This is a genomic window from Coleofasciculaceae cyanobacterium (assembly GCA_036703275.1).
Lineage (GTDB): Bacteria > Cyanobacteriota > Cyanobacteriia > Cyanobacteriales > Xenococcaceae > Waterburya.
The window spans coordinates 1-57671 of the sequence record DATNPK010000010.1; the positions used below are offsets into that span (position 1 = coordinate 1).

The 57671-nt window shown below is 38.7% G+C and carries 57 protein-coding genes and 2 pseudogenes (1 of these 59 running past the window's edge); 27 read left to right on the plus strand and 32 right to left on the minus strand.

The window, feature by feature from the left end; all coding sequences use genetic code 11:
• Positions 1–336: 336 nt before the first annotated feature.
• Positions 337–1557, minus strand: coding sequence for an FAD/NAD(P)-binding protein (locus V6C71_00720; GenBank protein HEY9767013.1), 1221 nt, complete (start codon positions 1555–1557; stop codon positions 337–339).
• A gap of 178 nt (positions 1558–1735) precedes the next feature.
• On the opposite strand from V6C71_00720, the pseudogene hemB reads away from it, so the two are divergent.
• Positions 1736–2466: pseudogene (gene hemB, locus V6C71_00725) on the plus strand (porphobilinogen synthase).
• Positions 2467–2662: 196 nt separating this feature from the next.
• Positions 2663–3640, plus strand: a complete 978-nt coding sequence (locus tag V6C71_00730; GenBank protein HEY9767014.1) for a LysR family transcriptional regulator — start codon at positions 2663–2665, stop codon at positions 3638–3640.
• A gap of 11 nt (positions 3641–3651) precedes the next feature.
• Here V6C71_00730 and V6C71_00735 read toward each other — a convergent pair whose 3' ends face one another.
• From V6C71_00735 to cysA, 3 genes are all read right to left on the minus strand, one after another.
• On the minus strand, positions 3652–4365 hold the full coding sequence (locus V6C71_00735) for a prohibitin family protein (protein HEY9767015.1): 714 nt from the start codon (positions 4363–4365) through the stop codon (positions 3652–3654).
• A 29-nt stretch (positions 4366–4394) separates the two neighbouring features.
• A complete protein-coding gene (locus tag V6C71_00740; GenBank protein HEY9767016.1) occupies positions 4395–4988 on the minus strand; it encodes a Crp/Fnr family transcriptional regulator in 594 nt (197 codons plus the stop codon).
• A gap of 102 nt (positions 4989–5090) precedes the next feature.
• Positions 5091–6107 (minus strand): sulfate ABC transporter ATP-binding protein, encoded by a 1017-nt coding sequence (gene cysA / locus V6C71_00745; protein HEY9767017.1) that lies wholly within the window; start codon positions 6105–6107, stop codon positions 5091–5093.
• Between the two features lie 700 nt (positions 6108–6807).
• Here cysA and V6C71_00750 point away from each other — a divergent pair.
• From V6C71_00750 to V6C71_00780, 7 genes are all read left to right on the plus strand, one after another.
• A complete protein-coding gene (locus V6C71_00750) occupies positions 6808–7194 on the plus strand; it encodes a cadmium resistance transporter (GenBank protein HEY9767018.1) in 387 nt (128 codons plus the stop codon).
• 10 nt (positions 7195–7204) lie between these two features.
• Positions 7205–7522, plus strand: coding sequence for a cadmium resistance transporter (locus V6C71_00755; GenBank protein ID HEY9767019.1), 318 nt, complete (start codon positions 7205–7207; stop codon positions 7520–7522).
• Positions 7523–7653: 131 nt separating this feature from the next.
• Positions 7654–8175, plus strand: coding sequence for a cadmium resistance transporter (locus tag V6C71_00760; protein ID HEY9767020.1), 522 nt, complete (start codon positions 7654–7656; stop codon positions 8173–8175).
• An 87-nt stretch (positions 8176–8262) separates the two neighbouring features.
• Positions 8263–8886, plus strand: coding sequence for a hypothetical protein (locus tag V6C71_00765; GenBank protein ID HEY9767021.1), 624 nt, complete (start codon positions 8263–8265; stop codon positions 8884–8886).
• 128 nt (positions 8887–9014) lie between these two features.
• Entirely contained in the window at positions 9015–9476 is a 462-nt protein-coding gene (locus V6C71_00770; GenBank protein ID HEY9767022.1) for a DUF202 domain-containing protein, read from the plus strand.
• 99 nt (positions 9477–9575) lie between these two features.
• Positions 9576–9824: a type II toxin-antitoxin system HicB family antitoxin gene (locus tag V6C71_00775; GenBank protein ID HEY9767023.1), complete on the plus strand. Its 249-nt coding sequence runs from the start codon at positions 9576–9578 to the stop codon at positions 9822–9824.
• Positions 9825–10320: 496 nt separating this feature from the next.
• Positions 10321–10953 carry a pentapeptide repeat-containing protein gene (locus tag V6C71_00780; GenBank protein ID HEY9767024.1) on the plus strand — a complete coding sequence of 211 codons (633 nt, stop codon included), beginning with the start codon at positions 10321–10323 and terminating at the stop codon, positions 10951–10953.
• A 184-nt stretch (positions 10954–11137) separates the two neighbouring features.
• Here the strand turns inward: V6C71_00780 and V6C71_00785 are convergent, their stop codons facing one another.
• The 9 genes from V6C71_00785 to V6C71_00825 form a co-directional block, all read right to left on the minus strand.
• Complete coding sequence (locus tag V6C71_00785; GenBank protein HEY9767025.1) at positions 11138–11884, minus strand: CPBP family intramembrane glutamic endopeptidase; 747 nt, start codon at positions 11882–11884, stop codon at positions 11138–11140.
• Between the two features lie 401 nt (positions 11885–12285).
• Positions 12286–12939, minus strand: coding sequence for a phosphatase PAP2 family protein (locus tag V6C71_00790; protein HEY9767026.1), 654 nt, complete (start codon positions 12937–12939; stop codon positions 12286–12288).
• A gap of 38 nt (positions 12940–12977) precedes the next feature.
• Positions 12978–13775: a sulfite exporter TauE/SafE family protein gene (locus V6C71_00795; protein ID HEY9767027.1), complete on the minus strand. Its 798-nt coding sequence runs from the start codon at positions 13773–13775 to the stop codon at positions 12978–12980.
• A gap of 62 nt (positions 13776–13837) precedes the next feature.
• The gene (locus V6C71_00800; protein ID HEY9767028.1) at positions 13838–14263 is read right to left on the minus strand and encodes a hypothetical protein; all 426 of its coding nucleotides are present in this window, start codon (positions 14261–14263) and stop codon (positions 13838–13840) included.
• Between the two features lie 961 nt (positions 14264–15224).
• Positions 15225–15434, minus strand: a complete 210-nt coding sequence (locus V6C71_00805) for a GTPase (GenBank protein ID HEY9767029.1) — start codon at positions 15432–15434, stop codon at positions 15225–15227.
• Positions 15435–15794: 360 nt separating this feature from the next.
• Positions 15795–16178: a hypothetical protein gene (locus V6C71_00810; protein ID HEY9767030.1), complete on the minus strand. Its 384-nt coding sequence runs from the start codon at positions 16176–16178 to the stop codon at positions 15795–15797.
• A gap of 73 nt (positions 16179–16251) precedes the next feature.
• Complete coding sequence (locus tag V6C71_00815; GenBank protein HEY9767031.1) at positions 16252–16485, minus strand: hypothetical protein; 234 nt, start codon at positions 16483–16485, stop codon at positions 16252–16254.
• Positions 16486–16526: 41 nt separating this feature from the next.
• A complete protein-coding gene (locus V6C71_00820) occupies positions 16527–17252 on the minus strand; it encodes an SPASM domain-containing protein (GenBank protein ID HEY9767032.1) in 726 nt (241 codons plus the stop codon).
• A 71-nt stretch (positions 17253–17323) separates the two neighbouring features.
• Positions 17324–17533, minus strand: coding sequence for a Nif11-like leader peptide family natural product precursor (locus V6C71_00825; protein HEY9767033.1), 210 nt, complete (start codon positions 17531–17533; stop codon positions 17324–17326).
• 555 nt (positions 17534–18088) lie between these two features.
• Here V6C71_00825 and V6C71_00830 point away from each other — a divergent pair.
• The 8 genes from V6C71_00830 (at position 18089) to V6C71_00865 (ending at position 27239) form a co-directional block, all read left to right on the plus strand.
• On the plus strand, positions 18089–19687 hold the full coding sequence (locus V6C71_00830; protein ID HEY9767034.1) for an HlyD family efflux transporter periplasmic adaptor subunit: 1599 nt from the start codon (positions 18089–18091) through the stop codon (positions 19685–19687).
• A gap of 29 nt (positions 19688–19716) precedes the next feature.
• The gene (locus tag V6C71_00835) at positions 19717–20091 is read left to right on the plus strand and encodes a HetP family heterocyst commitment protein (protein ID HEY9767035.1); all 375 of its coding nucleotides are present in this window, start codon (positions 19717–19719) and stop codon (positions 20089–20091) included.
• 254 nt (positions 20092–20345) lie between these two features.
• Positions 20346–23492 carry a peptide cleavage/export ABC transporter gene (locus V6C71_00840; protein HEY9767036.1) on the plus strand — a complete coding sequence of 1049 codons (3147 nt, stop codon included), beginning with the start codon at positions 20346–20348 and terminating at the stop codon, positions 23490–23492.
• Between the two features lie 106 nt (positions 23493–23598).
• Complete coding sequence (locus V6C71_00845; protein ID HEY9767037.1) at positions 23599–24804, plus strand: RNA-guided endonuclease TnpB family protein; 1206 nt, start codon at positions 23599–23601, stop codon at positions 24802–24804.
• 232 nt (positions 24805–25036) lie between these two features.
• Positions 25037–25261, plus strand: coding sequence for a hypothetical protein (locus V6C71_00850; GenBank protein ID HEY9767038.1), 225 nt, complete (start codon positions 25037–25039; stop codon positions 25259–25261).
• A gap of 352 nt (positions 25262–25613) precedes the next feature.
• Entirely contained in the window at positions 25614–26360 is a 747-nt protein-coding gene (locus tag V6C71_00855; protein ID HEY9767039.1) for a peptidylprolyl isomerase, read from the plus strand.
• Between the two features lie 272 nt (positions 26361–26632).
• Positions 26633–26857, plus strand: coding sequence for a hypothetical protein (locus tag V6C71_00860; GenBank protein HEY9767040.1), 225 nt, complete (start codon positions 26633–26635; stop codon positions 26855–26857).
• A 79-nt stretch (positions 26858–26936) separates the two neighbouring features.
• Positions 26937–27239 carry a hypothetical protein gene (locus V6C71_00865; protein ID HEY9767041.1) on the plus strand — a complete coding sequence of 101 codons (303 nt, stop codon included), beginning with the start codon at positions 26937–26939 and terminating at the stop codon, positions 27237–27239.
• 186 nt (positions 27240–27425) lie between these two features.
• Here V6C71_00865 and V6C71_00870 read toward each other — a convergent pair.
• The 3 genes and pseudogenes from V6C71_00870 to V6C71_00880 all read right to left on the minus strand — a co-directional run bounded on the left by V6C71_00870 (position 27426) and on the right by V6C71_00880 (position 29358).
• Positions 27426–27611 (minus strand): annotated as a pseudogene (locus V6C71_00870) (IS5/IS1182 family transposase).
• Positions 27612–27622: 11 nt separating this feature from the next.
• Positions 27623–28183 carry a sugar O-acetyltransferase gene (locus tag V6C71_00875; protein ID HEY9767042.1) on the minus strand — a complete coding sequence of 187 codons (561 nt, stop codon included), beginning with the start codon at positions 28181–28183 and terminating at the stop codon, positions 27623–27625.
• A 65-nt stretch (positions 28184–28248) separates the two neighbouring features.
• The gene (locus V6C71_00880) at positions 28249–29358 is read right to left on the minus strand and encodes an RRXRR domain-containing protein (protein HEY9767043.1); all 1110 of its coding nucleotides are present in this window, start codon (positions 29356–29358) and stop codon (positions 28249–28251) included.
• A gap of 523 nt (positions 29359–29881) precedes the next feature.
• On the opposite strand from V6C71_00880, the gene V6C71_00885 reads away from it, so the two are divergent.
• Positions 29882–30346: a hypothetical protein gene (locus tag V6C71_00885; GenBank protein ID HEY9767044.1), complete on the plus strand. Its 465-nt coding sequence runs from the start codon at positions 29882–29884 to the stop codon at positions 30344–30346.
• A 166-nt stretch (positions 30347–30512) separates the two neighbouring features.
• On the opposite strand, the gene V6C71_00890 is transcribed toward V6C71_00885, so the two are convergent.
• The gene (locus V6C71_00890) at positions 30513–32060 is read right to left on the minus strand and encodes an FAD-binding oxidoreductase (GenBank protein HEY9767045.1); all 1548 of its coding nucleotides are present in this window, start codon (positions 32058–32060) and stop codon (positions 30513–30515) included.
• Positions 32061–32328: 268 nt separating this feature from the next.
• Positions 32329–32628, minus strand: coding sequence for an RNA-binding protein (locus tag V6C71_00895; GenBank protein HEY9767046.1), 300 nt, complete (start codon positions 32626–32628; stop codon positions 32329–32331).
• A 303-nt stretch (positions 32629–32931) separates the two neighbouring features.
• Here V6C71_00895 and mgtE point away from each other — a divergent pair, with 303 nt between their 5' ends.
• Entirely contained in the window at positions 32932–34305 is a 1374-nt protein-coding gene (gene mgtE / locus V6C71_00900) for a magnesium transporter (GenBank protein ID HEY9767047.1), read from the plus strand.
• A gap of 64 nt (positions 34306–34369) precedes the next feature.
• Here mgtE and V6C71_00905 read toward each other — a convergent pair whose 3' ends face one another.
• The 5 genes from V6C71_00905 to V6C71_00925 form a co-directional block, all read right to left on the minus strand.
• Positions 34370–35341 (minus strand): pentapeptide repeat-containing protein, encoded by a 972-nt coding sequence (locus V6C71_00905; protein ID HEY9767048.1) that lies wholly within the window; start codon positions 35339–35341, stop codon positions 34370–34372.
• 117 nt (positions 35342–35458) lie between these two features.
• The gene (locus V6C71_00910; GenBank protein HEY9767049.1) at positions 35459–36010 is read right to left on the minus strand and encodes a DUF3122 domain-containing protein; all 552 of its coding nucleotides are present in this window, start codon (positions 36008–36010) and stop codon (positions 35459–35461) included.
• Positions 36011–36245: 235 nt separating this feature from the next.
• The gene (locus tag V6C71_00915) at positions 36246–36848 is read right to left on the minus strand and encodes a Crp/Fnr family transcriptional regulator (protein HEY9767050.1); all 603 of its coding nucleotides are present in this window, start codon (positions 36846–36848) and stop codon (positions 36246–36248) included.
• 138 nt (positions 36849–36986) lie between these two features.
• The gene (locus V6C71_00920) at positions 36987–37496 is read right to left on the minus strand and encodes a sterol desaturase (GenBank protein ID HEY9767051.1); all 510 of its coding nucleotides are present in this window, start codon (positions 37494–37496) and stop codon (positions 36987–36989) included.
• An 87-nt stretch (positions 37497–37583) separates the two neighbouring features.
• Entirely contained in the window at positions 37584–37922 is a 339-nt protein-coding gene (locus V6C71_00925) for a P-II family nitrogen regulator (GenBank protein HEY9767052.1), read from the minus strand.
• A gap of 105 nt (positions 37923–38027) precedes the next feature.
• Between V6C71_00925 and V6C71_00930 the strand changes: the two genes are divergently transcribed.
• Together V6C71_00930 and V6C71_00935 are read left to right on the plus strand one after the other, a co-directional pair.
• Positions 38028–38522, plus strand: a complete 495-nt coding sequence (locus V6C71_00930) for a CYTH domain-containing protein (protein ID HEY9767053.1) — start codon at positions 38028–38030, stop codon at positions 38520–38522.
• Between the two features lie 35 nt (positions 38523–38557).
• A complete protein-coding gene (locus V6C71_00935) occupies positions 38558–39166 on the plus strand; it encodes a TIGR04282 family arsenosugar biosynthesis glycosyltransferase (protein HEY9767054.1) in 609 nt (202 codons plus the stop codon).
• A gap of 355 nt (positions 39167–39521) precedes the next feature.
• Here V6C71_00935 and V6C71_00940 read toward each other — a convergent pair whose 3' ends face one another.
• The 6 genes from V6C71_00940 to V6C71_00965 form a co-directional block, all read right to left on the minus strand.
• A complete protein-coding gene (locus V6C71_00940; GenBank protein ID HEY9767055.1) occupies positions 39522–40727 on the minus strand; it encodes an acetate kinase in 1206 nt (401 codons plus the stop codon).
• A 103-nt stretch (positions 40728–40830) separates the two neighbouring features.
• Positions 40831–41445, minus strand: coding sequence for a histidine phosphatase family protein (locus V6C71_00945; protein ID HEY9767056.1), 615 nt, complete (start codon positions 41443–41445; stop codon positions 40831–40833).
• A gap of 145 nt (positions 41446–41590) precedes the next feature.
• Positions 41591–43702, minus strand: coding sequence for a glycogen debranching protein GlgX (glgX, locus tag V6C71_00950; protein ID HEY9767057.1), 2112 nt, complete (start codon positions 43700–43702; stop codon positions 41591–41593).
• A gap of 287 nt (positions 43703–43989) precedes the next feature.
• Positions 43990–44880 carry an alpha/beta hydrolase gene (locus V6C71_00955; protein HEY9767058.1) on the minus strand — a complete coding sequence of 297 codons (891 nt, stop codon included), beginning with the start codon at positions 44878–44880 and terminating at the stop codon, positions 43990–43992.
• Positions 44881–44947: 67 nt separating this feature from the next.
• On the minus strand, positions 44948–46693 hold the full coding sequence (locus V6C71_00960; GenBank protein HEY9767059.1) for an EAL domain-containing protein: 1746 nt from the start codon (positions 46691–46693) through the stop codon (positions 44948–44950).
• A complete protein-coding gene (locus tag V6C71_00965) occupies positions 46686–47159 on the minus strand; it encodes a response regulator (GenBank protein HEY9767060.1) in 474 nt (157 codons plus the stop codon). Before V6C71_00965 ends, V6C71_00960 begins: the two co-directional genes overlap by 8 nt.
• Positions 47160–47591: 432 nt before the next feature.
• Here V6C71_00965 and V6C71_00970 point away from each other — a divergent pair, with 432 nt between their 5' ends.
• The 3 genes from V6C71_00970 (at position 47592) to V6C71_00980 (ending at position 51591) form a co-directional block, all read left to right on the plus strand.
• Complete coding sequence (locus tag V6C71_00970) at positions 47592–48881, plus strand: serine/threonine-protein kinase (GenBank protein HEY9767061.1); 1290 nt, start codon at positions 47592–47594, stop codon at positions 48879–48881.
• A 115-nt stretch (positions 48882–48996) separates the two neighbouring features.
• Positions 48997–49839 carry a hypothetical protein gene (locus V6C71_00975; protein ID HEY9767062.1) on the plus strand — a complete coding sequence of 281 codons (843 nt, stop codon included), beginning with the start codon at positions 48997–48999 and terminating at the stop codon, positions 49837–49839.
• Positions 49840–49995: 156 nt separating this feature from the next.
• Complete coding sequence (locus tag V6C71_00980; GenBank protein ID HEY9767063.1) at positions 49996–51591, plus strand: NAD(P)H-quinone oxidoreductase subunit 4; 1596 nt, start codon at positions 49996–49998, stop codon at positions 51589–51591.
• Positions 51592–51763: 172 nt separating this feature from the next.
• On the opposite strand, the gene V6C71_00985 is transcribed toward V6C71_00980, so the two are convergent.
• A complete protein-coding gene (locus V6C71_00985; GenBank protein HEY9767064.1) occupies positions 51764–52801 on the minus strand; it encodes a response regulator transcription factor in 1038 nt (345 codons plus the stop codon).
• Between the two features lie 561 nt (positions 52802–53362).
• Between V6C71_00985 and V6C71_00990 the strand changes: the two genes are divergently transcribed.
• Positions 53363–54949: a cation:proton antiporter gene (locus tag V6C71_00990; protein ID HEY9767065.1), complete on the plus strand. Its 1587-nt coding sequence runs from the start codon at positions 53363–53365 to the stop codon at positions 54947–54949.
• Here V6C71_00990 and V6C71_00995 read toward each other — a convergent pair.
• Complete coding sequence (locus V6C71_00995) at positions 54946–55077, minus strand: hypothetical protein (protein HEY9767066.1); 132 nt, start codon at positions 55075–55077, stop codon at positions 54946–54948. The two genes, V6C71_00990 and V6C71_00995, sit on opposite strands and share 4 nt — an antisense overlap.
• A 298-nt stretch (positions 55078–55375) precedes the next feature.
• Here V6C71_00995 and V6C71_01000 point away from each other — a divergent pair, with 298 nt between their 5' ends.
• Both V6C71_01000 and V6C71_01005 read left to right on the plus strand, forming a co-directional pair.
• Positions 55376–56959 carry a sodium:proton antiporter gene (locus V6C71_01000; GenBank protein ID HEY9767067.1) on the plus strand — a complete coding sequence of 528 codons (1584 nt, stop codon included), beginning with the start codon at positions 55376–55378 and terminating at the stop codon, positions 56957–56959.
• 127 nt (positions 56960–57086) lie between these two features.
• On the plus strand, positions 57087–57455 hold the full coding sequence (locus V6C71_01005) for a DUF2237 domain-containing protein (GenBank protein ID HEY9767068.1): 369 nt from the start codon (positions 57087–57089) through the stop codon (positions 57453–57455).
• Positions 57456–57546: 91 nt separating this feature from the next.
• Here V6C71_01005 and V6C71_01010 read toward each other — a convergent pair whose 3' ends face one another.
• A protein-coding gene (locus V6C71_01010; GenBank protein HEY9767069.1) for a D-alanyl-D-alanine carboxypeptidase crosses the window boundary here: on the minus strand, positions 57547–57671 show its 3' portion. It continues 1162 nt past the right edge of the window; only the last 125 of its 1287 coding nucleotides appear in the window; its start codon lies beyond the right edge, outside the window; it ends in the stop codon at positions 57547–57549.

Consider the following 57671-nt stretch of genomic DNA (forward strand, 5'->3'; position numbering starts at 1 on the left):
TCATGGGGCGGCGGCTTTTGAGTAAGAAGATTCTTACTCAACCTCGACAGTTCCTATAACGGGGGGAACCCCCGCAACGGACTGTCTCGCAAAACGCGCCTTGCTTGCACCGCTTAGTTTGGTGGAAACCCCCAAGACCGCACTTTTGCCCTAAAGGATATGCCCTAAAGGACTAGCTTCGCGTCGCGGAGCGGTATGCTTTAGCATTTGCGAAGCTTATCCTTTAGGACTAACTTCGTGTCGCGCTTCGCGTCGTCCTTTAGAAAGAACTTGCGGTTAGGACTCAAGTAATCAATTTTATATTCATCAAATAGTTTGATGTCTAAAACCATAAATTCAAACTCGATCGAGTACTGCTAAACTAGATTTAACAATTGCTGGCACAATACGCTGACAAGCCATTTTCCCCCCACCAATATTTCTGGCGACAGGGCCAATTTGTAAGGCAGCTAGACCACCCATAATAAAAAAGTTTGATTTCGGCAGACGTAAATAGTCATCTAGTACGGGTAAACCGTTAACTATTTCTGTCGGATATGCTTGAAGCACATCTTTGAGTAAAGGATGGGCAGTCGCATTAAATCTCGTACCAGTGGCTAACCAGATACGGTTAAATTGATGTTTGCTTCCCTCAATACAGCTAACTTGCCAATAATTATTTTGCCATTGTGCCAAGCTGACTTGACCGCTTTCATTTATACTAATCTTTCCTTCATTCGTTACCTTTTTTAATTGCAGTATCATTTCTGGAGTCATCGAACCGCCGTTGCGTGCTTGCTGAATCATTTGCCAACGTGAATGCCAATCAGGATCAGCGTGGAAGTTTTTAAGATATTTTGGTCCCAACCAACCAGGATCGGCATCAAAGATTTTTTCTTGTAATTGTTTTCTCGTCATTAGAGTCACAGTTGCACCAAGATTTATTGCACCGATAGCTAAATGACCGCTAGTTAAGCCTCCACCAATGATTAAAATGCGTTCTCCCGTTAAATTAAGCTGGCGTAAATCTACTTGTTGAGAATGACATAATTTATCTGAGGGATAATTAGATGTAATTTGCTCTACCCAATCGGGAAGCTGAACTTTGCCACTTCCTGTAGCTAAAACTACTCTACGAGCAATTATAGTTTCTCCAGTATCTAAAACTAGTTGAAAACGTGAACGGGAAGATTGTTTAATTGAGAAAATTTGGCTAACTTTTGCTCGATAAACTTTATTTTCTAGCTTCCATCGATGAATTACTTCACCACAAAAATCGTTAAATAACTTTGTCCCTGGTCTATCGTAAGGTGGAAATAATTCATTCCGTCTACTTTCGGCAAATGTTCTTAATTGATGGGGATTAGAATCGGGATGATGTACCGCAGGCGATCGCAAATAAGGAATTTGTTGAGATGCAAATTGCTGCTGCCATTGACTCATCCATGTTCCCGCAGGATCGAAAACCAAAAACTTATTGTAGTGTTTGGCGCTTTTTTGTAGGAGGTGAGTCGTTAAACTAAGTGCCTGAACTCCTGCGCCGATAATGCCTATATCTATATAGTTGGGTAATTTCACTCGCTAAAAATAATGATAATAATTATCCACATCTCTATATAATAATGATTATCATTCTAATTGTCTAAAAACTAAAAGTAAGCCATCGCTTTTTATGTCTGCCCCTAGTCAAAACCCTCAACATCTTTCTTTACTCCATCGTCCTCGTCGTCTACGTCGCACAGCATCCTTACGACGGATGGTGGAAAACCAGCTAACAGTTAACGATCTGATTTATGCTGTCTTTGTTATAGAAGGAAAAAACCAACAACAAGAAATTCCTTCCATGCCAGACATTTATCGTTATTGCCTCGATTTACTTCTCAAAGAAATAACTGATGCTGCGAATTTAGGGATAAATGCGATCGCTCTATTTCCTCTCATTCCTACAGACAAGAAAGATAACGCAGGAAAAGAAAGCTATAATCCTGATGGTTTAGTACAGCGCACTGTAAGGGCAATTAAATAAGAAATCCCTCAAATCACCGTAATTACTGATGTCGCTCTCGACCCTTTTTCCACTTACGGTCATGATGGCATCGTTCAAGACGGCAAAATTCTTAATGACGAAACAGTAGAAGTGCTGGTTAAACAAGCAGTCTCCCAAGCAGAAGCAGGAGCAGACATGGTAGAGTCGGGACAATACGTCAAAGGTTAGATGCTGCTGGCTACTTTGATGTCGGTATCTTAGCTTATTCGGCTAAATACGCTTCAGCCTATTATGGTCCTTTCCGCGATGCTTTAGAATCTGCTCCCCAATTTGGTGATAAACAAACCTATCAAATGAATCCTGCTAATAGTCGAGAAGCAATTAAAGAGGTATCCTTAGATATTCCCGAAGGTGCAGATATCGTCATGGTCAAACCAGCTTTAGCTTATTTAGATATAATTGGTCGCATCAAGGAATATACCAACTTACCCGTATTGTGATTATTAGGCTCTCAAAGTCTATGCTATTCATGAAGAAGGATTATTAGATGGACAGCTTGGTAACTTCCATCTTCTGTCTTTTCTTCACTTTTTCCTAATTCACATTAGGCGTTTTATTTGCATTTTTATCTCAATTCATTTACAATTTATTTACAATTCAATTGCAATTGTAAAGTAAGGAGAAAGTAGATAAATTATGACGTTAGAGCAGTTGAAGATTTTTTTAGCTGTAGTAGAGCATTTACATTTTACTCGTGCTGCCAACGCTCTTTACATCACTCAACCTGCTGTTAGTGCGGCAATTCAAAATTTAGAAGGAGAGTACGGGGTCAAATTATTTCACCGAATTGGTCGTCATATTGAAATTACTGAAGCTGGAAAGCTTTTAGAAATAGAAGCACAGAAAATTTTAGACCGAGTAACCATAACTCAACGAGGTTTAAAAGAGTTAAATGATTTGCAAAAAGGAGAGCTGAAATTAGGAGCAAGTTTTACCATTGGCAACTACTGGCTGCCTGAAAAAATTAGCAAGTTTAAACAAATATATCCCAATCTTTCAATTAACTGTACTTTGGCGAATGCTGACAAAATTGCTACAGGGACAGTAAAAGGACTTTATGATCTAGGATTATTGGCAGGAGAAATTAAACCATCTCTACAAACCAATCTCGAACACAAAATAGTCGGAAGCGATCGCCTGCAAATTGTCGTCGGAAAATCTCACCCTTGGTATAAGCGTCATACAATTAATGTCCAAAAATTAGCCACAACTAACTGGATTATGCGCGAACCTGGTTCGGGAACGCAACAGATTTTTGAGCAAGCTTTAGTCAAATGGGGAATTTCGCTTAGTCAACTCCAAGTAATTTTTGTGTTAAATAGTAGCGAAATGATCAAAACCTTAGTAGAAAAAGGTATTGGTGCGTCTGCTGTTCCCGAACTAATGGTTAAAAAAGAAATCCAATTTTCGACGCTTCATTGTGTCAAAATCGAACATCCAACTCAAGATATAACTTTTGATATCATTAGACCAATTTTACTCATCAAGCATCATCAACGTTTTCAAACTAAGATTGCTAAAGTTTTTGAAGCAATGTTGATGAAACCAGACAATAAGATTGAACATTTTGCAGAAAGAATTGACAATGTAGAACAGAAGCAGAATAAGTTTTGAGCTTTTAGTTATTAGTTATTTTCTATTAAATCATCTAGTTCTAGCTCTAACACTTTGCTATTATCACTACCCATAACCAAAGGTAGTTTACCGTCCCATTTTTCAATTGTTTGTTTTTTGAGCAGTTCGTTATTTAAAGTAGCTTGAATAAGTCCTTGTGCTTCGGCTTCTCCTTTAGCTAAATTTACTTTAGCTTCGGCTTCTTTTGCAGCTTTAATTGCGATAAATCCCGCTTTTTTGGCTTCTTGTTCGGCAATTTGTTTGGTTTCTACGGCTGTATATTCGGCTATAACTGCTTTAAGCACCTCTTCCACGGCTGGATCGATAATGCGATCGATTATTGAGCTTTTGTTACCAATTTGTTGAAAAACTAAGTTAGTTTTTTCGGGAATAATATGCCAATTGAGTGCAATATCAGTAAAGACATCTTGGAGATCTTTTGAAGATGCTTCTGCTAATTGTTCTTGTTTTTGTACCCGAACACTTAATTTTTCTACACTATTCACTACAGGAAGAATTACATGAATTCCTTCCGATAATACCTGTTGTACTTCGCCAAATTGCATTAATACTCCTCGTTCTCCTGCATTAACAATTACAAAAAAACGAGAAAACAATATAATCAAGGCTAAAGTCAAAAAAATTCTACTGGTAATAAAAATATCTTTATTAGTTTGACGATCTGATTTTGAATTTATATTTTTATCATTTAATTCTATATTCATAAATAGTTAAGGTTAATTTAAATTTTGTTTTATATTTCGTAGTACCATACTTCTTCTTCCCGCACTAAAATCCGACTAAGAGAAAGACGCTCAATGATTCCTTGTTCTTCTAATTGCTTTAAGGAACGAGTGATACTTACCCTAGTTACACCCAAAATTTCGCCTAGATCTTGGTGAGTAAGTTTAAAATCAATTAAATAGCCAATTTCTATTTGACGACCAAATTTTTTAGCTAGCCAAGTCAAAAACTTGATCAATACTATATCAAGTTTTTTAGAACTACGAATAATACTTAATTCCTCGAATTGCTGAATTTGATTCAGTAAATTTTCGGTTAATTGATGTCCATCTTCCCAAGCAAAACTAATTACTTCTACTGCCGTCAAACACTCGATTGTATAGGGAGCGATTTTAGATAAAGCTTGTCCAACCAGATCTCCCTGTCCCCATAAACCTAAAGTGACAATCGATCCATCTTCTAGCCAAGTTAAAGTGCGTACTATTCCTGCTTCAATTTTCCACAGATTATATGTATATGTAGCATCTGGAAAGATTGTACGGCGTTTAAAGCTATGATAAATACCTCGATCGCTCAAATTAAGCAAAGATGAAGAAGGAAACATAGGGAAAAATAATTACTAAATTTTTTCTAGTGAATTAATTAGGTTATTAGTAAATAAAGCCTAATAATTGTTTAATTAACTACTAGCTTTGTAACTAATTACTTAAGATCGAACAAAGGATTTTGTTTCTTTCAATTTAATAAATACTTGTTGCCCTGGTTGTAAAGCCAATTTAGAAAATTTATCTTGACTTAAATGAACGTTTAGCAGTAAATTTTTATCAATAATTAATTCAGCTTGGACTTGATAACCTAAATTTATTACTCGCTGCAATTTACCAGTTGCGACTTTTGCATTTTTTTCATTAGGAGAAGATAAGAGTTCGATATCGTGGGGACGGACAAAAACTTGATTTTCACGGGTTACTAATCCTTGCTGTTGGCAAAAGTTGAGATGAGCTGGCAAAACATTTACATCGCCAATAAAACTCATGACAAAAGGATTGGCAGGCAGATCATAAATTTCTGCGCTTGTTCCTACCTGTTCGATGTTACCGTGATTCATGATGACAATTTGATCGGCTACTTCCATGGCTTCTTCGCGATCATGAGTAACTAAAATGGTAGTAACCCCAACTCGTTCGTGAAATTTACGCAACCATGTACGCAATTCTTTGCGGACTTTGGCATCTAATGCACCAAAAGGTTCATCTAATAATAAAACTTGGGGATCTACAGCTAAAGCACGTGCCAGAGCAACTCTTTGTCTTTGTCCACCAGAAAGTTGAGTAGGGTAGCGATCGCTCAATCCTTGTAGTTGAATTAATTCTAATAGTTCTTCTACCTTTTTTTTGATCGCTACGGGAGAATACTTGCGAATTGTTAAACCAAAGGCAATATTTTGCCAGATGGTTAGGTGTTTGAATAAAGCATAATGCTGAAAAACAAAGCCAATGTTGCGCTTTCTAATATCGAGATGAGTAGTATCTTGCTTGTTAATGTAAATTTTGCCTGTATCGGGAGGTTCAAGACCAGCGATCGCTCTTAATAAAGTAGATTTTCCCGAACCTGAAGGTCCTAACAAAGCGACTAGACTACCCGAATCTATTTTTAAATTGATTTGATTTAAAGCTTGAAAATTGCCAAATTGTTTTGATACTTTTTCAATGACAATACTCATATTTTTTTTTGGAGCGAGTGAATGTTGTCAGATGGATCTATTTTTTAAAATTATTATTTATTTGCCGAGCAAGTTCAACAAATATTTTTTTTAGCTTGTGAGAAGCAAAATTTATTTTTCGCTAAACATCTATTTAGATTCATAGTTGCTCTTAAATAAACTCGAAATTTACCATGTTTTCTACTGCTGACTCTTCAGTCATTTTGCTGTCTAGACTTTATAATATCGTAGATTTTGATTTAAAAACTGTAAAAAGATGTTCAATAAATTTTAGTTATCAAATCAACAAAAAAGAGTATTTGATTTTATTAAGAGATTTTTCTAAAGTGAAATAGTCCTTGGAAAGTGAGGGGCTGTGACTCGAATCGAATCCGAGTCCTTGAAAGCCTCGTCAGCCGGCAAAAACTGAAAAAGGGTCTAAAAGTTGAAGTTTGGATCTTTATATCCAATCGAGAGAATCATGCAATAATGTTTTCTTTTACTTGTTTTTAATTTATATCACCTTGACTTGTGGTTGGTTTATCTGGCAAAAAACCCGTTTTCCAGGAATCACTAGATCGATGAAACGAAGTATGGAAGAAATTCAATAACAGTTGAATACTCCTAAAAAAGTAGCCATTCCTTCGATGTTAGCAGGACAGCTACCCCCCAACTCAAGCAGATCGTATCAACAAAAAGATTGAGGAGCAACAATAAAATAATGAGTGAATTAGTTACGACGATTCCTACAGGTGTGACTGCCTTTTTTGCCACTAACTTAGACGATATTCTCGTTCTATTGGTCTTTTTTTCACAGGTCAATGATTCTTTTCGTCGCCGACATATTGTATTGGGTCAATATATTGGCTTTACTATTCTGGTTTTAGCTAGTTTACCTGGTTTTTTTGGTAGCTTAATTTTACCTAAACCTTGGATTGGATTATTGGGGATTGTTCCCATAGTTATCGGGATCGGTCGTTTGTTAGAAGAGCAAACTGACGATCTCGCAGAGTTAGAATCAGAAATAACTTCAGAATCTTCTTTCTTAAGCTTTCATATCTCCTCAAACCTGTGGAGTAGCAGCGGTTACTTTTGCCAATGGAGGTGATAATATCGGTATTTATGTACCATTATTTGCTCACGCTACTTGGTCTAGTTTACTGGTGATTGTGGGAGAATTCTTTTGGTTAGTGGGTATTTGGTGTTACGTTGCCTATAAACTGACTCAAACAAAAGCGATCGCCGATTTGTTAACCAGTTATGGCAATAATTTAATTCCTTTTGTCTTAATGGGCTTGGGTATTTTAATCTTGCTAGATAGCCAAACTCTCTTAGATCCGACTTTAACCGTTATCGCTTTACTGGTAAGCAGTTTTGCTTTGATGAGTTTGAGTAAAAATAAGGAACAGCTAGCTGAAGCTCAATTAGACGAGTAAACTAGATTATGAGTTGGTGGATACAAGCTGCGATCGCAGGAAGTACAGCATTTATCGCAACTAATGTTGATGATATATTGATCTTGATGTTGTTCTTCTCCCAAACCAATAGCTCATTTCGTCGCTAACACATTGTAGTCGGTCAGTATTTGGGGTTTATAGCTTTAGTCATAGCTAGTCTACCTGGCTTCTTTGGTGGTTCGATCGTACCGCAAGCCTGGAGCGGATTACTAGGCTTTGTTCCAATTGCGATCGCTATTAGTAATCTAATTAACAACAAGGAAGATGAGCAAGAAGTTCAAGCAGTTTCAAATTCTAATACAGTAGCCAAAAATCTACTTGTTGTAATCGCACCCCAAACTTATAAGGTTGCAGTCGTCACCTTTGCCAATGGTGGAGACAATATTGGTATTTATGTACCATTATTTGCAAATAGTAATTTAGCTAATCTAGCGGTTATTTGCTTAACTTTCTTGGTCTTAATTGGAGTGTGGTGTTATCTGGCTTATCGCTTGACTCGCCATAAAGCGATCGCTCGGGTCTTAACCAAATACGGGGAGCGTATTGTACCCTTTGTTTTGATTGGTTTAGGAATCTTCATTTTACTCGAAAGCGGTACTTACCAACTTTTAACTTCAACCCAATTCAAGTAAACAAAAGTTTTCTTTTGTTCAAATTACTTTATCTTCGTTGCCAATGACGAATGACTAACAACTAATAAATAAATAAGGAGAAAATTCATGAAACTCTGGAAAACTATTTTCTTAAGTTTGTTACTCTGTTTAAATTTCGCGATCGCTGCACCAGCCTTAGCCGATAAACCAAATTTTCAAGATAATCCCGATTATATTGAAATAACCGACAATCTCAATCAGTTATTTGAGGCAAAAGCTAACAAAACCTTCCCAGAAGGACTAACCTCCAGCCAAGTAGACCAAAAAATTACGCGACTACAATTGGCAAAATATATTATAGAAAATGGCGAAGACAATACAGAATGTCGTAACGAAACAGGAAAAAGTATCGCAGTTTACGGTTCTAAAACCAAAAAAACTGATGATAATTATGATAACGCTCTTTATCTTTTGCCAGATGGTCAAACCACTGACGAAGATTGGAATTGTGAGGGGGTTTATCTACCCAATGATGTTAAGGTAGCAGGTTTAGATTTAGATAGTGCAGTAGCAGCTAAAATTCTCAAAGGCACTAAACTAATAGTTACAGTTAATCCAGACACTGGCGTTTATGACTTAAATCTTCCTCCAGCCAAACTATTTAAAGCTGGCGAAGCTAACTGGGATATTCCCGATCTAACTCAAGCAAGTTTTGATGTTCAATATCCCACAGCACCAGTTGATGATTAATTTTCTCTTAAAAACTGAGCAAAGTTATAGTTGGGTTGGAAACCGTGAAACCCAACATCAATAAGAATTTGGTTGGGTTACGCTACCGTCTATCGCTAATCCAACCTACGCAATTAAAACCTTGACTTTTGACTTTAGAGATTTTCTTGATGTTGTTGTTACCATTCAAATTTATCAAACCAGAAAAAAATCAAACAAATTCAGAACAACCAAAACGCAGAAATTCTTCCCGTATCAGAGATCATTTAGCTAATGAACGCACATATCTAGCCTGGATGCGGACAGCAATTTCATTGATGGGTTTTGGGGTTGTCATAGTACGTTTGCGTTTTTTTAAACCACCTCTAACTAATACTCCTGGTAATGGTTGGAAATTAGGATTAATTTTTTCTTTGGTAGGTTTGGTGACAGTATTGCTTTCAACTCATCATTACTTTGCCGTGCGTCACGACATTGATGAAGACACTTATGAACCAGCAGATCGTTGGGTGTTAGTTTTTAGTATTGCTGTAGTACTTTTGGGTGCAGGCATTATTTACTATGTCTTTACTTTGCCTCTTAATCCAATTAATACTCTTGTATTTGAGTAATGGCGTTGCTGATTTAAGTAATGACGTATTTGCGTAGCTTATCCTTTAGGACAAAATATTACTGTTGGGAGCTTCAGAGCTTTTAAAAAATGCTCAACTATGATCTTAGTGAAATATTGTGAAAAAGCTTTACGGCAAGCTCAGTATAAGACACTGGAAGATAGTACATGGTTTGCTGAAATAGATGGCTTTGAGGGAGTTTGGGGCAATGGGGATACTGTAGAAGATTGTCGAACTGATTTACTCGAAGCTTTAGAAGAATGGGTAATTTTGAAATTACAGGATGGAGAGCAATTGGCTGTAGTCGATGGAGTGGCAATTAAAGTTTCGGAAGTTGCACAAGTATAGTTATGCCTTCCAATATTTCTCGTAGAGAGTTAATCAAAAAACTCAAGGCACTTGGTTTTACAGGACCGTTTTCTGGTGGTAAGCACCAATTTATGAAAAAAGGCAGCAAAAATTTCGTGTTCCTAATCCTCATAAAAGTGCCAAAGTTTCAATTAGTTTAGTCAAAGAAATCCTCAGACAAGCAGGAATTAGTGACAGTGAATGGGATAATGCTTAACCGAGTTGAGTGATTTTAGGATAATAGCGATCGCAGGTTATTATTTTGCTCAAAAAAGTGATCGCAATTTATAAAAATCTCTACAATTACTTCTATTTATCGTTTTGAAAAAAAATAATATTTGTTTTTATTAAATACAAACCATAGTATTAAATTAAGCAACTACTTAAGATATCTGACAATAGCTATCACTTCCAAAAAGCCTAAATATTTAGGAATTATTTCAAAAGCTTGTCAGCTTATTCAAGTCTTTATAAAATTAACTTAAGGAGTAATTTAATGAACGTAAAATTTTCTCAAAAACTAACTAAAGTACTTTCAACTATACTTTGTTTAGTATTAGTTGTGGCATTTTCGCTCTTTAACCAGGCTGATGCTAACGCTTTCACAAAATTGCCAGAAAAACCTTCTTTTCGTGGATTTTCTTCTCCTCAAACAACTATTAAAACTACTGAACCTACAGCTACCGAATCAACATCAATTCCTACTTTCGAATCAACTAAATTTCCAGTAATAACACCTCAAGAATCTGTTTCTAGTAATTTAACTCGTTTATTACAAACTAATGAGTGTGTTGGTTGTAATCTTGCTGGTGCGGCTTTAAAAGACACTAATTTACAAGCAGCCAACTTAGAGGGAGCAAATTTACAGGGAGCAGATTTAGAAAGAGCGAACTTACAACAAACAAACTTGCTGGGTGCAAATTTACAAGGCGCAGACTTAGGTAAAACCAATGTTGCTGGAGCAAATTTAGCTAACGCCAATTTATTTGATGCAGACTTAGAAAAAGCAAATCTAGAAGGCGCAGATTTGGAAAAAACTAATTTAGCATCTGCCAATATGCAGGGAGCAAATTTGCAAGGAGCAGATTTAGAAGACGCAATCTTACCAACTGCAATGGTAATTCGTTAAATAAAAGTAACTAGATAATTTTATCTAGTATTTAGTTAAGATAACGTTCCCAATCACCCGCCGCAGATAACCTCAAACGCTCACAGATAACCCCTCGGCGGTCGGTGTGCATTGGGATTGTTATGCCGTCGCATAGGACAGAGATTAATGATAAATTGTGAATAACGGAGCTTCCAACTTTGTGTCATCGTGCTAAACGGGCTACTAGCATAACCACATGAACCACGATATGAGAAATCATTGCCGCTTCAAGACCTTTACGCCAGTAGAGATAACCTGCTATTAAGCCAAAAACTGAATTACCTACAATTACATAAGTAATAACTGAAATAGTTACCTGTGTTCCTAGTACGAAGACAAGGGGTAAATGACCCAAGCCGAAGAGAAATGCTGAAAGGGCGATCGCTGCTACAAAGCACAATGTAGACGGTTCACCTTGACCTTGTGAAAAAACTCGCCAACCGAGCCATACTAAAAGCGTCATCATTCCCCATCGAAGCAGCAACTCTTCGGTAATACCTCCATAAAGAATGCGAGTTAAAAATGGGGTGCTGCTTGATAGAGTCTCAGCCTTCATGACAAAATCTGAAGGCAGAAGGAACTTGGCGCAGAACTGGATGGCGGTCAGTACAATACCTCCTACCAAACCACCAATAATCCCTGGAAGCACCTGAGGTTGAATAGCTAGACTCATTGAAGTTCTATTGGCTATTGCCTCAGCTAATGGTGTTGATAATCTAACTTTATGCGCCAGAATAACACCGACTAATATAGCAATAGATAGAAGGAAGGTTGGCTGAATCAAGGAAAGCAGTTTGATGCCCCAAAGAGGCAGTTGTAATTCTTCACTTTCAGAAATAGGTAAGTTCATCCACCAAAGCGAGATGACACCTGCCATGCCCGTTATCCACAAAACTGTAAATACCTTCATTGACATATTTACTCTAATACAGGCTGATTCCACGTCGAAATCCAACAGAATTTACCCTTCAAACACTCTATTACCAAGATACTTTCGGCATAACTATTTATTATACTGACGTTTTCCAGATAACTACCCTATATGGGGTATTTAAATAGAATAGTTTTATATAATACTCCAAATCTGGATGATTATACCGACAAATTCCGTATAACTACCTTGTATATGTGTATTAACTAGAAACTTTCAGTATAAATGTCGGAGCTATCTAAAATTTTTCAGAAATAACATTATTTTTTTGATTAAACTTATTGCAAAAATAAATTAACAATAAAAATTGATGTTTTTTTACTTTTGACTTTTTGACTTGACTTATTTAGAGTTTATAAAACTAATATAATGTTTATTCTTTAAGATTTTTCGTTAGTTAGTTGAGTTAAAAATAGCTTTCCCATTAATAAAACTACCATCGACCAAGCGATCGCAATCATCCAACCACCGGCAATATCACTAGGATAATGAACTCCTAAATAAAGGCGCGTCCAAGCAATACTGATAACGAATAAGCTACCGAAAATTACAGTCAACCAACGCCAGGAACTATTCCAGGTCAAAATTATTAAAACAAGGGCGAAAGACATACTAGACATGGCATGACCGCTAGGAAACGAGTAATCTGAGCCGACTTGATAAACTAATTCCCACAAATGAGGTCTGGCTCTATGTACTATGATTTTGCCTGTATAGCTAATAGTAATAGCACCTAAAAAAGTCATAGCTGTATAGATAAAAAAATTCCACCGTTTAGACAATAAAAAACTTAAAGCCATGCCTACAATTATAGAAGTAGTTATTTCAAAATCGCCCCACCTAGTTAATATTTCTGCTAATAAATTTAATTTTTCTCCCGCTTGAGCGTGAATTGTGAATAAGAGCGGTAATTCCCAACTCAAAGCACCTTCGTGGTTTTGCACTGCTAATAGAAGTATGACAAATATTTGTAATGGTAAATAAACTCCAACCAGCAGCAGGATTAATGAGTGATTTTGGCTCTGTTTAAGCAAAATATTTAAACCTATAAGTAAATTTGAAAAGATTAATTTCACACTGGAAAAACTAGCTTCCAGCTTACTAATTCTAAAATTATATAAGTTCCAAATCTCAATAGCCCTTGAGGTACTATCTGACAAAGTTTTGCTCCTAAGACTATTCCTGGTATCGATCCCAAGCAGATAGGTATAACTAAACTCCAGTCGACTGTTCCTAAACCAAGATGTCCTAAAGAGGTAGAAGTTAATAAAATTGCTGCTTGAGATATATCTGTTCCCACAAGTTTTCTAGAATCAAGCTGAAATAAAGAAATTAACACTAAAGCAAACATTGAACCAGAGGCGACACTGGTTAACCCAACTAAACAGCCTAAAATTGCGCCAATACTAATTGCCCCAAAACGTCCCCAATTACTTTCAAGATTGAACTTAGGTAATGAAGGTAATTTTAATTGAGGAAAAAGTTTTAATAATAATAACTGGGCGATCGCTATAGATGTAACAATTAAAATCATCATTCCCAGACTAAAAAGCAACAAGGCATCTAGTCCATCGCTGCTCTTTTCTCTCAGCAAGTGTAAAATTCCTATTCCTACTAAAGAACCAGGAACACTCCCACAGGCTAGCCACTTTACTACTTGCCCATCAATCGTCTTTTGTTGCCAGTGTTTAATACTACCAAATGTTTTCATAAATGTAGCAGCGACAATATCGGAACTAATAGCGACTGAGGGGGGAACTTGAAACACAAAGACTAACATGGGGGTAATTAGAGATGCTCCTCCTACTCCCGTCAAACCCACAAGAGTCCCAATTAAAAAGCTAAGAGATGATAGCAATAAATAATTCATACTTTAATATTTCTGTTTAAACCCCGTCTATTGGTAGTTATTAACCAATAACCTCGAAGATTTTAATTAATTGGCACAAAGGATTTAAGAGTTAAAGATTCTCCCTGGGTAAATAAATCAGGAGTACTAAGGATGTTGAACTGTAATAAAAGCAAGATGATCGCTGTGTAAACAGTTGAAGAAGCGAGTCCCATCAATAACTCTTTTTGGAAATTACGCTCTTGGGATTGTTCTTGAACTACATCCAATACCCCTAACTGCATCAAGAGAATTCCCAAGACATTAGAAAGCCAGTAACCTGCGATCGCACAAGGTAAGAATAAGTTGGCAGAAAATTGAGCGCATATATAGCCGAAAAAATAAGCGATCGGCAGATTAAAAAATAAATCGTTCCACCAAGACAAAGGCGAGAGCATAAATCCCAAACCTACTAGTACTAAACCTTTGAGTTTCTTTAAAGAATTCACTGTCTTAAAATTTTGCAGCATTTATAATCTCTCCATTTGCCTTTGCTTTGAATTTTATTTGAATTTTAATTCAATTATAAATGATTTTTAATCCAAGAGCAAAATTGAAGAATTTTTCGAGTAGACAACTTCAGGTGACGATTAACTTACAACAGTTTTTATGCTTAATAGACTACGTTGTTAATTAATTAGTTTTTAGCTTTGCCTCTGCTGCTTCGCTTTTCGCGCTTTTAGCTTTTCAGATTAAACTTGTGTATCCTACTCAACCCAAAAGCGCAGTAAGTGGTATTGTTTGTCTCAGAGCATGATTAAATTGCTCCAGGTAATTTTTTTTGCCTGCCTCTTTTGCTACCGCTTGATGTAATTGTCTAGAAAAAACTGGTAGTGAAACAACTGTCTGTGGCATGATTCTAAAGAAGAGGACAGTAAGTAAAAAAGTCTAGATGGAATGTCTTCTTTGTGGTTATCCAATAGCTCACCAACACAAAAAACAACCAAAAGAATTCAGCGATCCAAGTGTTTTAATTGCGATGGAACTTTTCCCGAAAAGATTTAGCTATCCAACAGTTCTTTGATGCACTACTAATTCTCAACTTTCTAACCTGGATGAATTACATTGCTTTCTCGATCGCACTTTAAAGGAATTAACCCCTGAGTTTATTGTTTCTCTCTGCGGATATCCTTTTATTCTTGATGCTTTATCTGTCGCAAACATTTATTGATTTGGTATAACCTCTAAGTATTAAATATTTAAATCTCTATAAAAGTTTGAGAAAACTATCTAAATCTATTTTTGTTTGCTTGAGAATCTTAGCTAACGTAGAACGCTTTACTGGTTTATCTGCAGGGACGGTTATTTTAAGAGTTTCATCAGATAATTTCTTTTCTAATCTAATGTGACTACCACGTTGGCGAACAACTATCTAGCCATCTCTTCTTAAAGCAGCAATAATTTTCTGGTAAGAAAGACTGGGGACTTTGCTCATTGAGTAGTTGTTCCCATGATGGGGTTGGTTTCTCCCACGATTTCGCCCACTAAAGCATTAACTAAAGAGGTTTTTCCTGCCGATCCTGTGCCAAAGATAACTACCTTGACTTCCCCTCGCTGGAGATCCGCCTCAATTTGTCGAGATCTACCCAATAAAGCTTTTTTAATCACTCGATCTCGTTGATTATAGTTATCTAATAGCAATTAAGTAGAGATCGCACTCTACGCCTTAACATCTAGCTTAAACTCAGGCTAACAAAGCTATTCATCTCACATACCCATATCTTGCATGAAAAGTAGCCATAATAAAATAGCCTATATTACGTACATTTTAATTGCCTTAAATTTATTGATATATGCCTTAGAAATCAAATTAGGAGGCAGTCAAAGCGCTCTTGCATTGGAACGTTTGGGCGCATTAATTCCTCAGAAAATTCTAGCAGGAGAATGGTGGCGGTTGATCGGGGCTAATTTTCTACATTACGGTTCATTTCATTTGGCAACTAATATGTTGGCGCTTTTTTTTATTGGGCGTTTAATTGAATTGAGCTTGGGGGCAAAATATTATCTAACTATATATTTATTCAGTGGTATTGGCTCAATGCTCACTTTTACGCTACTAGCTTTTAGGTTGGGTTTAGACAATGCTTTTTTAGTCGGCGCGTCAGCAGCAATTATGGGGCTAATCGGCGCAAATTTGGCGTATATCGCTCCAAATTTGTCTGTACTAGTTTGGTTAGGGTTATTGGTGACATCAAGAATAACGGCCGCTCCGTTGGTTCTGCGTGTAAGATCGGCTACCTGGGTTAAAACGGCGATCGCACTCTTGAAGCTATGAACCGCACCTAAAATAACTGTTGGGGTAACTAAATTAGCTTTAGTCGGATCTACCTCATCTAAAGTCTGAGGAGGAATAATCGGGGGAAGTTTAATATTTGCTAGATCCATCTCTTAATAAGTATTTTATGATATTTCAACGGGTTATTCCCGTCTAAGTTTCACGATCTAAGATGAGTGGAAATTATTTTACTGCGGATTTCTTAGCAGCTTCTATTGCTTCTCGTTCTGCTCGGTCTAGGTTGAGCTTTGCTCTCAGAATTATTTTAAAATAGGCTAGTTGATTGTTCCAAGCAGATCGCGGTAATAGAGGAGGAATTTCTGCCCGAGTTTGAAGTTTCTTGGATGACGAGTTTATCGACTCGATCTGTTTATTAGTAGCTAGGGTATTGACCGAAGAAATTGGATTAGTAGACACGATCGTATACGGTTAATTATTGACAAAGTTGGCTATAGTTTTTAATTACTCAAACTAGCTAGAGATGCGACTGGCTCCGATTCAGATTCCCAGCTTTGCGTCCAGTCAATGCGATCGTTAGTAAAATGAAGCGGATCGTTATCTATCCAAGGAAGATCGATTGGCTCTTCGATAATTTCAAAAATACCGTTATCGAAAGGTAGACCCGGCGCTCGAACTTTAGGAACGACACGCTCCCTGAGTCCTTGCTTGGCTAGAGTAAGAGCGCGATGGTGACAATAAGGATTGTTACCTCGGCGATTGAAGAATACGTGAGCTGTCCAAGAGCATCCGCCACGACAGAGTTCGGCAAATTCACAACTCTTACAGAAACCCCATAAGTGAGAAGTTCCTTGAGGAGTATCCGCTCCTAGATTGAACCGCAGTTCCTCGGCCTGTTCGACAATTGACCGCAGAGAATGGTCTCGAATATTGCCACCAACATAAGTTGAAGTTGGCAAAAAAGGACAACCCTTGATTGCGCCATCTGCTTCAATACCCAAGGTAGACAGTCCCGCACTACATCCCTGCCAAAATTTCCAAGCATCGGTGTCGCCGCGCCCTCTTAGCAGTCGCTCGTAAGGACCGTAATAACCGATATTGTTGCCTGCCTGTACCTTTACTCCTTCACGGTATGCCCTCTGAACTACACGAGCGACCATGGGATACACATCTAGTAATTCCAAGGGCTGTAAGAGAATATCGTAGTTGTCGGCAGCATTTCCCATGGGGACTGTCAACTGGATTTGCCAGGCAAAAATGCCCGCATCTCGAATTCGTTCGTATATTTGAGGAAATTCTAGTGCAGAAAGACGATTAAATCTTTCAGACCATTGTTTTCCAACATTTCGAGTGTGCCAGTTTCAAATTCTTCGGAGGTAAATTCATAACCTTCCTCTCGCATTTTTTTCATGCATTCTTCAGATGAAATAGCATTTTCCAGTAAGTTGCGAAAGTCTCGATCTCGAACTACTCGTTTGTAGAAATTGATGATTTTTGCTAACAACATTTACTTTCTCCAGATCCCAATAATACAAATAAAACCCAACCAACTATAGAAAGTCTTCCAATTTGGCACTATTTACTATTTGTTAAAGTCGTAAAATATAAGGCACAACTGCTTAATAGCTTAGATAAAATTCGCCCAAGCCATATAGAGCAATATGTTCGGTTGTTTATTTGATTGGAATGTTAAAGAGATTTGGTTGATCTTTTAGAAATCATCAGTACAGTGGTAAGATTTTTGACATTGCGATCTATTTTCACAACTTCTTCAAAATTAAAGAATAATTTAAGTGCTATATCGCTCAAAAAAATAGGTTTAAATAGACTATCTTGATTTAATAGAACTTAATTGAGTTAAGCAATATTACAATAATGTTTGAAAAATATATAGGCAATGGTTTTATAATGACTGTAAGTTAATTTACATAAAAGCTCGCTTTTGAACTGTAGCCAATATATTTTTCTTCGTATTAAAACAGCCTACTTAAGCTTTTTTGTTTGATTAAATCAAATTAGCCTCAAAATTAAGCATGTAATTACCAAATTCATATTAAAGACAATGGAATTACTGTCAAAACTTTTCGCTCGCGTGAGATCCAATTCCAATCAAGAGAATTTTGAGCTATCAGTTACAGAAAAAGCTGAACTCGATGAAATGGCCAGCGAATCTAGTCTCCAAGAGAATTATTCTACTTCGATGAATGGCAATGGAGAATTAGTTCATTGGTCTCCTTCTTTACAATCTTTGTTAGATGAACCTCCATCTAGCTTGCCCCAGCAACTAGTTTTTGGAGGAATAGCCTTTTGCTTGGCTATTATTACTTGGTCTTGGTTCGGACAAGTTGAAGAAATCGGCAAAGCACGAGGAAAATTAATACCTAACGGTGAAACCTACAAGGTAGAGCCAGTCGAGTTGGGTAGAGTAAGCCAGATTAATGTCAAAGAGGGAGATAGAGTCAAAGCAGGAGAAATTTTAGTAAAGCTAGATGATGAACTAGTAACCAAAGAAGCCGACAGCCTCAAACAGATGCTTGCTGCTTACCAAATAGAATTGCGCCAGATGCAGACTTTATTGGAAAGAGTCCGTTCCCAAGCGCGAACCGATGAAAAAATTGCCGAGGCTGAGTCTCTCGGCTATCAATCTACTCTAGCTCTCGCCCGAGAAAAAGTGGCAATTTCCCGCCAACTATTAACTCAACGGCAGACAGAAATAGCGGCCCATCAAACCAAACAAACCCAGTTAAAACCAATTTCTGGCTTGATGCAAGAACGTTTGAAGCAACTCAAGTTAGAGGAAGCTGTCCATCAGAAACGACTCGAAAGACTCAGACCTCTCGAACGACAGGGAGCAATTTCTCAAGAGTTTATTTTTGAAGCCGAACAGGGACAGCGTCAAATTCAACAGCAGCTTATTCAAAGTAAATTGCAAGAGACAACTAATACTAGAGAACAGCTTTTTGAAGCGGAACAGTCGCTGCGGGAGCTTCAAGTAGGAATTACGCAAAATCGAGGTGAACTTACTTCAGCTTTGAAAGAAGTCGAGCGGCTTGAGGCGGAGTTGAGACAAAAACTTGCAGAAAGACAAAAAATTCAACTCGAAGCCAAACAAAAGATCGAGCAATCTGAAGTAGAAATTACTCAAATAGAAACAAAAATTGCTGAAACTAAAAATCAGCTATCTAGTGTTAAAACCAAATTAGAACAAAATTATCTTAAATCTCCCATTAATGGCACGATTCTATCTCTCGATGTCCAAAACTCTGGCAAGGTCATTCAGGCAGGACAAACCGTTGCTGAAATTGCCCCCTATGGCGAGCCGCTAGTTCTTTCTACCGTTATACCGAATAAAGAAGCAGGTTTTGTAGAAGTGGGAATGCCCGTGCAGGTTAAATTTGATGCTTATTCCTATCAAGATTATGGAGTCGTTCCGGGCAAAGTTATCTCGATTTCTGGCGACAGCAAATCAAACGAACAGAAAGATGAAGTCTATGGAGTAAAAGTTGCGCTTCAGCGCAATTATATTACCGCTGATGGCAAAGAAATTAAATTTAAACCAGGTCAAACAGCAGTTGCCGATATTGTCATTCGCCGTCGTCGCCTTCTAGACGTTTTCCTAGAACCCATCAAGCAGATAGAGAAAGACGGGATCGATTTATAAAGCTAAAGTTCAATTAAGTAAGGAAAATCATGAATCAAAAATTCAATTATTCTAACTCCGAGCTTGACAAAAAAATGACTACCGAACAGTTCGAGCAAGTAGTTAAAGCAATTCTTTCAGGAAAATATTCTTGGGCATGCCTATTGATACTGAGCTTCGCTGGATATAATCCCCTGCATTATATTCCCTATCGAACTTGTAACCGAATAATGAAAGAAAATTGCCCTCAGAATAACTTTCTTGAAAAATCTATGCCGCTCAAATCTAGAATGAAATCTTCTCAAAAGCTCCTCGATCTTTCTTGTTTAGAAGAAATCCGGCTTCAAACAGCTGAAGTTACTGGCGGAACCAGGGTTAGCTCACTAATTGCCGAAAATTCGTTTAGTGTTATCTATGCGCGGTGACTATCTCCCTGATTTAAAGTAAAGATTTTAATCGAAGAAAAATAAGAGCAGCTCGTATTAGAGAGTAAGTAAGGAAGAGCTTGAAACAGTTTGAGTCAATCGCTCTGCTCTGGCGAAGCTTTGGTGCATCGTGCATCTATGGCTAAAGTTGTTTTTACCGTTACTACCCTAATTACGCGAGAAAGTATATTTGACAAGATCTACACGTGCAATTGTACGCTCGATTTGCAATAGTCTTTTACGGAGCAAGAAAAGTGAATAACACAGGGAAATTGCCATCTTCTTCGCTAGATGGTGAAGACAAGATTTTGTCTCTAGCATGGTTTTTGGAGCAGAAACAATTAACACCTAATAAAGTAGAGCTACTCAACTATTTAAATCAACAGGTAGAACTTCTTGAATTTCAATTAGGCGATCGATTATTAGTTTACCCAGATTTTTCTCCTAATTCTGTTGTTGACGAACAAAACTCTCAGCAATTTTTTTGGGTTTGTGGAGGGAAGCTAAGGTTACTTAGTTTTGATGCCTATAAACGACGAGAGGTTTCTACCCACATACTTACAGAAGGATCGACCATTGGAGGAGACTCTCTTTGGTGTGGAACTTGCTTGTCATACAGCGCGATCGCAGCTAGTGAGGTTCGAGTTGCCAGGATTTCTCTAGCCAAACTACAGCCTTTTCTAAAAAAATTGCCAGAACTCCAGACAAAATGCCGGACTGAGGCTCGAGAACGTCAACAATTAATTTTTTTTAAAACTTTGACAGAATTGCGTTCCATATCCAGTCACCGCCTAAAAGAGATATCACCATACTTAGTGGAAAAACAAATTGCTGCTGGAGAGCCTTTAGCTGGAACTGACGGAGAAACAGGTCGCTTCTGGCTACGTAGAGGTCAAATTAAAGAGCAAAAATTAGAAATAGGAAGTTCTTGGGGATTTCCAGCACAGATTCCCCAGAATTGGCAAGCCGAAACAGATTTGTGGGTCTATGAGCTGTCTCGATCGAATTGGCAAGCTTTTTCCCAACTTGCTCCTATATTGGTGACTGGTTGGGAAAAAAATTCCGATTCTAAATCTAGAGTAACACCAGCATCTATAAACGCAATCTCGACAGTTGTAACGGCTACACCTTTGCCAATAATTCCGAGTGCCCCTACTAGGTATGGAGTTAACTCTCCTCAATCAGAGACAACCCCGAAAGGCGATCGCACCCAACAGATCGACTATCCTAAACCTCAAAAGCGACGCCATAGTCTATGGAGAGCTTATCCCTTTATCGAGCAACAAAGCTCTTCCGACTGTGGTGCGACTTGCTTAGCAATGATTAGTCAATATTGGGGCAAACGCTTTGGTATCAACTTTTTGCGCGAGCTAATTGGAACAGGTCTTTCTGGTGCTTCTCTCAAAAATTTAGCCAAAGCTGCTGAAAGTTTGGGCTATCATGCTCGACCCGTACGAGCTAGTTTGAGCCGAATCGCAGAGCAAAAGAATCCTTGGATTGCCCACTGGCAAGGCGATCACTACGTAGTGGTCTATCAGGTCAAAGGAGATCGAATTCTGGTTGCCGATCCCGCCCAAGGAAAATCTCAGCTTTCTCGTCAAGAATTTCTTCAGGGTTGGACGGGATACGCTCTACTTTTAGACCCAACAGAGAATCTATATCAAATACCAGAAGAAAAACGCTCCCTGGGTAGATTCATTTATTTGTTATGGCCTTACCGCTCCATGGGTATAACAATTATTGTGGCATCGATTTTAATTCAAATACTTGGATTGATTTCGCCTTTGTTTACCCAAATTATCCTCGACCAAGTAGTAGTCAACCAAAGTCAATCGACCTTAAATGTCTTTGTTATTGGACTTGTACTATTTGGCATTTTAGGTGTGGGCTTATCTTCCATACGGAGCTATTTATTAAGTTATTTGACTAACCGCCTCGATCTAACTATGATCGGTGGCTTTATCAATCATGCCCTAACCCTACCGCTTAAATTTTTCGAATCCCGTCGAGTAGGTGATATTATCACCCGCGTTCAAGAAAATCAGAAGATCCAACAGTTTTTGATCGAGAAAGTGATGTTGTCCTGGTTGGATTTTGTCACTGGATTTATCTATTTAGGATTGATGCTTTACTACAATTGGCAACTCACGGTATTAGTTTTGCTAATAATTCCACCAATTGTGATTTTGACACTAGTCGCAACTCCTTTGCTACGTAAACTCTCTCGCGAAAGATTTAATGCTACCGCAGATCAAAACTCATCTCTGGTAGAGATGATGTCGGGAATATCCACTATTAAAGCAGTAGCAGCAGAGCGCGAATTACGCTGGCGTTGGGAAGATCGTTTGACTAATCAGTTGAACGTACAATTCAAAGGAGAGAAACTGGCAATTAACTTGGGACTTCTCAGTGGGCTGATTAATACTATTGGCGGTGCAGTACTTCTCTGGTATGGCGCTACTTTAGTAATTCGGGGTCAATTAACCATCGGTCAATTTGTGGCTTTTAATATGATGCAAGGTTACATTATCAGCCCTGTTTTGGAGCTGGTAGATCTTTGGGATGAACTCCAAGAAGTGCTGATCTCTGTAGAACGGCTTAATGATGTTTTTGAAACTAAATCGGAAGAACCGCCACAAAATTCAAGACTGATTTTGCCCAAGCTACAGGGTAATGTACGATTTGATAATGTCACCTTTCGCTATAACACTGAAGAAGAACGCAACACACTGCAAAATATTTCTTTTGAAGTAAAAGGGGGGCAAACTATCGCCATCGTCGGTCGGAGCGGCTCTGGAAAGAGTACTTTAGTAAAGTTGCTTCAGGGTTTGTACCCTCCTACTAACGGTCAAATTTCTATTGACGGGCACGACATCAATCGCGTTTCTCTCTCCTGTTTACGTTCTCAACTAGGAGTCGTACCGCAAGATTGTTTTTTATTTTCTGGAACTATCTTAGAAAATATTACTCTATATCGACCCCAATTTACCTTAGAGCAAGTTATAAAAACTGCTAAACTAGCAGAAGCCCACGCTTTTATTCAAGCTTTACCTTTGGGATATAGTACTAAAGTTGGCGAACATGGAGCCAATCTTTCTGGTGGACAGCAGCAGCGCATTGCGATCGCTCGTGCCTTTCTAGGAGAACCACCGCTCTTGATTTTGGATGAGGCGACTAGTTCTCTAGATACGGAGTCGGAAAGGCGCTTTCAGGAAAATCTTTCTCGTCTTTCGCGTCACCGTACTAGTTTTATTATTGCCCATCGTCTTTCAACAGTACGTAATGCAAATTTTATTCTGGTCTTAGATCGCGGTCTGATCGTCGAGCAGGGAACCCATGAAAAGCTGATTTCACAACAGGGTCTTTACTATCAGCTAGCAAGACAGCAGCTCGATCTTTAACGAAAAAATGATTTATAGAAAACGCCGTAAAACCAACGTCTTTTAAGCGTTGGATATAAAGCGCAATAAATTTACAACGTAGCAGGTTTCATGGTAAAACCATAGTATGAAACAGATTAGAGGATTTAAATACAGATTTTACCCGAACTCAGCGCAGCGATTAGAGCTAGCGCAAACGTTTGGCTGTACTAGATTTGTTTTCAATTGGGCATTAGCTTTGAGAACTAATAGCTACTACCAAGACAAAGTATCTGTAACCTATACAGACACTTCTAATGCTCTAACCAAATTAAAGAAAGATCCAGAAAAACCTTGGCTTAAACAAGTCTCAGCCGTACCATTGCAGCAAGGGTTAAGACATCTAAATACAGCATTCAATAATTTTTTTGCTGGTAAAAGTAAATACCCTAGATTCAAGAAAAAGAACAATCGACAATCGGCGCATTACGCCCCTAACGCTTTTAAATGGAGTGACGGCAAATTAACTCTAGCCAAGATGTCTCAACCATTGAAAATTAGATGGAGTAGGTATTTTACTGGTCAACCAAAGCAGGTAATTGTATCTAAAGACCCTAGCAATAGATATTTTGTCTCATTCTTGGTTGAAGAACAATTGGAGCAATGGATCGAGAGCGAAGGAAAAATCGGTATCGATTTGGGTGTCAAAGATTTGATGGTTACGTCAACGGGTTTTGCTTCAGGCAATCCCAAACATTACCAGAAACATTTCTCTAGGCTAAAGACCTTACAGCGCAGACTAGCTAAAAAGCAGAAAGGTTCAAATAATAGATATAAGGCAAGGCTAAAAGTAGCAAAGCTTCACGCTAAAATAGCCGATTGCAGAAAGGATTTTTTACACAAATTAACGACTCAGTTGGTACGCGAAAACCAAGCTATCTATACTGAGACGTTAGCTGTAAAAAATATGATGGCTAACCATAAGTTAGCGCAGCGCGTACGCGCAGATCGTCGTCTTAACGACGACTGGGGAAGCTTTGCTTCCCGCGCTATTGCAGATTGTGGTTGGGGGGAGGCATTGCGCCAATTTCAATACAAATGTAAATGGCACGACCGAGAATTAGGAGCGATAAGTAGATGGTTTCCATCAACTAAACGCTGTAATCCTTGCGGTCATATCTTGGATAAATTACCTCTGAATATCAGAGAGTGGATATGTCCTAGCTGCAACAACCTTAATCTTAGGGATGTCAACGCAGCATTAAATATTTTAGCGGTCGGGCAGACCGTGTTTGCTTGTGGATCTGGCTCTAGCGGGAATGTGTCTTTGACAGATCTAGCTATCCAGGGATGAATCAAGAATCCCACTCATTCATGTGTGGGAGTGTCAAACTCCAAAAATCTGCTTTTTAAATATTTTTAATGCAAAACTCGATGACAACTAAAGTCAAATTGTTTATTATCCATCAATTTAAAATATCTGCCAAAATGGCAACATCATAATTGTGGTTTTGGTAAATTAATAATTAAGCAATAAATCAATTGCGAGTCAACTAACCAACTAATTAAACAAGAGGACAAGAAAGATGATTATTTCAGATCTTAGCTTTATAGAAGTTACTAGCTCCACTGATGTACTTGGAGGAGCTCATACAGATTATGACAAGAACAAGTATAAAAAAGCGAAGAAATATTATTACAATAAAGAAACATACACTGCAAATGCAACAAACGTTTCAGTTGTTAAAATCAACAAAAGTCCGGGTAGTGAGGTAAATGTGTATCAAGAGGCTAAAGCCTACGCCGGATAATTGGAAAGATCGAACTCGGTAACTCGAATTGTATCTTTGTCGTAAAATTACCACCTTTTGGGAAATGAAAAACAAAGATACCGAGTACTATCGATAGAGTGACAATCAATTTTAATAAGTTAAAGTTCCAGTCTGATACTTATACATTTATGTATCTATGACTGGACTTTATTTTTTTTGCGTTGCCGATCGCTAGTATTTTGCCAACTTAACTTTGATAAACTAACTGAATTTTATTATTTTTTTTAGAGTAAAACATTACATTATTACATTTTAATAACGCCCATTTTATCTAGTTTATTTGAGCTAAAATGCTAAATTAGAAAATTGTAAAATCATAAGATAATGAATAATGATTTCTTTAGCCCAAATTGCCAATCAGCCAGAATTAATTGTTGATTATTTAAAAAAAGATATCAGCTTAAAAGATGTCTGCCAAAAAATTTTACATCAAATAGCGATCGACCGCTCGGCAGAACAATACGCTGTAACCGTAACTCCAGAAGAAATTCAAGCTGAAGCAGATAAAATTCGTCATCAACAACGCTTGGAAAAGGCTGCCGATACATTAGCCTGGTTAAAAGATTGCATGATTACTATCGAGGATTGGGAGACAGGAATAAATGACAGACTTATAGCTCAAAAATTAGCAAAATATTTATTTACCAAAAAAGCAGAAACCCATTTTATTGAGAATCGACTTGATTTTGAGCAAGTTTTGTTATATCAAATCGTAATTCCTTATGAAAAACTAGCTCGAGAACTATTTTATCAAATTGAAGAAGAAGAAATTAGTTTTTACCAAGCAGCTCATTGCTATGACATAGATTGTATCAGAAGAGAAAAATGTGGTTACGAAGGAAAACTATATCGTATGGATATTATGCCAGAAATTTCCGCAGCTATTTTCGCAGGACAACAGGGTGAAATCATTGGGCCGATTAAAACCGATATAGGATACCATATTATCAAAGTTGAAGAGTTTATCAAACCAGAGCTGACACCAGACATTCATCAAAAAATTATCGATGAAATGTTCGCTCAATGGTTGGAAAGTGAAACTAATTATTTAATTCACAGTCACACAAATTCCATCTAAAAAATTGGAGCAATATTGATTTTTTAAACGCTTCCTTTGTAGAAGTTACGCAAAAAATTTTTTCAGACTAGATTAAAATTAAACAAACAAGACGAATGTCACTTGAGAAAATATCATACTTGATGAAAAAGTCTACAAGATTTCCAAAAAGATGTATGAAAGTCGGCAAAAGTTAGAGGAAGTGACCGAGCGACAAGGGGTAAAAGCCAATTAATTTTTGCCATAAGTCGGCAATTAAGTAAATTAAACAGTAGTCATAAAAGGTAGCAGCGATGATGAAGCGAGATCGAGTTGTAGTCAAACGCGTAGTCTCAGCAGACGGCAAAATCGTCGCCGAAGCAAAAAGTGTTGCCAAGGCATCTGACGCTGATGATAGTCAAATCAATCAAAGCGTTTCTGTAAACATTTCATCTGATAATAATTCTTGCACTCAGGCAAAATCTAATGTTCGTAGTTCTTCAACATCTTATAGTTCGATTTCGATCATCAAAAGTTAATAAAAAATTCGCTCTTTTCAGCGATAATGCTATACTAAAAAAATAGTTTAAAAAATAGTTTAAAAAGTAGGTTTAACCAATGCTGATAACTGACATATCTTTCTTGGAAAATGCCTTAGATAACGAGAAAATTTTAGCTGGTGGTTATTCATTAACAATAACTTCCATTGCCTCCAGCGGAGGTTATAATTCCTCTTCCAGTAGTACGAAAGTTTCTCTCAACATCAATGGAAAAAATAAAAAAGCAAAGGGCATAGTAAAAGCAGTGGCAATTGGCAAAGGCGCGGACGTCGATATTGATGTCAAAGGTTTTAATAAAGTAAAAAGAAAAGCTAAACAAGCAAAAAACTATGCTTTTGAGACTGTTAAACTAAAAGCATAGTAAGAGCTGATTCCTAAAGAGAAAATGAAGAACAAATAAAAAGCTAGGGGAAGAAAATATCCTCAAAAGAGTAAATTGATTCTTACTAAGACTTAGAGACTGTTTGTAAATAAAAGATTAAAGAGGTTGTGCTTGATAATTAGCCAACCTCTTCAAGATTCGATGAACCATGGCAAGATAAATAAGTCATTCACTAGTTTCAGGCAGTTTTTCATAATCTACTACCAAGGGTCGTTTTTTAATCAACCAAGCAAAAGTTCTTTCGACAACCCCTCTTCGCGCTAATAGTTGAAAGCCCTTTCCTTGCCTTTTCATTACTTCGACAGTAGCAGAGGAAAGGTTTTCTACCGCTTGTTTAAATCTCGCTCCTTGATAGCCTTGATCTAACTATGCTGTTTAATGATTCGGCAAGGATTACCAGCAGCAACAACATTACTGGGAATATCTTTAGTTACTATACTACCTGCACCGATAGTTACGTTTGAGCCAATAGTCACCCCAGGACAAATAATTACCCCACCTCCAAGCCAAACATTATCACCAATGATAACTGGTGCTGCAAGTTCTTTCCCTGACAATCTCAATTCGGGATCTGTAGGATGATATGCTGTATAGATTTGCACCTTGGGTGCGAGTAAAACATCATTGCCCAAATGTACCGTGTTGCAGTCAAGAATTGTGCAGTCATAGTTGATGTATAAATTGTCTCCTGCAAAAATATGACGGCCGTAATCACAGTAAAAAGGAGGTCTTAAGCTGAAATTAGCTCCAATACCGCCAAACAAACTGATAATAATCTCTTTTTGCTGATTTAGCTCATTAGGTTGCGATAAATTAAAGTCATGAAGCAGCCTACGCGCCTGAAAGTGCATCGCTGTTAGTTCTCGATCCGTTGCTAAATACAACTCGCCATTCAACATTTTTTCTCGCTCAGTTTTTTTCATCAAAAATGTTAAGAGGATACTCACACTTCGCGGTTAGCAAGTGTAAGAGGAATCGAAACCAGTAACTAAACTGCGACGAGAAATTTCTCTTCCTGTGTACAAATTAATCCTGTTGCTCGTCGCAACAACTTTACTTTGCTGGTTGTGAACTGACCAATACGCTTCCAGGCTGCATTTGAGATGCTTATTTGTTTAGCAGTATCGCCAGAACACCAACCCTGGTAAGTAATACCAGCTTTAACTCCTTCAACAAAGTCTCCTTTACGAAGATCGTGTCTAGTAGTCGTACCACCGTATTTACGCCGATTACCTCCTTTGCTTGGCAGCATTAGGTGTAACTGTCTACGGGAAACAGGCGGTCGTCTAATTACAAAGAAGGGAGCATTGGTTATTTTTATTTGCCCCTGCCAGCAGTGACCTCTACCTTCAGAGTTCTCAAAAGGCAAATAATCAATAAACTGACTGGCTGCGAGAGTCAACCCATCGACTGCATGAGTTGCTGGAATCGCTTCTTTTTTGTTTAGCTTTTGCTTAGGTAAACCTAGGTGTTTTCTAAGATTGGAAGTCTGCCATCCAAACCTAGTTGTGGTTGGTGCAATCTTGTTTAACTGCTTGATTGCCCATTTTTGACCCACCTGGACTGGTGAGAAATTACATCCAGGTAGTGTTTTCGCTTTGACATATTCGTAGACAATAGAGCTAATCGGATAGATTTTAGCTAGCTCAGTTATTACGCGAATCTCAAGTAATCTATTAGCTTTAATACTTGGAGCAAGCTTGTTACCACGACGATTAGAGAATCTTTTTTGTCTATGTGCGCGAAGAAAAAAAGCCAGATTGCGATTAATTCTTCTGCCTCTTCTAGAACGACGCATCATTCTACGCTGCTCCATTCGCTTTTTAACCGTTTCAAAAGGTAGAAACAAATGAGCGGTAAACAGAGTAAACTTTCTGCTTACAAGTCCTATCCCAGAATAATATTTACCTGGGTCGATGCCAGCCGAAATAGATTGCTTTTCTCTACCGCTAGGCTCTTCTACCAACTGAATGTAGTAGATGCCTAACTTATTTCGTTTGCCTACGGCTTTGCCATCTCGTACCATCCGCCTAGCTCTAGAAGCTTTGCATGGCATCGCAGGACTATTATCAGGATTTACTACTGGTACTCTAATCATGTTGGATACAATCCTATAAAAGTGTTGAGTCGCTTCGCGCACCTCAATCAAAATGTCCTCCCTTTAAAAGCCCCTTTAATCAGAAGGGTTGTAGATAACTCAAGAAGTGCGAAATACTTGAGAGTACGTATCAGGTTGAGGCTCATGCGCTATTCAAGGGTTATGTCTAGCTGAATCTAGCACTCTCCGTCCTCGCTTTTAGCAGGGCGGAGTTCTTGAAATATAAAATGGCGCGATGGATCGAGTTACTTTTACTCAGCATAGCGATTTTTGACGTAAGCCAGTCTTTAACACTTGAGGACTACCATGTAGTTAATTAGCAACAAAAAATGCGAAGCCTTCGGTAGAAGCAAGTTAACCCTTAACTCGATTCTGCCAATTTCGCTTAACCTTGAGCTTGAAAAAATGGTAATTTGATAGGCAAAACCCTAAAATGCGATCGCCAGCTTTCTTTAATACTTAGAGAAGACTAGTGACAAAATCAAAACATCAATTTAGATTTAAAATTAATTATCTATAAAAAATGACAAAACTTTTACAAATACCCTTAATAATAGGAATTACCTTCGCTATTCAATCAATTTTATCTATTTCATCTCACGCCGAAATCAAAACTAAGCTAGATATTGCCAATTTGACAGCCCAAAATAGCAAGATTAAAGAATTTGTTTTTAATTTCAATAATACTTATGATTATGCTGCTTGTTTGGACGTAATTTTGTTAGCCTATGAAAAACGTAATGCCGAACTAGAAAAGGTGTTTAAAAATGATTGTGCCACTAATGTTTTAAACACCTTTGGCAATAATCTATCGAAAGATGCAGCTTTACAGTTAATTGAATCGGCTAATTTACACGCTACTGAAGGATTAGAAAATCCACTTTATCCTACTCTTGGTCTTAGAAGAAGAATAGCGATTAATCTAGGATATGTCTATGATACGGACAAAAACAATCCTGATATTTTGAAATACATAAATCCCGAGTAAAAATAATACCATCTCTCAAAAGTTATAAAAGACTTGATAGTAGCGCGTCTAGGCTAAAGTGCTGGGCTGATTCCCCCAAGCTTGGAGGTTAGGGGGCTGAAAATATTGTCAATATTTAACAAATTAATCTAGACGCGCTACTAGGGAACGATAGTTATTTGACTCACTATTGACGACCGTGATAATCGTTACCTGAACCATATTTCCAAGCATCTAACCAACGATGATAATAATATTGCTGAGACGGCGATAGATTTTTAACTACTGGTTGAGCTAGTTTTGCTGCACTATACAAACCGCTATATAGTGCCAGGTTGAAATAGTGAAAACTCCAGTTAACTAAAGGATTAATGCCAATTTGAGGCAACAAAGGTAAGACTAATTTAGGATTAACTGAAGGCAAAGTTTTGGCTAAAGGTGCAAATTGAATTACGTCCTGTAAAAATGGCTTGAGTACGTCGTCTCCCAAACGTTCCATCACGGCAAAAACACCGCTCATGAGATTATTAATTTGCTCGGGATTAACCTGTTGACCAACCTTTACGCTCATGGTTTGCTGAAATAACCAGGTAACAGAGATATTAGGTTGATATGGTTGTAGTAGAACTAAATCTTTATTGCTTAAGCGATCTACGATCAAAGCTTCGTTGATACCATTAGTTAAACGTTTCAAATGACGAATCATTGCGCCAAAGCCACCAAAGCTGACAGGAGATTGTCCCCCTGCGCTGTCGCCTACGGGCAAAATGCGATCGAAAGGTAGTTTGATCGGACTATCTTTATATGCAGGAAAAAAGCCAAATAAAAATCGCTGAAATTTTAGCTGTTCTAAGGTAATATTTTGATATTTTGGCAAAAGCCTGAGATATTCGTTCATAAAATCTTCCAAGCTTGGTCTTTCTGGCTCGGCATCTAGATAGCTGAACATATAGGTAGTACGACCATCTTTGGCAGGAAAAGCTTCCCAAAAGTATTGACAGTGATTAATAATTGGCGTGAAGGAATAAATTAAATCTCCTGTCTTGTTTTCAGGAAACCCTTGGGCGCAGCTACCAACTACAACACAAACTGCTTCAGGTTTGATCCCATTTCTGACCTGTTGAATTATGGGTGAAAAGTGTCCCATAGCATCTATTAGCAGTCGAGTTTTGATGGTTTGTACTCCTGTTTGTATTACTATTCCATCAGGATGAACCGTAGCCGATTTAAACGCCGTATTTTCTAATAACTTGCCTCCTGCCTGGAAAAATTTTTGTTTGAGTTTTGCCAATAAATAAACAGGATCGACTCCAATATTTAAAACATCTTTGACCCAAACTTCTTCCCCTGGTTTAAAGCTGACTCTGGCGGGATTATATTCAGTAGCGATCGCCGTTGCCAATTCTTCCTCAGTCAACAACTCTAATTCAATTAATGTATTTAATTCCTGGCGCGAAATATTCCACTCTTGTTCTCTTCCTTGCAGAATTCCCTTTTCAATTAGCACAACCTGCCAACCAAGCTGCTGTAGTGCTGCACCTAAGAGGATGCCTAATGTCCCGCCACAGATTGCCACATCTGTTTCTGACTCGCCGCTGATTGCTGAACTATTGCTGACAACTTCTGGCGCAGCTAGGTTTCCTGAGCGTAATGTTGACCAAAATCCATCTGCTTGGCGCAATCTTGCTAATACATTGTCTGGTTGTTGAGAAAGTATTTCTGTGGTTAAACTCATTTGGAGCAATTTCAAATTTAATCAGGAGTAATCAGCAATCGCATCGCCGGAGCGATCTCTCTGACCAGAAAACACTATTAATCTTTGACTAAAGTATTTAATAATAGTTTGTATTGTTAACATAATAGATAACCTCTCCGTTAGAAAACATCTATCACTAGATACTGACCGATAGGGAGAGGTTTTTAAGCTAAAAAAATCATTAATTGTTAACTAAACTATCAACTGGCAAATGATAAACATCTATCTAGATTGATTGATTGATTCTTTAATAGTTGCGGGATGAGCTTTCAAAACGGCGATTACCACCACCACCACGATTATTTTCACGAGGTCTGGCTTTATTGACTCTTAATTCTCTTCCCATCCAGTCTGCACCGTCTAAACTTTCAATTGCTTTGGTTTCTTCGTCTTCAGTACTCATTTCTACGAAACCGAAACCTCTGGGACGACCCGTTTCGCGGTCTGATGGAAGAGAAACCCTAGATACAGTACCGTATTCTTCAAAAACAGTCGTAAGATCTTCTTTAGTGACCTCGTAATTAAGATTACCTACATAGATTGACATCAATTGTCTCCTGATTTGCGAAATTATTTTGAGATGAATATTTCGGAAGAAAGCTTGCCAGTCTATTCAATAGCCTAGAGGTTATGACAAATTTAAACAAACGCGCCCACCGAATTGAAATCTCTATTTTCTAGTACATTAACACAGCCGAATTGAAAGGATTCATTTAAAGAGGGAAAACAATATTAAAAAATAAGAAGTGAATTGTATCTAATAATTAATAGTTTAATGAGGAAGGTTTTATTTGCCGCTCAAAAACAATAACTAATTATAAAAATAAATCTGTATTATTGGACGTGATGTATGACACCAAATGGAACTAAATATAACGAATTAAGACAGTTAGTTCGATCGCAACTAGAACTATTGCTAGAAAGCGGCAACTTGCAGGGGGCTAAATCTCTTTTAATTCCTGTACAGCCAGTAGATATTGCCGAAGCGATTGAAGGCTTACCAGAACCAATCCAGTTAATTGCCTTTCGGTTACTTTCTAAAGCAGAAGCGATCGAAGTATATGAATATCTTAATACTGATGTTCAACAAGCTTTAATTCAGGAATTTAAACGACAAGAAGTATTAGACGTTGTGGATCAAATGTCTCCAGATGACCGCGCTAGGATGTTTGATGAGCTACCAGCTAAAGTAGTACGTCGTTTATTGTCACAGTTAAGCCCAAAAGAACGCCAGGCTACGGCTATTTTACTGGGTTACGGCGAAGATACGGCGGGGCGCATTATGACCCCCGAATATATCTCGCTGAAAGAGAATCTGACTGTTAGCCAGACTTTAGAAAGAATCAGAAATTTATCAAATACTTCCGAAGTTGTCTATTATCTTTACGTCACTAATATTTCTCGCCAATTAACTGGAATTGTCTCTTTAAGAGATTTAGTCATTGCTGCGCCAGATACGACTTTAGCCGAAATCATGACTCGCGATGTGGTGTTTGTACATACTGATACCGACCAAGAAGAGGTTGCCAGAACGATTCAACGTTACGACATTTTAGCACTGCCAGTAGTTGATAGCGAAGAACGGTTAGTGGGAGTTGTGACCGTTGACGATGTGATTGATATTATCGAGCGCGAAGCAACTGAAGATATTTACGCCTTGGGTGGGGTACAGTCAGATAAAGATAATTATTTTCAAACCAACTTATTGATCGTAGCCCGTCGTAGAGTGGTTTGGTTGTTTGTTTTATTGCTGACCAATACTGTAACTGGTGCAATTATTCGTTCTCAGGAGTCATTATTGCAACAGGTAGTAATCTTGACTGCTTTTATTCCTTTGTTGACTGGTACTGGAGGGAACGTAGGCGCACAGTCTTCTACGGTGGTGATCAGGGGTTTAAATACCGAAGAGATTCAAAACCTGGGGGCGGGAAAAGTTGTCTTTCGCGAAGCAGCAGCAGGCATTCTGTTGGGTTTAATTTTGGGGACAATGGCAACTGTCTGGGCATATTTTCTCCAGGGAAGTTGGGCAGTAGCAATATCGGTAGGAACTAGTTTAGTGGCGATCTCGCTGTTGGCTTCTGTGGCTGGTTCGGCTTTGCCTTTTCTATTTCGTTCTTTGGGCTTAGATCCTGCCTTGATGTCTGCACCGTTTATCACCACAGCCGTAGATGTTTTAGGAGTACTAATTTACTTCTACATCGCTCGCACCATTCTTGGTCTATAAACAGCTGATAGCTAACAACATTCAAGTTATCAGCGAAGCAAATTTATCTAAAACATATAAAGCACTAAGGATGAATCGTTCCATCAGGCATAACTGTTCCCTTCCAATTAATACCACTTAACACACTGTTTTTGAGGTTAGCCCCTCTTAAATTAGCTCCTCGCAAATACACATCAATCAAGCTAGAGTTCTGCAAATTAGCTTTTTCTAAATTAGCTTTGAACAACAAAGCAAATCTAAAGTTGGCATTTTGCAAACTAGCTCCCTGTAAATTAGCTCCCTGTAAATTGGCAGAGCATAAATCAATTTTGTTGTTCTGTTGGGAATTAGTTGAACTCAACTGCGATATTGTTGTCAGACTATTACTCGATCTATCGCCATCTTTTAAAACTGCCCCTGTTAGTATGGCACTGCGTAAGTTAGCCGAGCGTAAATTAGCACCATGTAGCGTTGCCTGTTCTAGGTTTGACTGGCGCAGACTGCAACCGCTCAAGTCGGCTCGATTAAAGCTGGCATAAGTTAAATCAGCATCAGTCAAATTGGCTTCGCTTAAATCGGCACGAGTAAAATTTGCTCCGCTTAAGTCTACTCCTGTAAGATCGGCACCACTTAAATTGGCTCGGCTGAGATTAGCACCACTAAGATTAGCTCTAGTCAGATTGGCATTACTCAAATCGGCATCAGCTAAATTGGCATCGCGAAAAAATGACTGACTGAGATTGGCATTGCTTAGATCGACTCTAGCTAGAGAAGCATTTTCTAAGTTAGCCCAGCTTAGATCGGCAGCAGCTAGATCGGCACTATTAAGATTTGCTCCAGCTAAATTGGTTTTAATCAGCCGAGCGTTACTTAAATTAGCGCGACTAAAATTTGCTGCGGTAAGGTTTGTCCCGCTAAAATTTGCCCAGTCCAACTCGGTTCGGTTCAAGTCTATATTAACTAACTCAACTTGTAAAATCTGAATTTGACTGAGATTAGCACGACTAAAATCTCTATTGCCCTGCTGATATAGCAGTAATAATTTTTCTCCATTCATTAAATTAAATTGCTATCTCAACAATTGGCAGTGGTCATACTAGTTTATAATTCCCGATCGCCACTCTAAAATAACAACAGACTGTAAAAGTCAACAGTTGACGGTTGAGACGATCCCTTATTCTTTTCTTTCAATTTCTTGCGTTAGTAACCGCCATTCTTCCAGGACTTGATCAGAAATTTTTAGAGCTAGTTCACGATCATCTTTTAAAGGTACAGCTAACTTCAAGCTACCTTTAGATGGCAGACGAGGTATGACTGAGGTTAAGTCATATTGACCGACATTAGGAGCTGGCGCAGATTGGGGATAAGCATCTGTCGCAGTTAATATTTTGCCTTGGGATGTCAGAATCTCTAAAGATTTAGGATGAATAAAAGAGTTGACTCCAGGGAATCCTACCAGACGTAAATAGTATGTTGTCTTAACGCTTTGGCTATTATCTGGAAACAACAGAACTTGCCAAGTATTGCCATCACGATCTTTTAATGGGTCTTGAGCATGATACCGCAAAACGTTAAGGGTTTCGTGATGTTGCCTCAAAAGTGCGGTAGCGGGTAAGCAATGTAGCAGCAGGCTTAAGGTAAAAATTATGGTCAAATTAAATAAGACAATTAAGCGATAAAAAGCTATCTTGCGAACGGTAATTATAGTTAGTAATTTATGCAACATGGGAAATTATTAATCAGATTAAGCTGACAGCATTTAGTCATAGCCATAATGATTAATTTTCCTACGTATTAAGCTTTACAGGCAAAAAACGATACTCTGTCGCCAATTTTTTTAGTGCATTTGTACTGACGGCTATTTTGATTGATTTAGCGATCGCTCAATTTCAGGAAATAGCAAAATAAAAGAGGGTAGATTACTACCCTCGTAAAATACATATTTTTAGCTTGGAGATCTTTTAGCTTCTAATGACAATGTGTCGCTCATCGTCAAAATAAATTAAACCTTGGTTTTGCAAATCCCCTAGAACTCTGGTAACCGTGACTCTAGTGGTGTGAATAGATTCTGCTAAATGTTGATGAGTAAAACGTACCTGTAACCGAATGCCATCGGTAACTGTTTGTCCGATCTCTTGTTTTAGCATTAATAGCAACTGAATTAAACGCTCTTCTACTCTTCTAATAGCGATGATGGCTAATAACTGTTGAGATTTTACCAGGCGATCGCTAAATTGAGCTAACAACTGTCTTGCTAATGAAGGATGTCTAGCGGCATCAAGAGAGGAGTAGCGTTTGGCATAAACATCACCCAGAGCTACAGCACGGTATAATACAGAATTATCTACAAGATTACCAAAAATGCCATTTGCCGTTACCCAGCCTGAGATTATTTCTGTCCCGTCTGGTTGAACTCGACTCAATTGCACTACACCCCGATAAACTTGCCAAATTCCCGAATCTAGAACAGAAATTTCATCTCCTTTTTGATACTGATGCAAGAGTAATTCTTTTTCTCTTCGTCCTAGACTTAGGTTAGAGTTTGGTTTTTGACTCAGTAGCATAATTTAATGAGTTATATTGCATTTACCATTATAAAAATTAGTTTATCTAGTGAAAGTAAACAGCAAGTGACGAGTGGGTTAAGCTTTGGATATGGTTATTAGGGGTTTGTTCAGGGTAAAATAAGTAGTTTTGAACCTTCAACCATTAGGTAGTTGACGGTAATTCTTTTTGATCCCCAGGAGAAACTGCATCCACGCCACAGCAGGAAGATGATAGAAAGTAAAAATATCACCATAGGCTAGTTGGGCATTTTGGTGATGTTGCCAATGTCTTTCTGGGGTAGTGATAAAACATAATTGGCAACATCGAGCGATCGCTTTAGGAGTTTGCCAATCAATAATTGAAACGTGTCGCCAAACTACGTGCAGTTCACCCAAAGCCAGACCTAAGATTATCCCAATTGGGGAAATTTGCCAACCTACAGGAATAAAAATAAAGTAGGGTAAAGCACCTAAAAATCCATCGAAAATTACCAAAGGATTGCGGCTCAAAACTGCATAATGAATAAAGCTACGGTTTTTTCCATGATGAACTAAAGTATGAAATTTACCGAAAACGTGTTCTGGCACATGATAGAAAAAGGTAGACAAGAAATCGCCAACAATTAGTAATAATACTGCAACAACAATTATTTTGATTAAAAACATAGACCAGCTCCATAGACACAGGTGCTAGCTTATTTCTTCTTAGTTAAGGCTATTTTAATAATTATTTAAGTTGTGATTGCTGCAAAATTAAATGGCGGCTATTCCCGTTTCTTCGGTTCTAATTCTAACTATTTGCTCGGCATTAGAAACGAAAATCTTACCATCGCCAATTTCTCCAGTACGAGCAGCTAGAGATATTTGCTGGACTACTAAATCGGCCATCTCATCTTCAACTATGGCTTCAACTTTTAGTTTAGTAGTAAAATCAATCCGATATTCTGTACCTCGGTAACGAGTAGTTAAACCTTTCTTATGTCCAAAGGCTTTAACCTCGGAAATAGTCATGCCAATTACACCAATAGAAATTAAGCTCGTTTTAACATCATCTAGTTTATGAGAATGAATAATCGCTTCAATTTTTCTCAATTTATGTTCCTCAGTCTTTTTACTTTAATAGTTAATGCTTGATAGTATTGTAGTTGTATCAAGTAGTCTAGATGCCTTTAGTTTGAAGATCGGCAAAAATAATTAATGGGAACAGAAATAGAACGTAAGTATCTGGTAGACAAAGAGAAATGGCGATCGCACAAAGAATATTTACAAAGCCAGTTTCTTGTTCAAGGTCAAAGATATTGTCAGGGTTACATTTCCACCAATAACGAAACCACGGTTAGAGTCAGAATTGCTGGTGAGCAAGGGTATCTAACCATAAAAAGTAAAACTGTTGGACATACACGCGCCGAGTTTGAATATCCTATTCCTACTCAAGATGCCCAAGAAATGCTTAATAATTTGTGTATCAAATCTTTAATTGAAAAATTTAGATACAAGTTTAATATTGATAACTTGACTTGGGAAGTTGATGAATTTGAAGGGGAAAATCAAGGATTAATTATTGCTGAAGTAGAACTAAAAAGTGAAGCTCAGCAAATAAATATTCCCGACTGGATCGAACGAGAAGTTAATGATCCGAAATACTTTAATGCTTACCTGATTAAACATCCTTACAGTCAGTGGCAAGATTAACAATTGATTATTAATTACTGAATACTGATTACTGCATGAGCGAAATTTTAATTATTTTTAGTCGCTATCCTGAACCTGGTAAAACTAAAACTCGAATGATTCCTAATTTGGGTGCTGAAGGTGCTGCCGAATTGCAGCGAGAAATGACCGAACATACTTTAAATACTGCCAAACAACTTTTATGCCGCCGTAAATTTACTATCGAAGTTCACTTTGCAGGAGGAAATCAACAGCAAATGGTGGAATGGTTAGGAACAGAAATAAAATATATTGCTCAAGTTTCAGGAGATTTAGGAGACAAGATGCAAGCGGCATTTGAGCGTGCATTTAATTTAGGTAATCAGCGGGTAGTAGTTATTGGGATTGACTGTCCCGATCTCGATCGAATAATCTTAAGCAAGGCTTTTAACTCGTTACAAAAACAAGATTTAGTTTTAGGGCCAGCAGAAGATGGCGGGTACTATTTAATTGGTCTAAATCAGCCCCTGCCAGAGCTTTTGCAAAACATTGATTGGGGTAGCGATCGCGTATTAAATCAAACTAAAGCTATTGCCGATCGATTAAATTTAAGCACTCATTATCTTCCTACTTTAGTTGATATAGATCGCCCTAAAGATTTGATTATTTGGCAGAAATACACTTAAATTTTACAGTGATAAATTGTTAACGAGAACTGGTATAGCAATTTTCATATTTATAAGGTACACCTCAATTAGCCCGTGCATGATTAGCGTCTGGAGACGCGTCCCATGAACCATTAGCCCGTGCATGATTAGCTAGCGCGTCACACGAAGTTAGTCCGTGCATGATAAGCTTCGAGACCGAAGGGCGGAGTGCGGTTTATCCGTGAATCCGCGATTGGCATATCCTTTAGGGCATATCGCGTCCTCCTTACGTCGCGTCCCATTGGCTATTAGCAAAAAACCAGGGTGTCAGACTGTACCTTAGGTGAATGAGAACCGCTATATCAAATTATCAACGCCAAAATCTTCCAAAATATTAATCTGCAATAGCCGTTTGTGCTGCTAAAGCGATCGCCCAATCTTCTTGAGTATGAATCACCAGTACTTTTACCAGAGAATCGATCGCCGCAATATTAGCATCTTCGGAACAGGAATTGTTTTGCTCAATATCTAGTTGCAGACCGAGATAAGATAAACCTGCACAAGTTTTTTGGCGCACAATCTGCGAATTTTCGCCCACTCCCGCAGTAAAGACTAAAACATCTATACCATTAAGACTAGCAACCATTGCCCCGATCGCGTTTTTCAAGCGATGAAGATAAATATCCAAAGCTAGCTGTGCTTGAGTATTACCCGAAGCGATTGCTTCGGCAATAGTTCTCAGATCGGCAGATATACCGCTTACTCCTTTTAAACCAGACTTTTTATTCAAAATTTGATTGACTTCATTCGCATCTAAGTCATATTCCTGCATCAGATAAATCGGAATTTGCGGATCGATTGAACCACAACGAGTTCCCATCATTAATCCTTCTAAGGGTGAAAAACCCATTGTGGTATCGATACAGATCCCGTTTTCAATCGCAGCTAAAGAACAACCATTACCTAAATGACAGTTGACAATTTTTAGAGACTCAAGAGGTTGCTGCAAAATTTGGGCGGTGCGATTAGCGCAATATTGATGAGAAATACCGTGAAATCCATAACGCTGAATTCCCCGTTCATAATATTCATAAGGTATGGGATAAACTTTAGCGGGTTCGGGAATAGTAGTGTGAAAAGCCGTATCAAAAACCGCTACCTGCGGTGTTTCAGGTAATATTTCTGCGACGATATTAATTCCTCTAAGATGTTCGGGATTATGATTGGGTGCCAGAGGAATAAAAAGTGCGATCGCATCTTTAACATCAGCATCAATCACTGTAGCTTGGTTATATTTTGCTCCACCATGTACTACTCGATGACCAACCACATCAATATTCTGGAGACTGTCTATAACTTTAGTTTCTCCTGTAACCAAAGTATTTAACATCACTTTTAAAGCAGTGTCGCGTTCTCTTACCTCGATCTGCTGTTTGGTGTCATTACTTTTGACGGTAAGCATTCCCCCCTCTCGAGTCACTGTCCAATCCAGATGGGCTGACCACAACGGTTCTGGTGGCGTATTTGGGATAGATTGGTCTAAAGCATAAAGACAGCTTTTTTGACTGCTAGAACCAGCATTGAAGACTAAAATTTTCATGATTGCCAAGATTAAATTATAAGATTGGCGGTAGATTGCGCAACCTAGTAAACTGATTAATCTTTTGGGGTCGATCGCTCTTTCTCCCTGCTTAAATTGAAAATCAATGATTCAAATGTGAGCGATCGCTTAACCTCTTCAGCAATGGGCCATGTTCATTAAATTCAACTATACTAACGGCAGCAACAGGCATATCGATGCGATCGCGATAGCGTCCCACGTCAATTCCTAGCAAAGAACACAGCATAATCCGAATCGTGGCTTTATGGGAAACAACTAGCACGTTACCATTGCTGTAAGTTTGTTCAATTTCTTCCAAAACCTCGGAACTACGACGAGCTATATCAATTGCTCTTTCTCCATTAGGGGGAGCATTCCAACCAGGTTCAGATCGCCAACGTAGATAGTCATCATGAAATTGGCGATCGACTTCTGCTTGAGTTTTGCCTTCCCATTTACCAAAATCTATTTCTTTCAAACCGTTCCGTAGCTGCATTTCCATTGCGACTAAATTGCACAAAGGTTTGGCTGTGGCAATAGTGCGACGCATCGGACTCGAAAAAATTGCTCTCCAGGGTATGGATTTATAAGCAACCGCAAAGTCTTTTGCCATTATTTTTCCTGCGGTAGTTAATTCCACATCAGAAGTTCCACAAAAACTATCGGTTTTGCTGGCTAGGGTTTCACCGTGTCTTAAGAAAAAAATGTTTAAAGTCATCACCAAAAGTTTAAGTAATTGATTATTACTTTATTAGATTTTCAGCCAGGGATTGTTTTGAGCAGTATGCTAAAGGACGACGCAAAGCTAGTCCGTTCAGGGACGCAACTGTCTCACTTTTAGCTATTAGCTTTTAGCTTTTATGTTACAGGCTAAAATTTGGTATTGGGATAATGCCGCCTCGATCCATCAAGACTACGGACGATCGCGCTGTAACCAGGTAACGATCCTCGTAAATTTTTTGGGCTGTACTGGGGTCGGAAAAATCTTCAGGTGTAGGTAAAGCCGTATCAATAATGCGATGCCAAGAATTGCCCAGCTTCAGAGGCGGTAATTCAAATTCCAACGGTTTCCAATAAGCGTTAAAAATTACATGAAGATGTTCACCGCTGCGGGGATGACAGAGAGAAAAAGCCAAAATATGTGAGTCTTCACTCCAATCGGGCTGGTTTAAACGCTGTCCATGCCAAATTATGTGTGGTTTAGAACTTACTTGGTCTACCTGTAAAAACTGTTCTTCACTGAAAATCTCTAGTTCATGAACAAACTGAATTAACTTTTTGACAAAACGCAGCAGATCGCTATGTTTATCGACCAAACTCCAGTCAAACCAACTTAGCTCATTGTCCTGGCAGTAAGCATTGTTATTGCCTAGTTGGGTATGTCTGATTTCATCTCCCATGAGCAACATCGGTGTTCCCTGAGACATAAATAGAATAGTTAAGAAATTTTTAATTTGCTGCCAACGCAGCTGCTCTATTTGAGGATCTTGAGTTACTCCCTCCTGACCACAATTCCAACTGTAATTATCATTAGCCCCATCACGGCTATCTTCTTTATTCGCCTCGTTGTGTTTGTAATTATAAGAAACGAGGTCGTTAAGGGTAAAACCATCATGACAGGTAACAAAATTAACGCAGCGGTTAATATCCGTATCTAAACGGAGATAAATGTCAGGACTGGCTAAGATTCTGGCTGCTAAATTATTGACTGCACCGCGATCGCTTTTGACAAAACGGCGTACATCGTCTCGGAATGGTCCATTCCACTCCGAAAACCAGTCTGCTTGAGCGACAAACTTGCCCACATCGTATAGTCCTGCTGCATCCCAGGCTTCGGCAATCAGCTTACTTCCTGCCAAAACGGGGTCAGATTCAATAATAGATAGAATTCTCAACGCCCCCTCATCTTCGATTGGCTCTCCATAGACATCCCTGGACAGAATTGAAGCCAAATCAAACCGAAAACCATCTACGTGCATCTCAGAAACCCAATAGCGCAGTGAATCAACAATTAATCTGGCAACTACAGGATGGTTGCCTTTGAAAGTGTTGCCACAGCCACTGTAGTTCTTATATTCAGCAGGATTGTCTTCCAGAATATAGTAGGTCTGATTATCCAATCCTCTAAATGACAGCGTCGGGCCATTTTCGTTACCTTCGGCGGTATGGTTGAAAACCACATCTAAGATTACTTCGATTCCTGCTTTGTGCATTGCCTTAATCAGGTCGCGAAACTCGTCTACCGCCCCCAAAGGATCGCGCTGAGAGCTATAGCCGCGATGGGGAGCAAAAAAGCCAATGGTGCTATAGCCCCAATAGTTTTTTAGTCCAGGGCGCACATCTTGGGGATCGAACTGGTGAACGGGAAGCAGTTCCACTGCGGTAATGCCCAACTCCTTGAGGTAGGGAATTTTCTCGATCAAGCCAGCATATGTCCCTCTTTTGGCAGGAGCAACGCCAGAATTAGGATTACAAGTAAAACCACTGACGTGCATTTCATAGATGACGCTAGCAGAATAGGGAATCCTGGGGTGTCGATCGCCCTCCCAGTCATAGGTGCTAGGGTCTACCACTACTCCTTTGAAAGCTTGGGCGCAGTTACTGCCACGATCCGCAGCAGCAGTGCGATCGTAAAATTCTTCCCCGACAATTGCTTTGGCGTAAGGATCTAATAGTATTTTGGTGCGATCGAATCGCTGTCCTGTTTCAGGCGCAAAATCGCCAAAAACACGATAGGCGTAAATCTGTCCTGCTCTAATTTCTGGAACAAAAACGTGCCAGTAATAATAAGTTTTATTCTTGACTGGATCGAGTCTGATTACATAAGACGGTTTAGCAGCCTGAGCGCTGTTGAACAGTAGTAGTTCTATTGCTGAGGCATTTTGAGAAAAGACGCAGAAGTTTACTCCATGAGAATAAACAGTTGCTCCCAAGGGAAAACTTTCTCCAGGCAATACCTTTGGTTTCCTAGACATATTTTAAATTTAGCTATTAGCTGTTAGCTTCTTGCAATAATAGCTATATCGGGGGAAACCCTCAACCGCTTCTTGAAGCAGTCTATCACGGATACCGCTACGCATATACCATGCACGGGAATCATGCACGGGCTTGACCGTGAACCCCCGCAACTGCGCTACTTCGCTTTGTCGCGCTATCAGCTGTTAGCTTAGAGTAGAAAATGAGATGTGCTAGGTTTTACCATAGCATCCTTAATTTAAGGTTGCGGTACTTTATAAACAGAATTACTTAAAATAGTAATTAGTTAGCTTGCCAGAAATTCTCGTATGTAACCATTAACCAATTCTGGTTGTTCTTGTTGCACCCAGTGGCTACAGTTAGGAATATATTTTATTTGCCAATCTCTAACATAGGCTTCTGTGCCATAAGTTAGTTCTTTGCCCAGTGCCTTATCCTCTTCGCCCCAAATAGTTAGAGTCGGAATATCTAAAACGCCCCACTGTTGGCGATCGCCTAGTCCATTTAAAGGGTTATTTCCCAAAAATAAAGACTGAAAAATACAGCGATAATAATTCACCATAGCGGTAAGTGCGCCAGGTTTAGCAGCAGCGTTGCGGTAAGCATTTAAATCTGCTTCACTAAAGGCAGTTTGATCGATCGCCATGCCCAAAAAGGCTTCTTTAATTGCCTGATAGTCATTCAACTGAAGCACAAATTCTGGCAACCAGGGTAATTGAAAAGCAAAGATATACCAGCTTTTTAGTAGCTGCTGGGGAGTTTGCAATCCTGCGGCAAATTTAGCCGGATGAGGAATATTCAAGACAATTAATTTTTCTAGCATTTCGGGATAGGCATAGGCAAAATTCCAGGCGATCGCTCCTCCCCAATCATGAGCGACTAATATACAGTCTTCATAGCCCAAGCCAGTAATTACACCTTTAACATCGGCAATCAATTCAGACATTCGATAAGCTTCTAACTGTTCGGGTTTATCGCTGTCGTTGTATCCTCTTAGATCGACTGCAACCACATGGTAATCCTGAGCAAATTCTCTAATCTGATGTCGCCAGGAATACCAAAATTCAGGAAACCCATGCAGCATCAGCATCAGTTTTCCCTCTCCCTGGTTGACATAATGCAGCCTGATTCCGTTGGTGCTAATAAAATTGTGCGACCAACCATTAGTAGTAGTCATTTTTTAGCTCATCACTAAGCGAACACTTTTAAATTAGCGCAATTCAACTACGGGCCGCAGATTTACCCTACCGTTGCATCACGCTGGGGACATCTACACTATTAAGAGGATAGGCAAAAAGGTATCCCTGCCCATATTCACAACCCAAACTGCGCAGTATTTTTAATTGAGCCTCTGTTTCAATACCTTCGGCAACAACATCTAAACCCAAACTATGAGCCAGATTGACGATCGCCTTGATAATATCGTAGTTCGTACTGTTTATTTCAGGTCCGATAAAAGAACGGTCTATTTTAACCGTATCAACAGGTAGATAGCGCAGGTAGCTTAAGGAAGAATAACCTGTACCAAAGTCATCTAAACACAGTTTGATTTCACGCTCTTTCAACTGTTCGAGAACTTTAGTAACTGCCGAAGTATTTTCCATCAGAGTACTCTCGGTAATTTCTAGCTTCAGGTCTTTCCCCGTTAAATTTAAGGACTGGAGCAAAGCATCTATTTGCGGGATTAATTCAGGATGATAAATTTGAATCCGTGATAAATTGATGCTTATTGTCAAAGAAGAATCAACTGCAAAAGACTTTTGCCACGTCACTAGCTGACAACAGGCTTCTGAAAGGATCCATTGACCAAGGGCAATAATCTGCCCCGTTTCTTCGCAAATTGGAATAAACTTATCTGGCGGAATTGACCCCAAAGAATCGTGCTTCCATCTTACCAAAGCTTCTAAACAGTTGATTTCACCCGTGTCCAAAGATACGATCGGCTGGTAGTTTAAATATAGCTGCTGATTATCGATCGCCTGCTGCAAATCATTTTCCAAACGCAGTTTTTCTACTGCCTTACTCTGCATCTTTTCATCGAACAAAACCGAAGTTTTTGCAAAGTTGACCTTGGCATACTGCATGGCGGTATCTGCCCAGCGCAACATCTTTTCTGGTTCTTGATTGTTATTGTGGTTTAGGGCTATCCCAATACTCACCGTAGAACAGACTGTAGCGTTGTTAATGTTAAACGGTTTAATTAGCTGCCGATAGAGACTTTCTGCTTGATTTAGAACATCCTCAGGACTATTAATGTCTGCGACTAGTAGGGCAAATTCATCTTCACCTATTCTGGCGACTATGTTTGAATAAGTAGTCGTGACATACTCCTGCAAACGCCGAGCCACGGCAATTAACAGCTCTTCACTGATTGCATAGCCTAAACTATGCTTAATGCTGCGAAAACGGTCAATACTAAGCAGTAGAACGGCAAATAAATTTGGGGTCGCTGCTAAAGTTGCGTTTCGCTCGCGGCATTGGTTCAAGTCATCATGCCGAGCTATTTCTCGATTTAAATGTTCTAAAAATAGAGTTCTGTTGGGCAAATTGGTCAGCTTGTCATAGTAGGCTAAGTATCTTAGTCTTTTCTGAGCAGCGCGATATTCTTCTCTTAAAACAGCTTCTCTTAATTCTCGTTCTACTGCGGGAATCAGTCGCGATAATTGTCCTTTGACTAGATAATCATGCGCCCCCGCCTTCATCGCTGCCACGGCGGTATCTTCGCCAATCTTACCCGATACAATTACAAAGGGTAAATCTAGCTGCCGTTCCTTAAGTAACTCTAAAGCAGCGATCGCGCTAAACTGGGGCATAGAATAATCTGCTAAGACGATATCCCAAAGCTGTTTTTCCAGAGCAATCTGCATACTTGATTTGGTATCTACTCGCTGATAAATTATTTCATAATCGCCGCGTTTTAAAGCAATGGCTAATAGCTCGGCATCATCTTCTGAATCTTCAACAATTAAGACTCGCAGAAGTTTATTCATTTAGGACTCCAAAAACAGGTGGAAGCTGATTAACAGTCAACCAGTACGTACTTATTTCTCTAACAAAATTTTGTAGTTGTGTAAAGTGTATCGGTTTTCTGATGTAACTATTGCAACCATTAATATAACTGTCAATCAGGTCCTGTGGCTCATTTGAAGAGCTAATTATAACAACAGGTAAAATTTTCGTCCTAGGATTGGCGCGAATCCGCCGTAAGACTTCAATTCCACTAATTTTGGGCAGATTTAAATCCAGCATAATCAAAGCAGGCATCGATGCTAAACTGCGATCGCTCGATGCTAACGAATCATCACGATCCGCTTGTCTTTGGAGGTAATCTAATGCCTTAATTCCATCAGATACTACGATTAAATTATGCGGAATTTCACCCTGAGCAAAAGCCAGTTTCATTAACTCGCGATCATCAGGGTTATCTTCAACCAATAATATATTTTTAGTTGGCATTATATAAATTGTCTATATTTAAAAAGCCAGGATTTGCTGCTGACTGAATATTGCTAATATTTATTTAGTTTATAACTATACATCCAAGCTTTTTGACGCAAATATGGTATTTATATTTAGTTTTTCAGAACTTATATTATTCTAGGGTTCTGTATCTTGTATCACATCATATATGCTACCGCAACGCTTTGAAAGCTTTATTTACTAGAATAAAATTTGTCCAAAGTGTATACAGAGATTGATCTCTATCGATGCCAACTATAGTTTACTTTAGACGTACGAAAAATAACCAAAATTAATATTTATAGCTGCATAATTTTTCACTTTAAACTTTAATCAAAACCTAACATAAGTAACTTAAGCGTAAACATTTTTATGACTTATTTAAAATTTAGAAAAATTGTCAATAAACATCAAAAATAAAAGCTTAAAATGAGCGTTAATTTCGATTTAACTAATCACGGATACAAGATTGAAGCTGAGTTGGGGCGAAATCGAGAAGGAGGAAGAATTACCTGGAAAGCAATAGAACTCAAAACACAACGAACCGTCGTAATCAAGCAATTTTGTTTTGCTATAGATAGCTCTAGCTGGTCGGGGTATAAAGCTTATGAGCAAGAAATTAAGATTTTGCAACAGCTAAATCATCCTGGTATTCCCAAATACTTAGCTAGCATTGAAACTCAAGCAGGTTTTTGTCTAATTCAAGAATATATTTCTGCTTCAGCTTTAAGTGATTTTCGCGAGCTAACTGTATCTGAAGTTAAACACCTAGCTTTAAAAATACTCGATATTTTAATTTATTTACAGCAGCTAAATCCCCCCATACTACACCGCGATTTAAAACCCGAAAATATTTTGCTTGATGAAGCTTTAAATGCTTATTTAATTGACTTTGGATTTGCGAGTTTAGGCAGTAAAGAAGTTGCTGGAAGTAGTGTTTTTAAAGGGACTCCTGGCTTTATTGCTCCCGAACAAATTATTAAGCCAACTATGGCTTCAGATATTTATAGTTTGGGAGTAACTTTGGTCTGTCTTTTAACTAGGCAAGATATTAGCGAAATTCGCGTCTCGGCACTAGAAGATAATCCCTATCAATTAACCATAAAATCGTTATTACCGCAATTAGATCGACAGTTGGTTGGCTGGTTAGAAAAAATGACTCATGCTAAGGTAAGTCAGCGTTTTAATAATGCTTTAGCTGCTAAAAATGCCTTACTTGAACTCGACCTAGCCGTCGAATCACCCAGCAGAATTACGCCAACAATTAACTTTAAGTTGAATTCGCTAATCGAACCCAAAATTATCGCGGCAACAGCTGCAATTTCTGGTTTAACCACGGTAGCGGTATGGGCAATTAATTTTGCCTATGGTCAATTTGAATCAACAATAATTAATATAGCGATCGCCATACTAGCTGCGGTAGCAATTAGCATCACCGAATTAGGCGCAGCAACCATTGCCCTGGCAGATCGACAGGCTAGATCTCAAGGAATAGGTTTGGCAGTGATTATTCCCGTTTTGTTAGTAACCATCAGTAGCTTAATTTGGGGCATCAAAGAAGCTGTGAGTATCTCAGCAGCAATCTCTGTAACCGAAGTTTTGATTCTTTCCTATTATTGGTGGCAGATACCAACGGCGGTGGCAGGTACAAAAATTAGGACAAGTTTTTGGTTGAGTGCGATCGCGATCGGCATTACCTTGGGCTTAAAGCTAATTTAGTAGTATTATCAATTAGTAATCAAGTTTTGAACTCTTCGCTATAATTCAAGATGAAATGATTCAAGATTAAACCAAAATAGTCTAATAATAAGACGATGTTGTGGAGGAGACGGCATTGGATGAACTGAAGGCAGGATTAGCATTAGCCACGGAAGAAGAATTACAGCAAATAACGCAGATACTATTTCATCGTCGTTTCAATCCTCTAGACTATTTGCAGACACCTGAGCCAATCCAAATTCAAAGCCAGGATCTCGATCTGTGGCTCGATTCAATTGACCAAAGATTTCGTTACCTGGCAGCCGATGGCATCACCGTACTGCGGGGGCGTACCCAGGAAGTATCTTATCGCGAAATATTAGTTAAAGTTTGTCATTATCTCAAAATTCCTTATTCAGGAATGATGAACGCTATTGACATTGAGGCAGAAATTTTTTTACATCTGATTAGTAAAGCTTGGGATAAGCTTCCTCCTCAAGAACAAAAATCGCTTCAGGCACAGGTAGGCAGTTCTCTAGCAACGGCACATCCTCCCGAACCTTTACCCATACACTTGCAGCACAGCCCGCTTAAAATACTGTTAAAAGGTAGTGGTATTGTCGCGGTTAGTACTGTTTTAAAATCATGGATGCTAAAACATATTGCCCGACAGTTTGCACTTCATTTTGCTACTTACCAGGCAGCAAAAACAGCTTTGATCAAAGGTGGCACAACGGCAGTGGCTGGCTTGAGTAATCAATTGGCGCTACAGACAGCCAAAAAAGGTATGGTAACTAATGCGGCGCGTTATGGAACAGCTAGGGGAGTGTTTAGTCTGCTTGGTCCAATTATCTGGGGCTATTTTGTCGCCGATTTAGGTTGGAAAGCGATCGCGACTAACTATGGTCGAGTTATTCCGATTGTGTTTACCTTGGCGCAAATTCGCCTCATTCGTGGCGAATCTCTGGGAATAGGTTAAAATTTCGTCGAGCGAGCAAGCGATCCCCAAAGCAAAATCAACAAGCCTATAAACAATTTATTAAGATTACCAGGGGTGGACTGAAAAACCTTAGAACATATAAAAAAGAAAGGAAATTTACAAATAATATCCCCGAAAGTTTTTGCTTCTCTATATATGACACATTTTCCTTGGTTAACTACGTGTATTCTATTTCCCATCGCTGCGTCTCTGTTTTTGCCGCTCATTCCTGATAAAGATGGCAAAACCGTGCGCTGGTATGCTCTAGTCATTGGCTTAATTGACTTTGCGATTATAGTCTATGGTTTTTACCAAGACTATGACTTTAATAATCCCAATCTACAGCTAGTTGAAAGTTACGCTTGGATACCCCAGCTAGATCTTAACTGGTCGGTTGGTGCTGATGGGCTATCTATGCCCTTGATTTTGCTGACGGGCTTTATTACCACTTTGGCGATGATGGCAGCTTGGCCTGTCACCTACAAACCAAAGCTCTTTTATTTTTTGATGTTGGCAATGTATGGCGGACAAATTGCTGTATTTGCCGTACAGGATATGCTGCTATTTTTCCTGGTTTGGGAATTAGAGCTAGTTCCCGTATATCTTATCTTGTCGATCTGGGGTGGTAAAAAACGCCTTTATGCTGCGACTAAGTTTATCCTCTATACCGCAGGGGGTTCACTGTTTATTTTGATCGCTGGCTTAACTATGGCATTTTATGGCGATACGGTGACTTTTAACATGAGTGCGATCGCTGCTAAAGATTATAGTTTTAATCTGCAATTATTTTTGTACGCTGGCTTTCTCATTGCCTACGGCGTTAAGCTACCGATTTTCCCTCTCCATACTTGGCTACCAGATGCTCATGGCGAAGCCACTGCTCCAGCCCATATGTTGCTGGCAGGTATTCTGCTCAAAATGGGAGGATATGCTCTATTACGGATGAATGCGGGAATGCTGCCCGATGCTCATGCTTTTTTTGCTCCCGTATTGGTAATTTTGGGGGTAGTAAATATTGTTTATGCAGCACTAACCTCCTTTGCTCAACGCAACCTCAAGCGCAAAATTGCCTACTCGTCGATTTCCCATATGGGCTTTGTCTTAATTGGGATTGCCTCCTTTACTGATTTAGGAACTAGTGGCGCGATGCTACAGATGATTTCTCATGGTCTGATTGGGGCGAGTCTCTTCTTTATGGTGGGTGCTACCTACGATCGCAGCCATACTTTAATGCTCGATGAAATGGGCGGTGTTGGTCAAAAAATGAAAAAGATCTTCGCCATGTGGACTACCTGTTCCTTTGCTTCTTTGGCACTACCAGGAATGAGTGGTTTTGTCGCAGAATTGATGGTATTTGTTGGTTTTGCTACTAGCGATGCCTACAACTCTACCTTTAAAGTATGCATTGTCTTCTTGGCTGCGGTAGGAGTAATCTTAACTCCCATCTACTTGTTATCAATGCTGCGGGAAATGCTTTATGGTCCAGAAAATAAAGAACTAGTCGATCACACTAATCTGGTAGATGCCGAACCTAGAGAAGTGTTTATCATCGCTTGCTTGTTAATTCCCATTATTGGGATTGGTTTGTATCCCAAGGTGGTTACGCAAATCTATGACTCTAGCATCACTCAGCTTACAGCTAGATTGCGAGCTTCTGTACCTAGTTTGGTACAAGAGGCTAAAGTTCCAGCCAATATCTCTTCAATGATCTCTTTGGCTGCACCAGAAATTGAAACAGTTAAAGCTGACTAAATATTTACCTAGATCTTGACTAATTATCTATCCTGTGGGGGTTTGGCACTGCTGAACCCTTATTTTTATTAGCTTGTATAGCCGTACAAAATTAGATTAGGACACAAAACCTATTGGCTCGCAGTAGCAAGTAGCAAAATGTCTTAATGTTAATGTGTATTGCTATAGTTAATCAATTGACAAGATCTTCTTTGGGTACAATTAGAGGATTTTCCGACCTTACTTGAGATACTAATATATAGCCCGAAGCAGCCAGAGCTAATAGGCTACATAGTCCGCTGGCTATTAACCAGTTTCTCATCGTTTTCAGTTGCCGATCTACGTCTCCAAAAGAAGCCCGAATCGGATTAACCACAGTCATTAATTCTTGACGATTCTTTGATTCGTAGTCTTCGATAGAAGGACGCATTTCATCCCGCTGTACAGCCCATTCCTGCAAGGCTGCCCTTTGGCGCGACCAATCATCTAGGGCAATAGATAGCTTACCGTCTAAATCCTGCTTTAAGTTATTAATTTGTTGATTAAACTGGATGCTTAAATTACGATTTGCTTGATTAAACTGGCTATTAGTGTTAATCAGTTCTTTACGCAGAGATTTCCAACTAGACTGGTTTTTATATTCTAGTTCGTTAATTTTTCCTTGGTTGGTATCGATTTTGCCTTCTAGTTCATTAAGACGTTGTTCCAGCTTTTGCTCTATTTGCTCATAATGCTCGGTATTCATTGAAGCATTATATTCGGCGATTATATTTTCAAATCTAAAACGATAGGTTTCGATGAATTCTTCTATCTGAGTTTGTAGGGGAGTTAAAGAATTATTGCCTGGTTTTGATTCTAATAAATTTACATTATTGTAAACCGAGCGAATTTTTTGTACTAGTTCATCGGCGGTGGTGTTTTTAAGTAGGTATCCTTTTGCCCCAGCTTGTAAAGATTTGCCTAAATAAGCATCATCATCATGACCACTAAGAAAAATTACTTTTACTTTGGGAAAACGTTGAGAAATAATTTTAGTTGCTTTTAAACCATCCATCTGTGGCATATTAATATCCATTAGCACAATATCAGGCTGCAATTTTTCTACTTCTTGAATAGCATCTTGACCATTGTGAGCCACTCCTAATACTTGAATATCCTGTTCTACATCGAGCCAAGTTTTCAGCACTTCACATAGAAGAGCCTGATCGTCTACTAATAAAATATTAATCATTCAATATACCTAGATAACTCTAATTCCTAATATTTATGCCGAAACGCAACTCAAACATAGTATTTCCGATGATCTTAATAGATAATTGGGCAAAAAAATGATTACACTTCAACTCTTCAACTGTTTGTCAAGCTACTTGGAATGCTGAAGAAAATAAATACCAGATAGGTTGAATTACTTTAACTTGCAGGAGCGATTAACTAGTTTCAATCAATTAAAGTTACGCTCGAAAAAATTATTAATTAAATTTTGGCGAAATTTTTCAAGTATATTGGTGATTTTGTTGTATTTCAAGCAGTAGGTGGTAGATTGCTAAGCTAAGCAATTAAAAAAAATTCTCAGCCTGAGGAAGTGAGAAGCTGGAGGTGAAAGAATTCGCGATCGCGCATCTAGTAGTCCTTTATTCAACCACGTTGTTGAGTCAACAAGTTAGTTGGATAACAATCCTTAATCAACTTAAATAGTTTATCTGAATCTGCTTCACCTTGGTAATCACCAAGAAAATCTATCTCATTATCAATCGTGAAATCTGCTTGAAGGCAAATTCATTTTATTGACTTTATGGAAACAATCTTTTTTGCCGTAGAACACTACATAACAGAGATTTCTATCAAAGGAAATCTGGAACAATTTTTGCTCGTTTTGTCTGTGTCTTTGAGCGTTGCGACAATTTCACGGATCTTTAGCTGGTTTCGGCAAATTCCCTATACCCTGCTATTAGTAATAGTTGGACTTGGCTTGGCTTTTGTAGATATTCGCCTGGCAAGGCTATCACCAGAGCTAATTCTAGAAATTTTTCTACCTCCTTTATTATTTGAGGCAGCCTGGAATACCCGTTGGCGTAATCTTAAAAACAGTCTGATTCCTGTGAGTCTATTTGCTGTTTTCGGCGTGGTTATTTCTATAGTCGGAGTAGCATTCCCCCTCAGCTATTTTATCGATGATATGCCTTGGCCAATTGCTCTTTTAGTTGGTGCTTGTATGTCTTCCACCGATCCGATATCTATAGTAGCGTTGCTGCGGGAGTTGGGAGCAAGTAAACGTTTAACAACCCTCATAGAAGGGGAAAGTTTGTTTAATGATGGTGTGGCGGTAGTTGCTTTTCTGTTGTTGGTTAATATTCCTCTAGGTATTGGCGAATTTGATATTTCGACCATCGTCATTCGCTTTATCACGTTTGCGGGTATTGGTTTTAGCGTTGGCGGCTTAATTGGATTTGGAATTTCTTATCTGACTCAAAGGTTTGATTTACCTTTGGTAGAACAGTCTTTAACCTTGGTTTCGGCCTATGGTACGTATTTAATTACCGAGGAATTAGGCGGTTCGGGGGTAATTGGGGTTGTTACCGTCGGGATTATTTTGGGTAATTTTGGCTCACAAATCGGCATGAATCCCCGTACTAGACTATTACTCTCAGAATTTTGGGATTTTCTGGCATTTTTCGTGAATTCTATCGTCTTTTTGTTAATTGGTGACCAAATAAACTTTAGTAGTTTAAAAAGTAACTTCGGTCTAATTGTCATAGCAATCGCAGCGGTTTTAGCTACTAGAGCCATTGCTATCTTTGGTTTGGGCAATATTAGTAATCTAGTTAGTCGAACTAAAACTAACCTCAAAGAACAAACCGTACTCTGGTGGGGTGGCTTACGGGGTTCTGTATCTATCGCTCTAGCATTGAGTGTTCCCGAAGTGTTGTCGAGTAGACAAGAAATTATTGATACAGTTTTTGGGGTAGTACTGTTTAGCCTCTTGGTTCAAGGATTGAGTATGAAGTGGTTGTTGAGTACTCTTGATTTAATTGGCGATCAGCCTTTGCGTCAGGAATACTCGGAGTTGTTAGCCAGGAAAGTAGCTATGACCCGTGTTTTAAACTATTTAAACAGCAATGAATTAGCCGAAGATATCGATCCTGAATATTATCGCTATCAAAAAGAACTGGTTAAAGGAGAACTCAAGAGCATTAGAGAAAAAATCGCTACCATGCAGAAAAAGTACGAGCGGCTGCGATCGCTGACGATGGAACAGCTCAAAGAACAGCTTTTAGATATTGAAGCCGATACTTACGCCGAGTTTATCCGCGCTGGTAAGTTAAACGAAAACCTTTCTCCAGTCCTACAAAAGATTATCGCCAAAGCAGAAGATACCTAAATTTGTTCAAGTGGCAATTTTGCCATGATGAGATCGACAGACAGCAGATATTTCATTCCTAGTCCTAAACCAAAGTTACGCTCACAAGAAATTATTAATTGAATTTTGGCAAAATTTTTCAAGTACATTGGTGATTTTGCTGTATTTCAAGCAGTAGATGGTAAATTGCTAAACTAAGCAATCAAAAAAAATTCTCAGCCTGAGGAAGAGAGAAGCTGGGAAGCTAGAGGTGAGAGAATTCGCGATCGCACATCTAGTCCTTTGTCCAACCACGTTGTTGAATTAGCAAGTTAGTTGGATAATAATTCTCAAGAAACTGAAATAGTTTATTTAAATATGTATGTCCCACCTTGGTAGTCACCAAGAAAATCTATGCCATTATTAATCGTGAAATCTGCTTAAAGCCGCATTTATTTTATTGACTTTATGGAAACAATCTTTTTTGTCGTAGAACCCAACATAACAGAGATTTCTATCAAAGGAAATCTGGAACAATTTTTGATCGTTTTGTCTGTGTCTTTGAGCGTTGCAACAATTTCGCGGCTCTTTAGCTGGTTTCGGCAAATTCCCTATACCCTGCTATTAGTAATAGTTGGACTTGGCTTGGCTTTTGTGGATATTCGCCTAGTAAGTCTATCACCAGAGCTAATTCTAGAAATTTTTCTACCTCCTTTGTTATTTGAGGCAGCCTGGAATATCCGTTGGCGCAGTCTTAAAAACAGTTTGATTCCTGTGAGTCTATTTGCGGTTGTCGGCGTGGTTATTTCTGTTATTGGTGTAGCTTTTCCGCTGAGCTATTTTACCGATATGCCTTTGGCAACAGCTCTTTTAGTTGGTGCGAGCTTATCTGCTACCGATCCTGTATCTGTAGTTGCTTTGTTTCGAGAGTTGGGAGCAAGCAAACGTTTGACAATCCTTATGGAAGGGGAAAGTTTATTTAATGATGGTGTGGCGGTAGTTGCTTTTCTATTGTTGGTTAATATCCCATTGGGTATTGGCGAATTTGGCATTTCAACTATTATGATTCGTTTTCTTACCTTTGTTGGTATTGGCTTAGGAATTGGTAGCCTGATCGGGTTTGGCATATCCTATTTGACTCAAAGGTTTGATTTACCTTTGGTGGAGCAGTCTTTAACCTTGGTTTCGGCCTATGGTACATACTTAATTACCGAAGAATTAGGCGGTTCGGGGGTAATTGGAGTGGTTACCGTCGGGATTATTTTGGGTAATTTTGGCTCACGAATTGGTATGAATCCGCGAACTAGGCTACTGGTTACAGAATTTTGGGACTTTTTGGCGTTTTTCGTCAATTCAATTGTGTTTTTGTTGATTGGCGACCAAATAAACTTTACCAGTCTCAAAAATAATTTCGATTTGATTATCGTAGCGATCGCAACAGTCTTAATTACTAGAGCCATTGTCATTTTTGGTCTTGGTAATATTAGTAATTTAATTAGCCAAACCAAGACTAATTTGAAAGAGCAAACTGTTCTATGGTGGGGCGGTTTGAGGGGTTCAGTTTCTATTGCCGTCGCCTTGAGTGTTCCCGTAGTGCTGACGGGTAGGCAAGAAATTATCGATACGGTTTTTGGCGTAGTTCTATTTACCCTTTTAGTCCAGGGATTGAGTACTAAATGGTTATTGAGTACCTTGAATTTGATCGGCGATCAGCCTTTGCGTCAGGAATATTCTGAACTATTAGCGCGCAAAGTGGCAATGACTCGCGTGCTCGATTATCTCAACAGTAATGAATTAGCTTCAGAAATCGATCCTGAGTATTATCGCTATCAACAAAAACTAGTCACTGGGCAACTGCAAAACATTGAGGACAAAATTGATACCATGCAGCGAGAACATGATAACTTGCGCTCGCTGACGATGGAACAGCTCAAAGAACAGCTTTTAGATATTGAAGCCGATACTTACGCCGAGTTTATCCGCGCCGGTAAATTAAACGAAAACCTTTCTCCAGTCTTACAAGAGATTATTGCCAAAGCAGGAGATACCTAAATTTGTTCAAGTGGCAATTTTGCCATGATGAGATCGACAGCAGATATTTCATTCCTAGTCCTAAGCCCCAGTCGCCAAATTTAGCTAGAATTTATTAACGTCCGCATATATATCGAAAAATTAAGGCATGACAGCTAAGAATGTTTTAGGTGGAGAATTAAAAGTCTGCTGTACCTCTCCCATGACAGGATTTTATCGCAATGGAAAATGTGATACTGGGGCAGAAGATCGAGGTGTTCATATAGTTTGCGCCGAAGTTACCGCTAAGTTTTTAACTTTTAGTCAACAAAAAGGTAACGATCTCAGTACTCCGATGCCAATGTATAACTTCCCTGGATTAAAACCAGGAGACTGTTGGTGTTTATGTGCCTTACGCTGGAAAGAAGCTCTCGATGCAGGTTTTGCCCCACCAATTAACTTAGAGGCTACCCATGAATCAATGCTGGATTTTATTCCTTTAGAAGTTCTTAAAGAACATTCAATTGAATTCAATTAAATTCGATTGAAAATCAATGCGGGCGATCGCTTCTGTAAAATTAATCACCTTAATCAACTTAAGTTGTTGACAACAAATAGGTAAAATAAGCTTAATTCAGTTTATTACGCTCAGGATCGCCAAGATACCAGTTATTTTCTTGAGCTAGTTGCAAATTATAGGGTAATATCTCCCAGTTTTGGACTAATTCATTTAATAATTTATCCTGCTGTTGGC

Excerpts from the sequence above, each read along its gene's own strand:
- V6C71_00730 (HEY9767014.1), top strand. The coding sequence starts at position 2,663 with ATGACGTTAGAGCAGTTGAAGATTTTTTTAGCTGTAGTAGAGCATTTA.
- V6C71_00735 (HEY9767015.1), bottom strand. The coding sequence starts at position 4,365 with ATGAATATAGAATTAAATGATAAAAATATAAATTCAAAATCAGATCGT.
- V6C71_00740 (HEY9767016.1), bottom strand. The coding sequence starts at position 4,988 with ATGTTTCCTTCTTCATCTTTGCTTAATTTGAGCGATCGAGGTATTTAT.
- cysA (HEY9767017.1), bottom strand. The coding sequence starts at position 6,107 with ATGAGTATTGTCATTGAAAAAGTATCAAAACAATTTGGCAATTTTCAA.
- V6C71_00750 (HEY9767018.1), top strand. The coding sequence starts at position 6,808 with ATGAGTGAATTAGTTACGACGATTCCTACAGGTGTGACTGCCTTTTTT.
- V6C71_00765 (HEY9767021.1), top strand. The coding sequence starts at position 8,263 with ATGAAACTCTGGAAAACTATTTTCTTAAGTTTGTTACTCTGTTTAAAT.
- V6C71_00775 (HEY9767023.1), top strand. The coding sequence starts at position 9,576 with ATGATCTTAGTGAAATATTGTGAAAAAGCTTTACGGCAAGCTCAGTAT.
- V6C71_00780 (HEY9767024.1), top strand. The coding sequence starts at position 10,321 with ATGAACGTAAAATTTTCTCAAAAACTAACTAAAGTACTTTCAACTATA.
- V6C71_00785 (HEY9767025.1), bottom strand. The coding sequence starts at position 11,884 with ATGAAGGTATTTACAGTTTTGTGGATAACGGGCATGGCAGGTGTCATC.
- V6C71_00795 (HEY9767027.1), bottom strand. The coding sequence starts at position 13,775 with ATGAATTATTTATTGCTATCATCTCTTAGCTTTTTAATTGGGACTCTT.
- V6C71_00800 (HEY9767028.1), bottom strand. The coding sequence starts at position 14,263 with ATGCTGCAAAATTTTAAGACAGTGAATTCTTTAAAGAAACTCAAAGGT.
- V6C71_00810 (HEY9767030.1), bottom strand. The coding sequence starts at position 16,178 with ATGGATCTAGCAAATATTAAACTTCCCCCGATTATTCCTCCTCAGACT.
- V6C71_00820 (HEY9767032.1), bottom strand. The coding sequence starts at position 17,252 with ATGGGAAATGCTGCCGACAACTACGATATTCTCTTACAGCCCTTGGAA.
- V6C71_00825 (HEY9767033.1), bottom strand. The coding sequence starts at position 17,533 with ATGTTGTTAGCAAAAATCATCAATTTCTACAAACGAGTAGTTCGAGAT.
- V6C71_00830 (HEY9767034.1), top strand. The coding sequence starts at position 18,089 with ATGGAATTACTGTCAAAACTTTTCGCTCGCGTGAGATCCAATTCCAAT.
- V6C71_00835 (HEY9767035.1), top strand. The coding sequence starts at position 19,717 with ATGAATCAAAAATTCAATTATTCTAACTCCGAGCTTGACAAAAAAATG.
- V6C71_00845 (HEY9767037.1), top strand. The coding sequence starts at position 23,599 with ATGAAACAGATTAGAGGATTTAAATACAGATTTTACCCGAACTCAGCG.
- V6C71_00850 (HEY9767038.1), top strand. The coding sequence starts at position 25,037 with ATGATTATTTCAGATCTTAGCTTTATAGAAGTTACTAGCTCCACTGAT.
- V6C71_00855 (HEY9767039.1), top strand. The coding sequence starts at position 25,614 with ATGATTTCTTTAGCCCAAATTGCCAATCAGCCAGAATTAATTGTTGAT.
- V6C71_00860 (HEY9767040.1), top strand. The coding sequence starts at position 26,633 with ATGATGAAGCGAGATCGAGTTGTAGTCAAACGCGTAGTCTCAGCAGAC.
- V6C71_00865 (HEY9767041.1), top strand. The coding sequence starts at position 26,937 with ATGCTGATAACTGACATATCTTTCTTGGAAAATGCCTTAGATAACGAG.
- V6C71_00875 (HEY9767042.1), bottom strand. The coding sequence starts at position 28,183 with ATGAAAAAAACTGAGCGAGAAAAAATGTTGAATGGCGAGTTGTATTTA.
- V6C71_00880 (HEY9767043.1), bottom strand. The coding sequence starts at position 29,358 with ATGATTAGAGTACCAGTAGTAAATCCTGATAATAGTCCTGCGATGCCA.
- V6C71_00885 (HEY9767044.1), top strand. The coding sequence starts at position 29,882 with ATGACAAAACTTTTACAAATACCCTTAATAATAGGAATTACCTTCGCT.
- V6C71_00890 (HEY9767045.1), bottom strand. The coding sequence starts at position 32,060 with ATGAGTTTAACCACAGAAATACTTTCTCAACAACCAGACAATGTATTA.
- V6C71_00895 (HEY9767046.1), bottom strand. The coding sequence starts at position 32,628 with ATGTCAATCTATGTAGGTAATCTTAATTACGAGGTCACTAAAGAAGAT.
- mgtE (HEY9767047.1), top strand. The coding sequence starts at position 32,932 with ATGACACCAAATGGAACTAAATATAACGAATTAAGACAGTTAGTTCGA.
- V6C71_00905 (HEY9767048.1), bottom strand. The coding sequence starts at position 35,341 with ATGAATGGAGAAAAATTATTACTGCTATATCAGCAGGGCAATAGAGAT.
- V6C71_00910 (HEY9767049.1), bottom strand. The coding sequence starts at position 36,010 with ATGTTGCATAAATTACTAACTATAATTACCGTTCGCAAGATAGCTTTT.
- V6C71_00915 (HEY9767050.1), bottom strand. The coding sequence starts at position 36,848 with ATGCTACTGAGTCAAAAACCAAACTCTAACCTAAGTCTAGGACGAAGA.
- V6C71_00920 (HEY9767051.1), bottom strand. The coding sequence starts at position 37,496 with ATGTTTTTAATCAAAATAATTGTTGTTGCAGTATTATTACTAATTGTT.
- V6C71_00930 (HEY9767053.1), top strand. The coding sequence starts at position 38,028 with ATGGGAACAGAAATAGAACGTAAGTATCTGGTAGACAAAGAGAAATGG.
- V6C71_00935 (HEY9767054.1), top strand. The coding sequence starts at position 38,558 with ATGAGCGAAATTTTAATTATTTTTAGTCGCTATCCTGAACCTGGTAAA.
- V6C71_00940 (HEY9767055.1), bottom strand. The coding sequence starts at position 40,727 with ATGAAAATTTTAGTCTTCAATGCTGGTTCTAGCAGTCAAAAAAGCTGT.
- V6C71_00945 (HEY9767056.1), bottom strand. The coding sequence starts at position 41,445 with ATGACTTTAAACATTTTTTTCTTAAGACACGGTGAAACCCTAGCCAGC.
- glgX (HEY9767057.1), bottom strand. The coding sequence starts at position 43,702 with ATGTCTAGGAAACCAAAGGTATTGCCTGGAGAAAGTTTTCCCTTGGGA.
- V6C71_00955 (HEY9767058.1), bottom strand. The coding sequence starts at position 44,880 with ATGACTACTACTAATGGTTGGTCGCACAATTTTATTAGCACCAACGGA.
- V6C71_00960 (HEY9767059.1), bottom strand. The coding sequence starts at position 46,693 with ATGAATAAACTTCTGCGAGTCTTAATTGTTGAAGATTCAGAAGATGAT.
- V6C71_00965 (HEY9767060.1), bottom strand. The coding sequence starts at position 47,159 with ATGCCAACTAAAAATATATTATTGGTTGAAGATAACCCTGATGATCGC.
- V6C71_00970 (HEY9767061.1), top strand. The coding sequence starts at position 47,592 with ATGAGCGTTAATTTCGATTTAACTAATCACGGATACAAGATTGAAGCT.
- V6C71_00980 (HEY9767063.1), top strand. The coding sequence starts at position 49,996 with ATGACACATTTTCCTTGGTTAACTACGTGTATTCTATTTCCCATCGCT.
- V6C71_00985 (HEY9767064.1), bottom strand. The coding sequence starts at position 52,801 with ATGATTAATATTTTATTAGTAGACGATCAGGCTCTTCTATGTGAAGTG.
- V6C71_00990 (HEY9767065.1), top strand. The coding sequence starts at position 53,363 with ATGGAAACAATCTTTTTTGCCGTAGAACACTACATAACAGAGATTTCT.
- V6C71_00995 (HEY9767066.1), bottom strand. The coding sequence starts at position 55,077 with ATGTACTTGAAAAATTTTGCCAAAATTCAATTAATAATTTCTTGTGAG.
- V6C71_01000 (HEY9767067.1), top strand. The coding sequence starts at position 55,376 with ATGGAAACAATCTTTTTTGTCGTAGAACCCAACATAACAGAGATTTCT.
- V6C71_01005 (HEY9767068.1), top strand. The coding sequence starts at position 57,087 with ATGACAGCTAAGAATGTTTTAGGTGGAGAATTAAAAGTCTGCTGTACC.